This is a genomic window from Sporolactobacillus laevolacticus DSM 442, assembly GCF_000497245.1.
GTDB classification, from domain to species: Bacteria; Bacillota; Bacilli; order Bacillales; family Sporolactobacillaceae; genus Sporolactobacillus; species Sporolactobacillus laevolacticus.
Map to the genome: position 1 here is coordinate 169,443 of NZ_AWTC01000006.1, position 47,614 is coordinate 217,056.

Consider the following 47,614-nt stretch of genomic DNA (forward strand, 5'->3'; position numbering starts at 1 on the left):
TAAATAAAGAAATTTATCTTACGAGAGAGAGACAGTCCTAATCCGTTCAACTTCCGCATCAAATGCTTTAATCAACTTCTTTGTGACTGGGCCCTGCTCACCATCAGCTACCACTTGCTGTTCAATCTGAAGTACCGGATTGACTTCATTGCTTGTGCCTGTAATGAATACTTCATCCGCATTAACCAATTCATCAACAGTAAATTCGCGCTCGACAAAGGGAATACCGAGCTGTTTCGCTAGATCAAGTACAAACAAACGTGTGATACCATTCAAGATAAAATGATCCGCCGGATGGGTAATCAATTGTCCGTTCTTAACGATAAACGCATTACTTGATGATCCTTCTGTTACGGTATTTCCTCGGTGAAGGATGGCTTCTCCTGAACCCTCAACATGCGCTTTCTGTTTCGCAAGCACATTACCAAGCAGATTTAGCGTTTTGATGTCACAGCGCAGCCAGCGAATATCTTCGGCAAGACTTGCCTTAATGCCCTTTGGCCGTTTGGAAAGATCGCGCGTATGATTTGAAACCGATCCAGTGATCACAGATGAAACATGATCTGGAAAGAAATGCTGACGCGGAGCCGCTCCTCGTGTGATCTGAAAATAAACCACACCATCCTTCAACTGGTTTATTTCAATGAGTTTCTTTATATTTTCTGTGATGTGCGCGACGCTGTATGGCAATGTAAGACTTAATTCTCTCGCGCTCCGTTCCAAGCGTTTCATATGCGGTTCTAAGAGGAAAATCTGGCCGCTGTACACCATCATTGCCTCATAGATACCGTCACCGAACTGATATCCTCTGTCTTCAATATCAACTTTCGCTTGTTCTCGATCAATAAATTGATCCTGATATAGAATCGTTGCCACTGCCGTTTCCCCCTCAACATGTTTATTTCTGATTATATTCTTGAACGACAAAACCGACAATAGTCTGCATCCGGAATGGGTAAAAAGACATTAAAATTACCTTTGGACACTCGACCTGCTTTTTTTCAAATAGTCAAGCAATCGGCCGGACATTTTTGCGTAACCTTGTTTATTCGGATGAAAATGATCCTTGTAAAGTAATTGATCCGTCTTTCCTTTAAACAAGTCACTGGTCGGAATAAAAGAAATTGCTGTATATTTTTTTGTAATCGTCGTACTGTTCGCATTCCATCGATTTAGAATCGGAACGAAATCTTTATTTGCCTTACCGAGGTAATCTTCAAAAGGATTATAGAGACCAAAGTAATAGATATGTGCATTCGGATTCAACCGTCGTACTTCAGCAAATACTTGATTCAAATTTACGGAAAAAATCTTTTGTTGTGTGGAGAAGTCACTGGCGTGTAGATCTAGAAAATGCTTTTTAAAAACATGAACAAGATCATTCCCGCCGATGGTCAAGAAAATAGTATTTGATTTTTTAACGGCTTGAATGATCTCAGGCCGCTTTAATTTCTTTAATAAATCTGTAGAAGTGTCACCACGATGTCCGAAATCCTGAATCGATACCTTTTTCACCAGCGTCTCTTTTTTTAGAATCTTAGTTGTGACTCCAACATAACCTTGATTATCGAGATCACCAACTCCTTCAGTTAGTGAATCTCCCAAAGCGACGATGTTATAACTCACCTTTTCCGGCTTTTTATGAGGCACCGGACGCTTTTCAACAAAAAAATAAAACAGGCATGCAGCTAGGATACCTGCCGCAAGTATTACCAGAAGACTAATAATGATTCTCTTTTTAATGACCCTGCACCCCTCTTGCCCTTACTTCAAGCGCCGTACCACCATTGCAGCGCGAGTTGCTCAATTCGTTTGCACGCTTCATTCTTTCCTTCACAATAGCTCTCACTATCATACCGAAATTGTTCCGCCAGCGTCTGTTTCAATTGACTGTAAAATACGGCGTCATCCTCGTGCGCCTTAAGATAATCACGGAACGCTAAATGACGCACGACGTCTTCAGATCCGGTTTCAAAAATATGCAAATGAACAAGATGATTTGCCAACCCATCAGTTTTAACAAAATAGCGGCGGCCTTTTATTCCATATTCTCCTAGTGCCTCATAACCTATCATTGATAGTTTTTCATTATAATCGTCGATCGTGTCCAGTTCGTTAACTTCCGCAACGATATCAATCGTAGGTTTTGCCGAAATTCCGGGTATTGCCGTACTCCCCGCATGATGAATGGCAGACAAAACAGGCTTAAGCACTTGAATAATTCTAGCAGCTTCCTTCTTATAGGTCATCGGCCACTCCTCATCATACGGGACAACATTAATTTCCCTCTGAGCCAATTCATTCACCTCTTACGCATACTCGAACTGTCCTCATTTTAACATAGGCTACTAGAGTGATAAACGCTGGCAACAAAAAAACAGCGTTATTTCGCTGTTTTCTTAAGGACCGCTATGTCGGAAATTATCTCAAGCTACCTCGATATTTGGTTCGTTTACTTATTTCATAGCATGCCTATTATCAATTTTCACTTCAATTTTTTCCAAAGCTTTTTCATTTTGAAGAATTTCCGTCTTATTTTTTAGGATTAATTCCTTAATACTGCCTCGTTTTCGCATTAACGTCCCACCTTTCTCTTTATCTTCCAATACGGTTAGTGTACATGATTGGGTTAAATTAGCCCAAATTGTGTGAATGTTTCTTCATATTTGTATGATTCCCCATTATCAGCTTTTAAAACCCTTTCATCGGCATTTTGTTCATCGCTTGATCAATCTGCTACAATAGAGAAGTTATATGAAGCGTAGGGGGTTTTTTTATGGATAAACAAGTGGTTGAAACGTTGAAGAAAAATCGCGATCAGTATTTAAAACAAATGATCGAATTTCTCTCCATTCCAAGTATTAGCTCAGATTCAACGCGAAAAGCTGATGTGAGAAAAGCTGCTGAATGGCTCGCGGAAGACCTGCAAAAAGGCGGATTGGAAAACGTACAGATCTTGGAGACGGAAGGCCATCCGGTCGTTTATGCAGATTATCTGAAAGCAGCTGGAAAGCCTACAGTATTATGCTATGGCCATTACGATGTCCAGCCCGTTGATCCGATTGACAAATGGAATACAGATCCCTTTAAACCTGTTATTAAAGATGACATTATTTTCGGGCGTGGAACAAGTGACGATAAGGGACAGGTTTTTATGCTCGCAAAAATGGCGGAAGCTATTCTTGAAGCAAAAGGAGAGCTGCCGGTAAATATCAAATTCTGCTTTGAAGGTGAGGAAGAAATCGGAAGCGCTCATTTGGATGCATTCGTAGATGCCCATCTGGATCTGTTAAAAGCTGATGTATTGCTCGTTTCAGATACGACCATGCTTAGCATGGATCAGCCTGCAGTCAGCTACGCACTTCGCGGACTCTGCGGTCTTGAAGTTCGGCTTCAGGGCACGAAAGGAGACCTCCACTCAGGTGTTTATGGCGGAGCAGTACAAAACACACTACATGCCATGGTGGAATTACTTTCAACGCTCCATGATACTAAAGGGCATGTTACAGTGGATGGATTCTATGATCAAGTTAAGCCGTTAACAGATGAAGAGCGAAAAACATGCGAAGAACTTTCAAATGATGAAGCTCTGAAAAAAGAACTTGATGTCGACACACTTTACGGTGAAGAAGGTTATTCAACTGTCGCACGTATCTGGTCTCGCCCGACACTTGAACTCAACGGAGTTTTTGGCGGTTTCCAAGGCGAAGGGTTGAAAACCGTCATTCCATCGACGGCTACTGCGAAAATTACATGCCGTCTTGTTCCTGACCAAGATCCCGCTATCATTGGTGCGCTGCTTAAGAAACATCTACGCGCTCATTTGCCAGCTGGAGTAAAACTCGATGTTGAACTGATGGATCACGCGGAACCATTCAGCATGCCGGTTGACCATCCGGCGTTGAAAGCTGCACATAACGCCTTAGAAGAAGCTTTCAATACAAAAGCCATCCTCTCCCGTCAAGGCGGATCGGTACCGATTGTTAACACGTTCCACGACAAGCTTGGACTGGCACCGATTCTAATGGGCTTTGGTCTGGATAGCGAAAATTTCCATGCGCCAAACGAACATTTCCATCTTCGTAACTTCGACCGCGGCATGTTAGCGCTCACCGCATTTCTGTTTGATTTACCAGAACAAATGAAATAAAAAACACAAAAATTTGTATGGAGCCTGTTCGAAAAGCAGGACAAAAAGGGCCAAGAAGGTCAAGAAGGTCAAGAAAACGCTGCTTTGAGCACCGGAGCGTATGAATATAATACGTGAGGAACGGAAAAGCAAGTTGACGCAGAGAACTTCCGCAGGATGCGGTGACTTCTGCGTTATGCACAGGACGTGCATGAATTTAGCAGAAGATCCGTTTTTACCTTTTTCCCGGACTTTTCGAACACCCTCATGTAGCTAAAGAGGCTGTCCTTCTTATCAAAGGACAACCTCTTTTTTAGGTTGAAGAAGCCATATGAAGTTTGTTCATCCAAGTCGAATCTTTCTCATCCAGAGCCTCTTTTTAATAAAAGAACTTAGGGAATACAATGGATTGATGCACTAACCTTTCCAATGGAACCCTCTCCTCCGAAAAACAATCCGAATGTCTGAAGGCACTAAATGATCTCCTTCGTTGATTATCATGCTCAGTTTTTCATTAATCATACATCATGCAGAATATTATTCTGCAAGCTTTCTGCGTAACACAGTCTGAAGAATACCACCATTACGATAATAGTCAATCTCAACTTCACTGTCAAAACGGACAATAACTTCAAATGGTGTTTCCTTTCCATCTTTACCAATCGCTAGAGCAGGAACTGTTTTCCCTGGTGCTACCTGTTCATCCACTTCGATCGTAATAGATTCTTCACCAGTCAGTCCCAGAGAGTCGGCACTTTGGCCATCTTTAAACTGTAAAGGCAAAACACCCATCATTACCAAATTGCTACGATGAATACGTTCATAGCTTTGTGCGATGACCGCTTTAATACCCAGCAGGTTTGTACCTTTCGCTGCCCAGTCCCTTGAACTACCCATGCCGTAATCTTTGCCGGCAAGCACAACTAAATGAGTATGGTCTTGTTTATATTTCATAGCGGCATCATAAATCGGCATCACTTCGCCTGTCGGCCAGTATGTGGTATAACCACCTTCAGTTCCCGGTGCAATCTGATTGCGAATGCGCACGTTCGCAAAAGTTCCACGCATCATTACTTCATGGTTGCCGCGCCGCGATCCATATGAATTAAAATCAAATTGTTGTACACCTTCACTCAGTAGATACTGTCCTGCAGGGCTCTGTTTTGCGATCGAACCAGCCGGGGAAATATGATCGGTTGTGACCGAATCGCCAAACTTGCCGATCACACACATCTGCTCAATCGGTTTAATCGCCTTCAGTTCAGCAGAAAGATCTTCAAAGAAAGGGGGATTCTGAATATAAGTTGACTTGGCATCCCAATCATAAAGCTCTCCGTCACTTGTCTGGATGTTATTCCAGCGCTGATTTTCAGTAAACACGCGGGCGTATTCATTCTTAAAGCTTTCCGGACCGACTGATCGGTTCATCACTTCTTCGATTTCATCGCTGGATGGCCAGATATCTTTGAAGAAAATATCATTTCCTTCATTATCTTTGCCGAAGGAATCATGAAGCATGTCAAAATCCACCGTACCCGCTAAGGCAAAAGCGACAACGAGCGGCGGTGAAGCCAAATAATTTGCCCGTATGAGCGGATGAATTCGTCCTTCAAAGTTACGGTTTCCAGATAGTACAGCAGAGACCGTCAAATCCTGTTCAACGATCGCTCTTTCTACTGGTTCAGGAAGAGGACCAGAGTTTCCGATGCAGGTCGTACACCCGTAACCAACGACATTGAAGCCCAACTTCTCGAGATACGGGATGAGCCCGGCTTTTTCAAGATAATCAGTTACAACCTTTGATCCAGGCGCCAAGCTTGTCTTAACATAATCGGGAACGGTCAATCCTTTTTCAACAGCTTTTTTGGCGACCAGACCTGCACCTATCATTACACTCGGGTTGCTCGTATTTGTACAGCTAGTTATCGCTGCGATCACGACAGCACCGGTGTTCAGTGCTTCTGTTGTCCCGTCCTCATAAACAATTGTCGCTGATTTGCCTAATTCATTTTTCTCAAAACCGAATCCATGATTTCCTGCCGGACGTGTTAATGATTGTTCAAATTCATTTTTCATATTCGAAAGCGGAATACGATCCTGTGGACGTTTCGGCCCTGCAAGCGATGGCTGAATATCGGACAGATCCAATTCAAACACTTTCGTAAAATTCGGATCTTTCGCGCCAGGTACATAAAACAAGCCATTTGCTTTACAATAGTCCTCAACAAGCTGAACTTGCTGCTCGGAACGACCGGTCAGCCTTAAGTATTCCAGCGTTACTTGATCGACAGGAAAGAACGTTGCTGTTGCGCCATTTTCAGGTGACATATTCGAAATCGTTGCTCGATCTGCCAGGGACATATGTGAAAGACTCGGTCCAAAAAATTCGACAAACTTGCCAACGACACTTTCTTCACGCAGCAATTGTGTCACACGAAGAGCGAGGTCGGTCGCTGTTGTTCCATTTGGAAGGCTGCCGACAATTCTAATACCAATCACATCAGGAACCGGGAAGTAAGAAGGCTGCCCCAACATACCTGCTTCAGCCTCAATACCTCCGACACCCCATCCCAGCACACCTAATCCGTTAATCATTGTTGTGTGGGAGTCTGTGCCGACTAGTGTATCCGGATATGCAAGTGTCTTACCGTCTTCGGTCTCAACTGCGTGAACAACAGAGGCTAGATATTCCAAGTTCACCTGGTGGACAATTCCCGTAGCCGGTGGAACCGCACGAAAATTTTCAAACGAAGCTTGCGCCCATTTTAAAAATTTATATCGCTCCTCATTGCGTTCAAATTCCCGTTCCATATTAAAACTCAAAGCGTGATTCGTACCAAATTGATCGACCTGTACCGAATGGTCAACAACAAGATCGACTGGTTTTTCCGGATTGATCTTTTTTGGATCGCCACCCAAATCAGCCATTGCTTTTCTAAGCGACGCCAAGTCGACAACTGCAGGTACACCGGTGAAATCCTGGAGTATAATACGTGACGGATTAAAAGGAACATCAATATGCTTATCTAGCTTCTCAGTACCCCATTTAGCCAGATTTTCGACATGTTCTCTTTTAATTACTTTGCCGTCGCATTGTCGAAGCACAGCTTCCAGCAATACTTTTATTGAATAAGGAAGCTTCTCGATTTCTCCATACTCCGACAGTACATCCAATTGATAATAACTGAATATTTTTCCACCACTTGAAAAAGTGTTAAGAGCATTAAAATAATCTGTCTTTTTCAACCTCTTCGTTTCAGCCGCTGCTGTCATTTTGTCACCATCCCGTCTGATTTCATAGGCATATTCTTAACTTAATCTTAAAGGATACTACGAATTAAGTAAAATTTATTTATTTGATTCTTATTAATAAGCATTGCTTATCATTAAATAAAAGATAGTGGCTTTTGCTAATGGATCAAACAGTTAGGGATCGTTTGTTTTAACAAAAAAAGGATAAACATCATAAACCATGTTCATCCTCTAGGAAGCGTAATCATAAATTTATATCGATCTGCCCGAAAAAGAGACTTTGTCTGTTCTATTGGCTGCCCGTTTTTCAGAAAGGAGCACCGTTCAATGAGTAGAACAGGTGATCCATTCTGTATGTCAAGAATTTTAGCCTCTTCATCTGTTACAAGGGCTGCTTCCAGCGATTGATCTGCGTGATCAATTAGCAGGCCACATTCCTGTTCTATATAATGGTAAAGCGAAGGACTTGCTTTCTTCTCGGTGAGTTTCGGAAATACATGAACCGGAAGATACGAGGTTTCAATCGCCATTGGCTCGTCATCTGCTAGTCGTGTACGCTTAATCTCAAAAACCTCTTCTGATTTACTCAATCCAAGGCGCTCCGCGATTTTCGTTGATGGAAGGATTCTTCTGAAACTCAGCATCCTACTGCCAGGCTTCATTCCACGGCTGATCATATCTTCTGAAAAACCATTGAGGCCGATTAAAGCTTTTTCAATTTTATTGTAGTTTGATACAAAAGTACCTTTCCCTTTGATTCGAACAAGCAAGCCCGAGTTTACCAAGTTCATAATCGCTTGGCGAACCGTCATTCTCGATACGTGAAATTGATCAGTGAACTCTCTTTCAGATGGAATCTGATCGCCGGCTTTCAAATTCCTGTTTTCGATTAAGTGCTCAATGTAACGTTCGATTTGATAGTACATTGGCACCGGAGACTCGCGGTCAAACATTTCATCATTCCTTGCTGAATTTGATTAGCGACAATGCTGCCTCATCCGCAATCACGGTGACATCCGGATGCTGGACAAGCGCTGAAGCAGGAAAACAATCATCTGGAACAGAAAAGTGCAGCATCCGATTCATCGCTTCTGCTTTTTCTTCGCCTGAGGCGATCAGAACAATCTTCTTACTTTTTAAGATCGTGCCAATCCCCATTGTGATCGCCTGTTCCGGAACTTCCGACAGGCTTCCGAAGAAACGCGCGTTTGCTTTACGCGTTGATTCTGTTAATTGTACAACATGTGTACCCATCGTTAAAGGGGTGCCAGGTTCGTTAAACCCAATATGTCCGTTACGCCCAATGCCAAGCAGCTGCAGATCAACTCCACCAAGACTTTCGATAAGGTTATCATAATGCACGCATGCTTCCACCGACGTATTTTTTCCATCTGGAAGAAATCGTTGATCTTTCGGAAGATCTATATATTTAAAAAAATGACTTTCCATATACGAATGATAACTATTGGGATCTTCGGGATTGATTCCAACATACTCATCGAGATTAACTGTATGAATCTGGCAGTAACTTGTTTCATTTTTTTGGTGATCAGCCACCAATTCCTTGTATGTTCCTTCAGGTGTGCCTCCGGTTGCTAGCCCAAGCACAGCATTCGGTTTTTCCTTAATAAGTTCAAGAATGATTTGTGCAGCTTTTTTGCTCATCTCATTTTTATCGGATACAGAAATGATTTTCATATTAACGTCCCTCTTTCTTTTGAAAAGCAATTGTTCCACGGCAAACAGTCAGAACGAGTTCATTATGTTCATTAAGAACGATGAAATCAGCATCTTTTCCTACTTCTAGCGAGCCTTTCCGATCAAATACGCCGCATTGCATTGCCGGATTAATGGCGCCCATCTGTACGACATCGGCCAAAGTTGCATCTGTGAACGCCAGGATGTTTCGCAAAGATTCATCCATCTTCAACACACTGCCCGCAATTGTTCCGCTCTTCAGAACAGCAAGCCCATTGTCGACATAAACATCCTGGCCTCCTAGATCATATACACCTTTCTTCAGGCACTTCGCACGCATTGCATCCGTGATTAAAATCATTCGATCGCTTCCTTTTAATTTGTAAGCGAGATTGACCATGCCTTGGCAGACATGATGACCGTCACAGATGAGTTCTGTATAAAGTTCATGATGAAGCAGCGCGCCTCCAAGAATGCCTGGTTCACGATGATGCATGCCTCTCATTCCATTAAAAAGGTGAGTGACTTGCGTCGCGCCTGCATCGATCGCACGAATAACATCATCATCTGTTCCATTTGTATGCCCGATCGAAGCTACGACGCCTTGGCTTGCTAAATGGCGAATTAAGTCTAATCCTCCTTTTGTTTCTGGAGCGAGGGTGACTTCTTTAATTTTGTTTCCAGAAAGCTTCTGCCATTGATCAAAAAGGTTACGATCGGCTTCGAGGATATACTCAATTGGTTGGGCACCTGTTTTTTCCTTATTAATAAACGGACCTTCAAGGTGTATGCCCAAAATCTCAGCTTCACCTGGTTTCTGGTGACCGATCGTTTCTCCGGCGTTTGCTACTGCTTTTTCAATGGCTGGAACTGATTGTGTGATCGTCGTCGCAAGAAATGAAGTCGTTCCTTCTTTAACCAAAGCCGAAGCAATGGTACTTAAAGCTTCCGGAGTAGCATCCATTGTATCCGATCCATTTGCGCCATGAATATGCATATCAATCATTCCGGGAAGACATTTATAGGTCTCCGGAAAACGAATGGTCTCGTTTATCGCTGAGTTTTCATCAAACCCGATGCCAACGATTTTGTCTTTATCAAAAACCAGATAACCGTTTTCCTTCCACTCATTTTGACTAAAGATGGAGCACCCTTCAATTTTTGTCGCCATACCGATCGCTTCCTTTTTTCTTTTATTTTATCACTTAATACATCTAGTTGTCTAGACATCTATACGCTGATAGTCTGCATAATCTAATAGTGGTTTATGGCGATCTCAAGATTTTTTATGGGTTATCTTTCCTTCATTATTATTAATCAGACAAAAAAACATAACCCCATTGCATTGCTTAAAGATTACTTTCGGCTTGTTCAACAATCCATTCACAAAGCCGATGCGTCTCCAGTGCATCTTGTTTATCAACAGGCTCATTTTTACCCTGTTGAACCGCATCTAGGAACGCGTAAATAATTGGTTCAAAACCGCGTTTTTGCAAAGTTCCTGTCCAGTCACCAAACTTTTCGATACAATGGTCCGCGCTTTTGACCCACTCCATCTCCGTCAGGTCTTTGATGATGTATTCCCCTTGTGGGGACATCACTTGCGCAAGCTCCTGATTCGCACCACTGACTCGATTCATGATTGCTAAAGCAGTTAGATCTCCACTGCGCAAAATTACAGATATACCGCTGCATAGATGTTCCTCATTCATAGAAGCATGAACAGAAAGTGAATTAATTGGCTTTCCTAGCAAAAAACGAGCCGTATCAATGACGTGAATGAAATCATCGAAAACAGCAGTTCTTAAATCTTTTGGATCATTCACTCGATTCTTCTGGCAAATCACCATCGTCTTGTTTGGAAGAAGAGAAGCTTTGGCGATGAACGGTGCAAACCGTCTATTAAATCCGGTCATAAGCAGCACATGATTGACCTCTGTCAACTCAGTCAATCGTTTCGCGCCTTCATAATGATCGGCTATTGGTTTATCAGTATAAACTGCAATACCGTGCAGTATCAATTGTTCGATAATCTTTGGATGAGCATGGGTTGCAGCATGCACAAAAGCAGCATGGATGCCTTGTTTCAACAATTCATCAATGGACGTACAGAGATGTGTCCAGCGATATTTCGCGCGGACCTCCTCCAATGTTGCCTTGTTTCGTGTGCAAAAGTAAAATTCAATTCCGCTCATTCCGGCATAGACCGGCAGATAAGCCTTCATCGCTATTGAACCAAGCCCAATCACACCAACCTTTAACATGTGCATTCACTCCCCGCTTTGATTTTTCACCTAAACCAAATTTCTCTATTCAAATCAAATCTTTAGTGAGATCGATATCTAAAAACGTTAACACAACTGCAATAATGCCCCAAAGATAGAATTTTTTTCGTTTCATTACTTCTCACTTCACTTTTTTTAAAAGGATAGTAACAAAAAGCCAATGTGGTATCTATTAGTAAATTTGCAGAAGTTGTGGATATATGAAGAGCAACACTTTCTGAATTAGCAAATGGAAAACGTCAACGCATCCAATTTGATCATATCATATAGAAAAGATCGCTGATCAGTTGAATAATAAAAATATAAGAGAGATTATTGATTTTGTGGATGAATAGGCGATATCATGGAGGCATAGGCATGAAAAAAATAATCATTGAATTTTTTATTGTCTGTATCTACAGTCTCACATGCAACTATTATTAATAGGTAGTTTACTCATATTAATCCCTCAATTAATTGTCTATAAATTTTCTAAACCTTTCAAGAGAAAGAACAAGTACTCATCCATTACTATCCATTAATAAGGAGGAAAACATGCACTTTCATAAATTAATGAAATCTACCACAGATATCGGTTTATCTGGTGTTTGTGGAGGTATTGCTGAATTTTTTGGTATATCCTCAATTGCAGTGAGATTAATTTTCCTAGTATTGGTATTTGTTAACCCTTTAGCAATGCTTATTATTTATTGTATTTTAGCTGTCTCTTTACCAAATAACGATTTAAATTAATTGGTATCATAAGAGAGACATATCAAACTATTAGAAGTTAACAATAATTAAATAACGGAGGAAATAAATTGTACTTCCTGACTCCCTTTCCATTCATTTTCATTTTTACAATTATTTACTTTCCTGTATCAATAATTTTTTTGATTAGAAAAGGCAATTTTAAATTATCTCAATTTATTATTAGGACTGTTTCCTATACTATATTCTTCTAGTTATCAGCCTAACTTGGTTTTCCATTCCATTGATTACACGTTGGTCAGCTCACATTCACAGCTTCACTGAACTCAACCAACAAGATAATTTTATCCCTTTCCTTTCAATTTCCAATACTTTATTTCACTCAGTTGGTCTAGAAGTCATTCTTAAACAATTAGGTGGAAACATTTTATTATTTTTGCCTTTTGGATTTCTATTACCTCTCGTATCAGAGAAATATCATAACCCTATAAAAATGCTTATCGCTAGCATACTGTTCAGTTTATATATTGAACTGGGACAAGCTGTAATAAGTTTTATTGTTGGAATAACTTATCGATCTACTGATATTGATGACGTAATCTTAAATACTCTTGGGGGAATGATCGGTTTCTGTCTTATAAAATTACCATTTAGATTATTATCGGCTAAAAAGAAATAAAAGATTTGTTTATATGTCTGTCGCTGTTCATTATAAACTTATTTAATCTAAACAAGAAAAAAGGACGCCACCCAAATTAATGGATGATGTCCCTTTTTCTGAACTTTATTTTAGCTGTCTGTATGTTCTCTAAAATTATTTGGATCCTTTGACGGTAAAAGTGTAATGACAAAACGTGCAATAACTGCAGCAAAATAAATCAATGCTAATAAACCGTCTATCGTAATCGTACTTTTTGTTACTCCTTCAGCAATAAATACCAGAACTTTAGGCGCCAAACACAAACCTACGTACCACCAAGCAGAAAGATTAGCATCATGAAAGCGTCGAACAGTTAAACTGATACCTGGTATGATGATTGCTAAAGTGTACAAAAGATACACAAATACAAAAACCGTGCTCAAACCCATACCACCATAATCCTTAGTTGTAAATGTATGGATAACAGGAACAATGACAAACGCAAGTATGATGATAAAAATTAAGAAATTCCATAGCTGCACCCACCAGTAGGTTGAACGGCTACTTCTTCCTCCAAAATAAACATAGTTTTTCCAGAAAGCTGCATAAGCTTTCAAAAAACCCATTATAATCACCTTGGTTTCATTTAATTGGTAAATTATAGCGCAAATATAATTACTTGTCAGTGTTTTAGGAATGATATTGAATAAATGAAAAAAACCCCACCTAAAATTAATTGGATGAGGCTTAATTATTACTTAAGTTACAGTTTCTGTTTTGGATAAATAGTATCCGAATTAAGATGGTTCAATTTGCTACAGACATATTATTATCTGTAGCTATTTCCCAATGTATTACTTGACACTACTGTATACTGATATGGCCGTGACTTGGGCTTACTAGGTTCGTTGTTAGACTAGCAACTACCTTATCTAGTGCCGTAGCTGTCTCAGACCCAAATCGTTTTTTATTTTCCTTGCCAAGAACATTGATTATTGTTTCTTTAATATCTTCAGGTTTTAGTCGCCTAATCTCAATTGACCTCAAGCCACAATCTATTAGCATGCATAAGATTGCTTTACTTCTAAGTTCAAGGTACGAATCTGATTAAACGCATGAATCATCCAATAAACCTGATCTGGTTTAAATGTGTGTATAACAGTCTTTGGAAGCTTTGGACATTCCACCTTCTCCATGGGACCCTCTTTGATGTACTCTTCCTCAACACACCAACTAAAAAAAGCATGAATCATTTTATACATTGGGATAATGCTTGTTGCTTTAAGTTTCCTGTCTTGTGTCATTCGGAAACAAATTCTCTTAAGTATAGAGTAACCTGTTGTAGATCAGTAATAGATATCTTATCTTGTTAGAAATTCAACTACCCTTCTTACTTCATATTCTTTAGTAAGCATCGTCTTATCCGTAAAACCCTTGGCTTTGAAATGATAAAAATACACCTGAGATAACTCCTCTAGATTTAAGTCAATAAAAAAATCACCAACTTCTGTTGGTTTACTTTTCAACAGAAAATGGTGATTAAGAAAGATTAACCTATGTTTTTTCAATGCTTTGTGTCTGAAAATCAAGATGAAGGATGTTCAATTCGACGAAATAAGTATGAAAATTAGACGTTAAAAGGACTTTTCAAACGTTCAAAACCCTCGCTACGTCTAGCATTACTCATTTCATTTGGTTGTTGATGGCTTTCATCATCTGATTAATTTTCTTCTGTGACGGGTGTTGACCCATTTGAGCCATCATCACGCGCAGCATGTTTTCATTAATCGGCGGATTTTTCTTAAGGTAGTTCATCATATATTTACGGGCGATTAGAAAGCCGAGGATTAATCCGGCGGCCAAGCAAATCACGCCCACTAATATGTATAACCAGAGCATGCGTCTGCTTCCTCCTTGTGTCAAATGTCCATAGTTCAGTGTACACTATCACTTGATTTCAGGTCAACCTTGTACCCCATGAATTCATGGCTTTTTTATTGATTGTACGGCTAAAAACACAAAAAAAAGAAAGCGTGTTCTTATAAAAAGAAAATGCTTTCTTCTGAAGGAGGATGAAAAATGGCCATTAATGATATAAATCATCAATGGAATTCAGTAATCACATACCAACAAAACATAAAGGGATAAAACGTTGTACCAACACATTAACATCGATATCCCTTTGTTATATAACAGTATAACATAGAAGGATGAATATGCCAATTAAAAGTATTTGTCATGATTCGACAAGAGATGAGGTTCCGGTTACTTTCGAACAGGAATAATAAGCTTTTCATTCGGAACAATATGATCCCGGATTAAGCCATTCTTGTTCTCGACCCAGCTGACAAATGCCTGATTGGACAGTTTTGGATTTTCCTTTTGATATGCTTCGGCAATAGTCCAAAGCGAGTCCCCTGTTTTCACTGTGATTTCTTTATAATTGTTTTGATCGGCCGCAACCGTATTTGTTAATGTCAGGAACAGAACGACAGTCATAATTAAAAATAGGATAATGAAAGAAATGCCTTTCGCTTTTTGATGAATGCTTGTATTCATATCAATTTCCCCCTGTAAGGAATATTTGTTCGCGGAACGTTTGTTCGTTTTCTCTATTTTAATGCGAACATATATTTGTGTCAATACTTTCGAACGAATGTTTGCATCACTCTTTTCTGAATGCTATAATATTGACAGGATAAGGAAAAGGAGAAGCATCATGAAACTCTCAAATCGGCAGCAAGCTATTTTGGATTTTATAAAACATGAAGTTGCAAGCAAAGGTTACCCGCCATCCGTCCGTGAGATCTGCGATGCAGTCGGACTGGCCTCTAGTTCAACAGTACATGGTCATCTCGCACGACTTGAAAAAAAGGGATTCATTCGACGCGATCCAACCAAGCCGCGAGCAATTGAAGTGCTGGATCATGACGGTGATGTTTATACAGAAAAAACGGTGAATATCCCGGTCATTGGAAAAGTGACAGCCGGTCTACCGATCAGTGCTGTTGAAAATATTGAAGAATATTTTCCGGTCCCAAGTTCAATGGTTGAGGATGATGATGCTTTTATTTTGAATGTATCTGGTGAAAGCATGATAAATGCCGGCATTCTTGATGGAGACAAAGTGATTGTCCGTCAGCAGAGAACCGCTGAAAATGGGGAAATTGTTGTTGCTATGACTGATGATGATGAAGCAACGGTCAAACGCTTTTTTAAAGAAAAAGACCATATCCGTCTTCAGCCGGAAAACGCATCAATGAATCCGATACTACTTGATAATTGTGTCATTCTCGGAAAAGTAGTTGGGGTCTTCCGCTCAATTAAGTAACTCGGTAGCCTGTTTGACAGATACACAGCTAAGTTTGAAATTATATATTTTCGTCCTTTTATTGAATCAAAACAATGAGCCTGAAAGCACTTTAAGTGTCTTTCAGGCTTTTTCCGTATCCTTTCGCATCAGGTTCTGAATTTCAGGCACCCTAATCATATACAGGTCATAGAATGTCAGTTAAAATAAAGGAAAAGCGCGAGGAGGAAGAACCATGAATGATTTGATAAAAAAAGGGTTTCTTATTGGACTTGGCGCAACGATTGCGAGTAAGGAAAAAGCGGAGAAGCTTTTTGAAGACCTTTCAAAAAGCGGTGGTGCAGCTGCTGAAGAAGCAAAAGCATTACTTACTGCTTTAAATGAAAAAGGCAAAGGAAATACAGGAAAATGGCGTGACGGTTTTGAGCAGGAGATCATAGATGTCATTAAGGATCTGGGGTTTGTTACCCTGGATGAATTCAATGGTTTAAAGGAAAAACTGACCGCTCTTGAAAACCAAATTACAGAACTGAAAAGTACCACAACAAAAGAAGAAAACGATGAAAAATAAATCGTTCAGGTGATCTTCATGATTGGAAAGCACATTCGCCATATAAAAAGATATCAAGAAATTGTCGCGGTTCTGGTAAAGTACGGTTTTGGTTATATTGTTAAAGATGTTGGCCTCTTTCATCTTCTCTCATTGCCAAAGCAGATCATTTCCGACTTCTCAGGAACAGGAAATGAACAAAAATCGATCGGTCAGCGTATTCGTTCAATGCTTGAGGAACTCGGGCCAACTTTTATTAAACTTGGCCAGCTCCTCAGTCTAAGAACAGACATTTTGCCGGAACAGATCGCTGAAGCGATGCGCGAACTTCAAGATCATGTCACACCGATTGATCCACAGACAGTTAAAAAAAGAATTTCCGAAGAATTCGGTAAACCGGTTGAAGAGCTATTTTCTCGGTTTGATGAAAACTGCCTTGCTGCTGCTTCAATTGCTCAGGCGCATTATGCCGTCTTAAAAACAGGTGAAGAAGTCGCCGTCAAAATCAGACGGCCGGATATTGAAACCGTTATTGAAAACGACATTGAAATTCTTTGGGATCTCGCATCACTTGTTGAAAAAAGATATGAATGGGCACGTACTTACCAGATCAGTGATATTGTTGAGGAATTTTCTCTAGCAATCCGAAGTGAAATGGATTACATCATGGAAGCCAGGACGACCGAAAAGCTGCATGACTTTTTTAACAACAACGACACGATCGTGATACCAAAGGTATATCGAGAGTTTTCTACCCAAAGAGTACTGACTCTTGACTATATTCACGGATACAAATACAGCGAGCTTGTCAGCGGTCCTCCAGAAGGTATCGATAATAAGGTGATTTGTGAACGTCTTGTGCGCTCGTTCTTGGATCAAGCGCTTATTTGCGGTATCTTTCATGGCGACCCGCATCCCGGCAATCTTTTTTTCTTCTCAGGAAATAAAATCGGCTATATCGATTTCGGACAAGTTGGGCATTTAAATGATGCGATGAAGCGCGATTTTGGTGACTTGATTATCGGCCTTATGAAAGGAAATACCGAAATGCTATTTCGCACGATTTCGTCCATGACCAACATGCCCGATGATCTGAATGAACGGCACTTCAAAGCGGATCTTGATGTTCTCCGCGAGAAGTACTACCGTTTGCCTTTTAAAGATGTTCATATTGGGAAAGTGATCCATGATATCTTTGAAGTGACCAAGAAGCACCACATCAGTATTCCGAAAAATTATACACTTCTTGGTAAAGCGCTGATTACACTAGAAGGCTTAATTACACGGCTGGACCGAAACATTAATATATTGGAACTTGCAGAACCGTATGGACAGAGACTCTTGATCAAAAGGCTAAATCCAAGTGAGCTTTCAAAGAAGTTTCTATTGAATGGATACGACATCGTTGAAAACAGTATGCACATCCCTTCTCTTTTAAGAAAAACACTAACTCATCTCTACAAAGGAAAGACGCGAGTGGAAATGAAACTTCCTCAATTGGAATTCTTGCTTGCAAAAGTGGATCGAGCAGCAAACCGAATTTCATTCAGCATCATGCTTCTTTCCTTCAGTATCATACTGTCATGTATTATCATTGGAGAAACATTCGGATCTCGCTCCCTCCTTAGCAATGTCCCTGTTCTTGGCATTGCAGTGACTGTTGTCCTTTTCATGTTCATGATTGTTCTCTTATCTATTTTTCGATCCGGCCGCTTCTAGGCTGCCATTGATTGGTTCCACCACTGTGCGTTCTTCAATTGTATCGGACGGCACAAAGAATAAATAATAAACTGCTGAAAGTACTGTCACAGAACCAATAATAAGAAAGATAGTTTCAATCGACACGAGTCTTGGAAAGGCAAACGTGATGAAGCCGAGCGTCAGCGATTGCGAGAACATCAGGATCGGTGTGCTCCAGCTCTCCACTCGCCCCATCATTTTGGGATCAACAATATGCGGCATCCATCCTCCGATCGCAACATTAACCAAGGGAATTAACAGAGTTGAGAAAAAAATCATGACAAAGAAAAGATATACGGTAGGCACATAACCGGCAGCAACCATGAAAAGACCACTGGCAAGCAACCCTGTAATAATCATGGATCGGAACCTGCACTTACCTGCGCAGACAGAAGCAATAAGACTTCCGATCAATATCCCAGCCCCCGCGATTATTCCAGTCCAGACCGAGAATAATTCATACACATCTGGCACTAGTTTATATTTCAGAATGAAGATGAGCATGACGCTGCACCCACCGTTAATAATTCCAAAGATGGCAAAGCTTCCTACTAGAGAAGTAAGTAGTTTATCTTTAATAATGTAGAGAAATCCTTGATTGAAATCAGTGATGATGGATTTAATTGTTGTTGTCTTCCAATCATGTGCACCGTTAGGCTGACGCACTTCTTTCCGGATCGCTGGTATTCGTATGAGTAGAGCCGACAAAACAAAGGATAGCGCGTCAATTAAGATTGCTCCTTGGACACCGAAATGCCAATAGACAATTGCTCCAAGGCCATTTCCAAAAATCATAAATACACTACTGACCATTTGATTCAAGCCTGCCGCTACCGCATAATCACCTTTTTGTAAAATTCCCTGCAAGATTGCCTGCTCAGCGGGAGCGAAAAACTTTGATACGGCAGCACGTAAAAAAATAATTGAAAAGATCAGATTTAACTGTCCCCATAGTACCGCCCCAAGCAGTGCAAGTGACAACAATGCACTGATCCAATCACAATTAGATGCAATTTTTTGTCGGTCGAGACGGTCGGCTGCCACACCTACGATCCAGAACACGATTAAAGCGGGTAATGAAAACATCAGTTCATTGACAGTCGCTAAGTACGGCTGATGGCTGAATCGGCTCAGAAAATAAAAAACTAATGCGGTCATTCCAATAATGCTTCCTAACTGTGATGCGACTGATGCTGTAAATAACAAGGAATACTGCTTATTTTTAAAAATAGCAAAGGTTGTTTTCATGGTTCTCCTCATTTCGCGTGACATGGTTCATTCGGTATGTCTTAATGATAGAACGCTTCACGTACGAATGATTCGATCTGATGATGGTTTTGCGTCTCCAACCTGAGTCTGATTTTTACTCAGCCTTAATCACTTATTAATGAGCAGTTGGTAAATACGCGTGCCAATCGTTGGATCCAATGTTGCTGCGATTTTATTCAGTTCTCTCTGCGCAAGTACGACCTGCTTCGACTCATCTTTCCCATGAACCTGAAGCAAACGATTAAATTCTTTTGAAATGAGACGAATTTTCTTTTCATCAATTAATTTTCCAGCCAGAAACAACGTGCCTGTTCGGCCTGATTCAGGCTCTATGACCGTCCATTTCGTATCCGGCTGATTTGAGATCATTCGGCATGTCACTCGATTTGTCGCATCCGCTACAACGAGCAAAACATCCTGTTGATTCTGTGGAACTACCCTTACAACTTCTTCAAGTTGATTCAACATGTCTTTATCTAATGGATACGGTTCCTTCTTGAACGGAAATTCTTTTTTTATACGGCTCCATGCCTCCGAACTTCCCGTGCAAGCGATAAACTGGCATTCAGATATTCGAAAAAAACTTGGCTTTTTTCCCGGTTTGATTTGCCAGTTGCCCTCTTTGTCAAACTCGACTAGATTGCCATCACTAACGGCTGAAATCCATTGTTCTGTCGCTATGATTGATACAAAGCTCATGATTTCACCTTCCCTTGCATCCTTGTTTCTATTATAGAAATAGAATAGTTGAAACAAAAGTAAAAGTTGAAGCGATTTTTATATATAGATGAGCATTTCCATTTGCTTTTTTCAGGAATAGTCATAAAATAGACCCATAAGGTTCATTATTTTGTCACATTTATATATATAGAAGTCTTGAATTAATTACTTAATTAAATTCAAGACAATAGCTCACTTCTGAAGGAGGAACCCAATTATGGGAAAGGTAAAAGCAAGTGAAGCGGTGGTCAAGTTATTTGAAAACTGGGGTATTGACCATATCTATGGTATCCCCGGCGATTCGATCAACACGATGGTTGAAGCACTAAGAAAAGAAGAAAGCAAGATTAAGTTTTATACCGTCCGGCATGAAGAAGTAGCCTCACTAGCCGCTGCAGCCTACTCAAAACTTACTGGAAAGATCGGTGTTTGTCTGGCTATCGGAGGACCTGGTGCGATTCACTTGTTGAATGGTATGTATGACGCCAAGATGGATCATGTACCTATGCTTGTTCTTGTCGGCCATATTCCGGCAAGATTGACAGGCACAGATTATTTTCAGGAAGTGAACACGGTCGAATTATTTAAGGATGTCGCAGTGTACAACAAGGATATTACAAGCGCCGAGAGCTTTCCGGCAGTTGTCAATCAAGCAATCCGTACCGCTTATCAAGAACGCGGTGTCGCGGTTCTGTCTATTCCGGATGATATTGTACTCGGTGAAATTTCTGATAATATCCCGCAATTATCCACGGTTTTTGAAAAGAAAAATCCTGGTCTCGTTCAAAATGATTTGAACGATGCTGTCGCTTTGATAAACAGCGCCAGCAATCCGGTAATCCTGGCAGGCGTCGGTGCAAAAAGTGCCAAAAAAGAATTGAGATCATTTGCCGAACGTATTTCTGCCCCGGTAGCGATCACACTACCAGGAAAAGGCGCGATTGCCGATGATCACCCGAACTTTGTCGGAAACATCGGCAAAATCGGAACGAAACCTGCATATGAAGCGATGAAGAGCGCGGATCTGCTCATTATGGTCGGCACCGATTATCCGTATGCCGCTTATCTTCCGGAAGGTGCGAAATGCGTTCAAATCGATATCGATCCTGTCAAAATCGGCAAACGCTACTCCGTCACTGTCGGCATTGTCGGCGACGCTTCCGAGGCGCTTTCCTATCTGACAGAGCATACAACACCTGTTACTGACCGTCCATTCCTGAAGACTTGCCAGAACAAAATGAACACCTGGTGGAAATGGATGGCTGAAGACCAAGACAAAAAACAAACGCCGATTGCGCCTGAAGCACTGATGTCAGCCATTTCATCCATTTCTGAAGAGGACACCATTTATTCCGTAGATGTTGGCACGTCAACCGTATGGTCTACGCGCTATCTCAAAATTTCAGAAAATCAGGACTTTATCGTCTCAGCATGGCTAGGGACAATGGGCTGCGGTCTTCCGGGAGCAATCGCTGCAAAACAAGCATTCCCTGATCGTCAAGCAATTTCCATCAGCGGTGACGGAGCCTTTGCAATGGTGATGCAAGATTTCGCAACTGCTGTTTACTACAAAATGCCATTGATTTGCGTTGTACTTAACAATAGACAATTGTCTTTCATCAAATATGAACAACAATCTGCCGGTCAATTAAAATATGCCGTTGATTTCGGCGACATTGACTATGCTAAGTTTGCTGAAGCATGCGGCGGTATGGGCTTCCGCGTTGAGAAATACGAAGATCTGCAACCTGCACTCGAACAAGCTAAAGCTGCGGATGTACCGGTCATCCTTGATGTTGTGGTCGACGTTGACGCCGCTCCGCTGCCAGGCAAGATTGTGATGGACGAAGCGAAAGGCTATGCCAGATTTACTGCTAAATCAATCGCTGAAAATCATAAGTTAGAAAAAATGCCGCCAATGAAGACTGTTGTCCGCAGATTTCTATAATTTAATGATCTAAACATACAAAAGACGTTCGTTTGGGATTTATTCCGAATGAACGCTTTTTGTATTTACGAACAGTTGCACGAAGCATTTCAAGAAGCTCGGATCGCCCAAGTGCCAGTCGTTCTCGATACCAAAGTCGATAAGAATGATGCGCCTTTACCCGGTAAAATCATTTTACCGGAAGCGAAAGGCTATGCCGCCTTTTCTGAGTATAATGCGGATCAGCTCTCTATCATGTATCAAAAAAGCGTTCAGGCCCTTTTATCAGGTCTGAACGCTTTCTTGTATTGATCATTATTTTTTTACTACAGCGTGGCCGCCAAATTCATTGCGCAACGCGGCAACAACTTTACCAGCAAATGTATCGCTTTCAAGTGAACGATAGCGCATGAGCAATGAAAGAGCAATAACCGGTGTAGGCACCTGCATATCAAGCGCTGTCTCCAATGTCCACTTTCCTTCGCCTGATGAGGCCATGACACCGCTGAGTTTCTCGAGATCTCCATCCTTCGAGAAGGCATCTTCCAATAGCTCAACCAGCCAGCTGCGGATCACTGAACCGTGATTCCATACTTTTGCGACCGCCTGATTGTCATATGAAAACTCACTCTTCTGAAGCACTTCAAACCCTTCTGCAAGAGACTGCATCATCCCATATTCCACACCGTTATGCACCATTTTCAGAAAATGTCCGCTCCCCGCTTTACCTGTATACAGATAACCATCGGAAACTGAAATAGCTTTAAAAAGCGGTTCAAGGTAGCTAAAGGATCGTTCATCACCGCCGACCATAACGCAAGCGCCGTTTCTTGCTCCACTCATTCCTCCTGAGGTGCCGACATCCATAAACGAGACACCTTTATCCTTGCAAAGCTGGTAACGACGAACGGAATCCGTGTACCTTGAATTTCCTCCATCAAGAACAATATCTCCTTCGTCAAGCAGAGAAAGCAAATTGTTCAGTGTCTGTTCCGTAGGATCACCTGCTGGCACCATCATCCAGAAAACACGCGGTTTTTCAAGAGCATTAACAAGAGCTTCAATTGACGCGAACCCATCAATCCCCTCCGATTCAGCCGCTTTTTTTACCGCTTCCTGCGATAAGTCAAAAGCCTTGACTTCAAAACCATGTTCAGACATATTCAGAGCAAGATTGTATCCCATTTTTCCTAAACCAATTAACCCAATTTTCATTTCAATCACCTAATTTATCAGTAGTTTATGTCTCTCTATTGTTAGTTTACCGCATACACGCGACATCTCCAAATCTATTTTACTCTCAGGTTGAATTTGTTCGAAAAGGAGGACAAAAAGGACCAAGAAGGTCAAGGAAACGCAGCTTTGAGCACCGGAGCGTATGCAAATAATACGTGAGGAGCGGAAAAGCAAGTTGACACAGAGATTCGCCGGTAATTTTTCCCGGACTTTTCGAACACCCTCATATAGAAAATCCTTCTTTTCAGGCAAAAAATTTCACAATCTTAAACTCATTTGATACGATTCTTTTGTTACATATTTGAGGAGGAGCACAATGAAAACTTATCCGCTTTCACTATGGACATTGGTAATCGGTGCATTCGCTATCGGAATGACAGAATTTGTGATTATGGGCCTGCTTCCTAATGTCGCCGCAGATCTCAATGTCTCCACTGCTGCAGCTGGCCAGCTTATTACGGGTTATGCGCTAAGTGTTGCCATCGGCGGCCCGATCATTGTTGTAGCTACGTATAAAATGGCTCGAAAAAATGTCCTAATGCTCCTAATGGCTATTTTCAGTATTGGTAACTTTTTTGCCGCGATTTCTGCAAACTATGGACTGTTGATGCTAAGCCGAGTAGTTACCGCGCTTGCCCACGGATCTTTCTTCGGACTCGGAGCGATTATGGCTGCCAGCCTTGTTCCCAAGAATAAGCAAGCATCTGCGATGGCCTTAATGTTTTCCGGGCTAACAGTTGCTAACATTGTGGGTGTGCCATTTGGTACATTTGTTGGTCAACGTCTAGGCTGGAGAGCTAGTTTTCTCATTATCAGCTTGATCGGCATCGTCGCTGTTCTCGGTCTCTTTTTTCTTGTCCCTAAACAAGAAAACAAGCAGAAATCATCCTTATTAACAGAATTAGCTGTTCTTAAGAGCGGTCAGCTTTGGGTAACTTTACTGATTTCACTATTCAGCTTCGGAAGTGTGTTTGCATTTTTCACTTACATCATCCCTGTGCTTCAGAACATCTCCGGTTTTGGTGACCATGCCGTCGACTTTTACACTCGTTGTATTTGGCATCGGTGTAACCATTGGCAACTTGATTGGCGGAAGACTTGCCGATTGGCGTCTTAACGGATCCCTCATCGGTTTATTAGCGGCACTGGAACTCTTTTTCCTGATCTTATTCTTTATTCAATCCAACGCCATCCTCATGGTTCTCGCCGTCTTTCTATTCGGTATTCTGGCATTTGCCCAATCGCCAATTTTGCAGTTCCGAAGCATGGTACTGTCCGAAGACGCTCCGCTGCTCTCGAGCACTTTAAATCAATCTGCGATGAATGTGGGCAATGCATCCGGTGCCTTCTTTGGAGGATTATCTGTCAGCTTCCTTCCGCTTAATTATCTTGCACTAACAGCACCTTTGCTATCGCTTGTAGGATTGATTCTTTTAATGTTGCAGCTCAGTCGGATTCGTGTAAAAAGGTCCGGAAAATCCATTTCAAATTAATGCTACTTTTTAGAAGTTCACGTTGAGTACTTTCTAACCATGTTTCATATAGTCGATCCGAAAATTGTTATTTAAGAAGAGAGCCATCACATGACGAGCTCTTTTTTCATATCGGATCTGTGTGCAAAGAAATGCGGAATGTCTCGGTCCTTCGATACGTATCGGCAAATATAACAATCATTAGAAAAGGAACACTTAGCAATAGTATAAATATAGGCAAGCTCAAGTATGGACGATTTTCTCGCATATAGGCACGAAACTGAAGATCTTTCCCCTTCATCTCCATATTATTTTGAAAAAGAGTACCATTCAAATATAAGTCCCTTTGTTCGAACAGCCCTTTTCCATGCATAGCTAAATTAAGCGCTGAATCCTCAGTCCCCGACTGAAGATACACAGCTAGCCTGTAATTCCGTTTTCCAGGCAAAGTGTGCGTAAGTGGCAAATCAGATAATCGCCTTTTTGCTAACGAACGTTCAGAGAAGATCAGCTTTTCTATTTGTTTCTTCTCGGCTACCGAGTAAATACTCAATACATATACTCCTTTCCCCCGGGCACCTGCTTTTCCTAAAGATATATGGTCAAAAGGCCTTTCCGCGTGAAAGGTTTGCTGAACTGCATGTGATGCGTCGATGCGCGTAGTCAGTGCCCCCTTTTTTTGATTTTGATTAACTGCGTAACGATATTGCTCTGTTGCTGTCTGGGTCATTGGAACAACACGCAGGGCAGCGATGCTGATGAGCATACAAAACAGAATATGAGTCAATATATGAGGTACACCTCCGCGGAGCGCTTCGACAGTTCTATTTCTGATTCGCTCATCAAGATATTGCTTTGCTTCGTTTACCCCATAACAATTTCCAATCAGCATCGGAAAAAGAAAGAGGAGCGCATACCTCGGCTCAGCTTCCCATAAAAAAATGTAAAACAAATAATTTCCAAACAGCATGATCTGAATCAGCAAGCTGGTATCCGGCTTTTTTATTCTAAAAAAACGTATTACAGAAAGCAGCAGCAGGAACAAATTGACGATATGAAAAATTTGAATAATAAACAAAGTGATTTGCTTCTGTCCACCGAAGAAATAATCAAATAGAAGGTTATGTTCAGATGTATTTCCTGTATACCAGTAATAGCCCATTGAACCATCTGCGTACACCCGGAACGCTTTTGCAAGCCATAAGCCAGCTAATTCGGCTGGTGTTTTTTTTGAAAGTCTTTCTTTGATTTCTTGCCAGTCCACCCTTTTCTTCTCTTCCTGAGTAGATGCAAGGAAGCTGCGTCTAAAATCTTCTATATGATATCGGCCCTGGTTTGAGAGTCCGAGCATAATCCAATGAACGGAAGGCATCTTGTATTGTTGAATTGAACCCAGATGCATGTGATGCGTATACATTTGCAGAGGAAGCTGAAACGCGGTATAGGTGATCATGGTTAATGCAATCACCATGAGTGTTTTTTTTACTTTTGAACGGAGAAGCAGAAAAAGCACAAGCGCCGGCAAAAAAAGGATAAGATTCTGCCGAATAATGCATCCGATTCCCAAAAATACACATGCCAGAGCACCATAAACAATGGTTCCACTCTGCTCATAGCGGAACCAAAGATAAATAAGCAACGGTGGCATCATGACCATCAACGTATCGGAATAAAAGTATAAGGTGTAAAAAAAGATTGGCGCACAAGTAAGTACAAAGATTAGGAAAAAAGTACTCATTTTTCTGCCAAGAAGGAGTAAAACAAGCTTCCAGGAAAAATAAATCCCTACATTAAGCGTGATCATACATAGTGCATGATTGAACATAAACAACATTTGCATTTGGTCAATTGGAAAAAGACGGTATATCCAAAAAAGGATCAGTGTCACAGGAAGATTGTTTGGATAAACATTAAAATAGATACTGTCGTCATGAACGCTCTTGTTTTTTAACAAATCCAGAGCTTTCATAATAATATGGCCGCCATCGATTTCAGGTGGTTGAATTCCACGGAAAGCTATAAGAATAAAGCACTCAAATAAGATAATCAGTGAAAATAAAATCAGAGCCCATCGGTTTAACACAAGTGCAGAGCACTTGGAAAGCAGCCGATCTATAGACAAGAAAAAGAGAAAAACGACGATTGCAAAAAAGAAGAGCATTCCCGACAGCTCTAACGGCGAAGATGCTACATTTCCATAGTAACTGCCTGATCCCAGAAAAAAAGGTCCGATGACACTCATCATTAAAAAAAGGCTGACAAATAGCGCAAAAACGATGCAAAATGTCCGTATCAGGTAATTCTTAATGTTTATCAAGCCTACTCACATCCGGGTCATAAAATAATCCTGTCAATTTTATTTAGTATTTGTTCTATTCACCTCATTTATTACATAAAAGTGAGCACATTAGATGTCTTGACTTCACTCGGCCTAGGCGTAGAAAACACTCTTTAAAATTTTTCTCTTTTACAGCACAAAAAGGATGCGGCTGGTTTTTCAGCCGCATCCTCTATCAAATCTTTTTATTTTTTTTGCAATGACCTTATTTCTTCGCATCCACAGGTTTTTTCCACAAACCAAGAATCAGACCGGAAATAATTGTACCAACTATGATGGAAACCAAGAAAAGGATCGCATGATTGCCTAGCAAGACTACAAAAATACCACCATGCGGTGCCGGAATATTGATCCCCCATAACTGAGTCAAACCGCCGGCGATTGCCGCACCTATAACACTGGATCCAATAACACGAAGCGGATCCGAAGCGGCGAATGGGATTGCACCTTCGGTAATGAATGACAGGCCGAGCACATAATTGGTAATCCCTGCTTTTCGCTCATCTTCAGTAAATTTATTTTTGAACAATGAAGTAGCTAAAGCAATTGCAAGCGGTGGCACCATGCCTCCAGCCATAACTGCAGCCATCATCAATCCATTACTATTGCCGCTGCTTGTAAATACACCAATTGCGAATGTATAAGCCGCTTTATTCACCGGACCGCCCATATCGACAGCCATCATACCACCCAGAACAACTCCAAGTAACACAGCATTACCCGTGCCAAGATGATTCAATGCGCCAATCAAACCTGTATTAATAAATTTGAAAATCGGATCAAAAATATAGTACATTAAGCTGCCTGTAATGAGCAAGCCAAAAACCGGATAAAGCAGGATAGGCTTCAAACCGTCCAATGTCCGCGGTAATCCCTTGAAAATATTCTTCAATAGGATAATGACCCATCCAGCAAGGAAACCGGCAGCTAAACCACCAAGAAAACCGGCATTAGAAGAAGCCGCTAAAAATCCGCCGACAACCCCTGGCATCAATGCCGGACGATCACCAATACTCATGGCAATATAACCAGCAAGAATCGCAATCAAGAAATGGAACGCACCGGTATCACCACCGGCAATGGCACTTAACATCTGGAAAATTGTATTGTCTTTGCCAAGTCTCTCAAACAAGAATGACACGGCAAGTAAAATACCGCCACCAACAACGAACGGCAGCATATGCGAGATACCATTCATTAGGTCTTTATAAATTTTGCCCCATACTGAGGTTTTTGCACCCTCCGCCTCTTCTTCTGCAGCGCCACCTTCAGCATGGAAAACCGGAGCTTGTCCGTTCAAGGCTTTGTTAATTAATTCTTCAGGTTTGCGAATACCGTCACTTACCGGCGTCTGAAGAACTTTCTTACCATCAAAACGCGCCATTTCTACCTTTTTATCTGCGGCGACAATGACGCCGGCAGCTCGTTCAATTTCATCTTTGGTCAGCACATGCTTAGCGCCTTCTGAACCGTTTGTTTCAACGCGAATGGCAACGCCCATTTCTTTCGCTTTCTTTTTCAGCGCATCTTCAGCCATATACGTATGTGCAATGCCTGTTGGGCATGCCGTTACTGCCACAACAAATTTTTCACTCGAAGAATCTGATTGGGCTTGTACCGGTTGCTGTGCCTCTTCTTTTGCTTCATCTGCATCATGCTCAGCTTGTTTATTATCAAAAAGCTTCCCTACTTCTGCTGCAGATTCCGCTTGCTTAACCTGCTCAACAAAATCATGATCAATAAGCAATCGTGACAAGGCAGCAAGTGTCTGGAGATGTACATCTGCAGCACCCTCAGGCGCCGCAATCATAAAGAATAGATATGAAGGCTGTCCGTCCAACGCCTGATAGTCAATACCCTGTTTGCTTCGTCCAAAGACTACAGTCGCTTCATTCACAGCTTTTGTTTTCGCGTGCGGCATAGCAATGCCGTCCCCAATTCCCGTGCTGGATTGCGCTTCACGCTTTAGAATCATTTCTTTAAATAATTTAGAATCATTTATTTTTCCATTTCTTTCAAGGCTGGCAATCAATTCATCAATCGCGCCTTCTTTGGTTGTCGCCTGCATGTCCAAGACCATCGTACGTTCAATCATTAGATCTGTGATTCTCATTGATGCTACACTCCTTCATTCTTTAATCACTTCTTGTAGAGCAATAAAGCCGAACTCAATAGTAAAGGAAACGATTCCAATTTATTGCCTTCTCGATCGGCATCATATCTGATTCCGATCAAATTCCGTTTCAGGGGCTGTCACGATCACTATCAACATTGCACTGAATCTGATGAATGATTTGTGACACAGACGCTTGTTTTTTCTTGAATTAAGGATTGGCACATTTCCGGTATTTCATCCGTAATGATCGCCGCCTCTCTCAAATCAAACATCTTGCAAAAAGAAATTTCTGCGAACTTACTGCTATCAGCAACTACATAGGAACGCGCTGCCAGATCATGAGCACGACGCTTTAATGCGGCTTCCTCAGGATCCGGTGTCGTATAGCCCATAGATGCGTCAATACCATTAACACCGATGAAGGCGGTGTCAAAACGGAAAAGATTAATATTTTGCATCGCAATGCTTCCAACAACCGCTTTTGTGGTGCGTTTCATTAAACCGCCCAACAAATAGCATAATATTTTGTTTCTAACGAGTAAATCGCCATGAGCAGGCCCGTTAGTGACAACGGTTACATTTCTTGCCTTAATATAAGGAATCATTTCTAAAGTTGTGGTTCCCGCATCAAGATAAATGCAATCATTATCTTTAATCTTTTTCGCGGCGAGTTTCGCAATCGCTTTCTTTTGATGCACATTCTTGAAAGTCTTGGTCTCCATGTCAGGTTCTTCGTTAAGTTTTTTCAGGAGAGAAGCGCCCCCGTGAATACGACGAAGAAGTTGACGGCTTTCCAAGTCCTGCAAGTCTCGACGAACGGTCGATTCGGAAGCAGCCAGCATGTGAACCAATTCCTGCAGCTTTACGACATGTGATTCGGTCAGAATCTGCAGGATCATCTGCTGCCTTTCTTCAGCCAACATATTAATTCCTCCACTCTTTCATTTTATCACGTTTTCATTCAAAATCAATCAATAATAGTCAGATCTGATCATTTGTCACAATTGAAATTGATCAAAATGAAAGAATATGAGTGAAAACGATCAGAATGACTTGTTACCGATTAAAATATCAAAATCGACACTGATTTCAGCCGATTTCTTTTTCATCCATTCCTCACGTTTTTCTTCAGCAGCTGTCCAAGCAAGTGGAGTCATTTGCAATAAATCTTGAACGCCTTCGTGATTTAAACGAGCGACATAACTCACCGTTTCAGTACGTGCGTTGGAAAAATGGTTTAAAAAAAGGGCCTTGATCTCAGCGTTTGAATAGGAAATTTTCTCTTCTTCGTAAAAGGATGTCCGCAGCTCCTTTAAATAGCCGCCACTTGGAATTACCTTAATTATTCGTCCTCCCGGCTTAAGTAATTGATCAAATACTTGATAGTTGGAAGGCGAGAGTATATTAAGTATAAAATCAAATTGATGATCGGCAAATGCCGGTTGCGCCAGATCGCCTACAAACCAAAGCTGATCGGGATAATGTTTTGATGCAAGCTGAATCCCCTCTTTTGCAATGTCAACACCACTTCCCATTATGTGAAATGAGTAATCCTTTACTAGTTTTTGGCAGATCGCGGCAAGATGTGAACCTTCGCCGCATCCAAGATCCAAAAGGTCAATCCGTTGATCTGATGCGGCTGCAACCTCACCAATACATGCAGTCAGCTTTTGTATTAATGGATTAAAAAAACCGTGATGAACAATGATGTTTCGACGCGCTTCAAAAAGTGCCTTCCCATAATGCGTGTGTACCGGACGTGCTAATAGATTTACATAGCCCTGCTTTGCTATATCAAACGTATGTCCGTACGGACAAATCAAGCTCTTCATTTCCGCCACACGCATTGATTCTCCACAAATCGGACATTTCAGTAATTCTATATTTTTTTTAAGCATTTCAGCATTAAGCTGTATTCTATTCATTCAGTTACACGACCTCGCCTTTTTTCGTACAGATATGAAAACTACTATTGTAAAAGCGCAGGTTATTATTATAACACAGCATTAGAGAAGTACTTCATCCAATGTCACTGAAAATGCTTAACACTAGATGCATATGATGTAAAATCGTTGAGCTTTTTTCTTTATCGCGTATAATATATTTAATCCTATATGAAAGGTATGATTTTATGAGCCAGCCTTTAAATTCGATTCCCAGGCCTCTGGTCAGAACAAATCAATGGGTGATCGTTATCAGTTCCGTATTAGCTTTGACTACAGGCAATTATTGGATCCTCCTACTGCCGCTTCTATCCGGACTTTCCGGGCTTTTGTTCCATTTAAACCCTGTTATGTATTTAGCAAAATTTTTATTGAGACATCCAGTGAACACATATATTCCAGAAGACCGGGATCAACAAAAATTCAATCAAACGATCGCTGTTTCATGTCTCGCTATTGCTTTCATAAGCTTTCTTCTACAATGGACGCTGATCGCCATTATTTTTACAGTCATTGTTGCTCTCGCTGCATTTATCGCTATTCTCGGATTTTGCATCGGCTGCTTCATCCATTTCCATTGGTCACAGTATCGGCAGAGAAAAATCCAGGCGCAAAGTCAATCAAAGTAAATCACCAAGTACACGCTTCTAACTCGCGGCATCTGTCACGGGATCACACTAGGTGAATACACTAAGTGGGAAAAGGAGTGATGCAAATGGATGAATACATTGATTCTACCGAGCAGCCCCTCTTTGTCCCGCATGTGATGGAAGAACGGAATACAAATACCGCAGACATTGAGATGATTCGTAATCTTTCTCAAAAGTATATGAATTACCATGTCATCGCGCAAATGGCTGATGGATCTCGAATGGAAGGCATTATTGAAGATGTGAATGATCAAGGCGTCGTAATGCTGATTCCTGAAGATGTGGATGCGGATGAAGATGAAAGGTTTTTCGCTGGTCCAGGACCGCGCCGAAGGTTTAGACGGTTCCGCAGATTTCGTTTTCCATTTATTTTTTTCGCGGCACCATTTCTATTCCCATTTCCCCATTGATTTTAAAAAGACACCTCTCCGATAAGCGTTTTTAATTTGGAGAAGTGTCTTTCTCATCTATTCAGATTGTCTCTGCCAGTCTGCCGAGCATAATTGCCGAAATTCCTCCTGTTTCCATCCAAGTTCCCGCTGTAACAGTCGGATCAAAAAGGGTCAGATCATCGCCTTTATCCAGCAATCGTTTTCTTCCCTGTGCCTGCAGAAAATTACCGATGCATAGCATGATCGTCCCCACGAGCATATACATTTTCTGCCATACTTCCAGATCCGTCAAAATCAGCATGTTCCCAAGCACTTCTTTCAAGTTTGACGACATCGCTTGGGCAAGCAGCCGTTCGGGATCATCCTCAGTGCTAATCGTCTGAAAAACAAATGCACCATAGCCAATCACATTTAAGGCAATACCAAATTGTGCTGTTGGATTATCAGGAAAAAAGTCGAAGACTAACGTACCTGCGGCGACCTGGATTAAGCTGCCTAGAAAAACGAGCTGATCCTGTGTTTCGCGATCTAAATTTTTTATAGGCGTTTGTCCAACAGCAGCCATTACCTTTCCAATCGTTATGGATACGAGCGCGATATTCTCAGAAAAGTCTTCTCTTTTCATAGCCGTTCCCACCCAACTTCTGAAGCTCAATACTATATGGTATTCATTTATCAAAGTATTGACTAATCGCAGATATGATTTCTCCCAGAGATGAAACATGAAAATGTCAATGGTGCTGCTTCTCACTGAATTTCAGTAAGGGGGCGGCAATTAGAGGAGAAACAAAACATGCAGCTGCAGCCTCAGCAAGACCATTGGTAAATACAACGGTAAGCAAAGCTGGTATCAGTTTGCTAACATCTATTTGCAAGAAATTTGCATAGGGATTCCTATAAAACAAATAGATAAGACCAAGTACAAAAATGGTGTTGGTCAATGACCCAAATAGAGCTGCAACAGACATGCTTCCTGCACGTGATAGCTTTGTCTTCTGAAGTGCTAAATAGATATACCCTGAAACAAGGCCTACTAGGATACGCGGCAAAACTGAGATTAATGGATTTGTAAAGACAATAGACGCAATCGGGCTACTCGGAAAAGTAAATGCTCGTATAAACGTTGTCATCCCCCATACACCGCCAATAATAGCTCCATCAATCGGACCGAGCGCAATCGCTACAATAATAACTGTAAGATGGATAATGGTGAGACTAAATGCTCCCATCGGAATATAGCCTAAAAAGGGTATGACATTCTGTAGAAAAATAATTGCTGAAAAAATGCTCAAAACGACTAATCTAAATGTTCTTTTGGATCTCCTTGTTTCCATTGGTGACTCCTTTATTTACTGGCAAAAATTGTTCTGCACATTATTCGGTTCATTCGCCCCATTTTTTTCACTAGAGCGATCATCCACATACAACCTACTATGAATTATATAAGCTTTTCAGTATGTCGCAAGTTCATACATATGCTTATTCCGTTAATGTCTTACGCTCGTATTTTAACATTAAATAAATGAATGAATCGAACGATATAATTATTAGAAGATTTAATGAATGAAACATCAAAGGACGAATAAAAGTACGCAGATATCGGGGGAATTGAGATGAGCGAGAATAACGAAAGTCCACTAGCGTTCAGTCATATCGCAAAAGAACTAACGATCGCTTACATGGAGAAACATCCGAGAGAACCGATTTATAATTATATTGATGCTTATGAACATTTTTATGAGGTTGTCAATTATACAGCTGGATCCGGGCGGACGATGAATGTCTACCCTTCTGAAATCATTCGCAATAAAAAATCCGAATGACGGTTTACTTGAGAAACACTGTCGGCAAAAAAATTATTTTAAGGCAAAAAAAAATCCCCTCATCGGGGACCTATAAATGATTGTTTTGGGAGTTATTGCTTAAATCCTTACAAATAAAATATAACATACAATTCAATAACCATCATCAAACCTAAGCGTGACAATCATCTACGTCTAAGGTCTTAAATAGATAAAAATAATGAATTTGAGGTGAAGATCTGATGTTGTGCTAAGCAAATCTATGATAAACAGGAAAGGGAATTCTGATCAAGAGGGGCAATTATTTCGAAATCAAACGTGACTGTTTATCAAGACACGTCTTCATTTAAAATCATAAGTATTCGGGGCATGATTTGCTGGAGGCACAACCATTAATTCACCTCAAATCCGGCCAGTAAAGTGAATATATCGCTCTACAACTATTATCTTATCTCGTTTTCATCCGCCACAACAACGTATTTATGATGCGCACCCCCGCATTTTTCGTGCGGAACCACGCACGATCACGCATAACTTTTCATTTAGATTCTGTGGGTTAAGATTAAACTATCCTTTTTTAATTAATCGGTGATTGCCCGACGATCAAGCGCATTCCAATGAGCGATCATCTGAGTGTTTTCCATCCGTCGCTTTGTTCCCGTCCATGGATCGTTATAATAAAATCCACTCGGTGTATACCCGGTCAGTGTTAGCGCATGATAAAGAAATCTGTCAAACGTCCCCCAGATGACTACTGGATGATTCTTGCTAAGATAATTCTTCAACTGATCTGTAGACACCCCTGTAAGATTAACAGAAGATCCGGCGTACTTCTTAACCAACTGCATCAAGGCCGGCGGATAGATGGTAACTCCTGACTTAGAGTACGGGCTGCCGACGAATCCTGTATTCGGATCACCATTCGTTGCACGCGGCATCTCTTCTGCCATTTGTTCCTTCGTCACATTGGCACCATGATACCGAAGCATCATCGTCACAGCTGTGATCTCACAACCAGCCGGCAGATTAGGAAGCTGACTGATCGCTGCGACATTCATCCGATAGCTTTTCGGGATCTTCGTACCTGAATACACCACCTGTACAATTGGGTCCTTAAGGTTCCTGCTGGTCAGTTCTTTCAATGTGATAACCTTTCCATTCACGAATTTCGCATCATAGCTGACCAATCGTGATCCATTCATCCCTTTTTGACGAACAATAGTTTTTCCTCGCTCAATCGTTTTCTCTTCCACAGTTTTTGTCTCATAAGGAATAGGGATCTGCTTCTTATAGACCACTTGAATCGTCTTTGATTTGGAAACGGATACGCCATGCGCTTGATATGTATATATAAGTTTATATGTGCCTGTCTGCTTTGTGTTCACATGTCCGGATATCTTTACTTGATCAACAGAGATTTTTCGTTTCTGCTGATCGATCACTTTTACATTTTTTCTTGGATCAAAATCAGTACCGAGCCTGATTACACTTGGAACTTGCTGAATATTAATCGTAACACCATTCTTATTTTCGGCTTCTCCAATTACTACTCTACCAGAGAAAGAATCGACGATTGAGCAACCTGAAAGGATAAAACTCAGAATAAGTATGATGAGAATTGCTGAATGGCGAATGAATCGCTTGTTCACTTGTCTATATCCCCCTGAATGCATAAAAAAATTTGTTACTTTTGATTATTGGTTTAGGATAGTATAGAAAGCTTAAATTTTACTTAAAAAGAATAATTGATTGCCAGACTCTCATATAGAAGATGAAACATGATATGATAATAGTAGTTTTCGAGTGTACGTGGAGGGATCATTGATGACGGATTTATCCTATGTTGCTATCGACTTTGAAACTGCCAACGCGCGTCGCACATCCGCCTGTTCCGTCGGCCTAACAAAAGTGATGAACGGACAAATTGTTGATTCTTTTTATTCACTCATCAATCCAGAAGAATCATTCGATTATTTCAATACAGAAATTAATGGCATCCATGAAGAGGATGTCACAGATGCTCCAACTATGGCGGACTTATATCCCGAGCTCGTTCCGTTTATCGACGGACTCCCTCTGGTTGCCCATAACGCCAGTTTTGACATGAGTGTTTTGCGTTATACACTGGACAAATACGAATTGCCTTATCCTGAGGTAAGTTACTTTTGTTCTTGGATATTAGCAAAAAAGTTATTGCGCTTGCCTTCTTACCGACTAGATCAAATTGCTTCGTATTACAAGATCCGGTTCCAGCATCACCAGGCATCGGATGACGCTAGAGTGTGCGCGGAAATCGTCCGAAATATGCTTAATGAAGCACACATCGAAGATATAGATCAGATGCAAAAAAAAATCAAATATAGGCTTGGCCGATTACATAAGAATTCCTACTCCCCTTTTTCATCCACTACTTATCGTTATGCGCAGCCATTCAAGCCCTCACAAATCACCACATCAAGAACATCATTCGATGAGCACCATCCGCTTTACCGCCAGGTTGTGGTGTTCACCGGTGTGCTGACATCAATGTCACGAGAAGATGCATGCCGGAAAGTGGTTGACTGTGGCGGCATCAATGGAAACAGCGTAACCAAACAAACGACTCTCCTTGTTGTTGGTGAACCGGACAGCCGGACTCCGAACAATAAGAAAAGTAGCAAAGAGCAGAAGGCGGAGAAATTGGCAGCTCAGGGACAACCCATAAAAATTGTGACAGAAAATGAATTTATAAGAACTGTTGGAACGAACCCTGCACAAATAGATTGATAAACATGTATGTCACTACTTAAAAAGTCAATTTCTGCACAGAAAAAAGATCCTCAGATTTAGCTGAGGATCTTTCTCGTTAAATCCTTCTGTACAGCTGTCGTCATTTTGCCGAATGGTCATGACCATCTTTCCAGATCAGGCTGCAGCAATGAAAGGCGATTTGCGTCGAACGAAGGATCGGTTGCCGCTTACGATTTATATGGTAAATGTTAATAAACAGCCTGATAACTTTCAATCTTTGCTTCCATGTCGGACGCTCAACTTGTGTAAGAACAGGTTGTTTCATTTCTATCCACCCTTTAAGACAATATAGCGAAAAAAAGCCATGCCATATCAGCATGGTCATTACTTGATATTCTTAAACATAATAAAAGGTGACAGAATTATGAAGTCGCTTACATACATTTGAATATCCATAGCAAAGGTTCCCATAATTCCCTAAATCTTTTTTCAAGATTAAATTAGAAATCAGCTTTTGTTTACATAATTAATATACTGTTTTATAAGAATGCAAATTAACACTACTCAACTTACATAACGCAAAAATGCATGGATTTAGAGTCGACTTCAAATTGATTATTAACACTTATAAGCTGGATTGATACGGTCGTTGGCGTTCACATTAATCATTAATAAATTTTCTGGCATTATTAGTCCAAAAGTCGTACACTGTGAAGGGCCAATTTAATTGTAACTAATTGGTGAAATTAATGCTTTTTACAATAAATTTTTATACATTAGCCTCATTTTTTTAAGTTTTTTATTTATTTCTCATCAAATAATTGATCATCTTTGAAAATCGGAGAGAATTCTGGATCTACAACTTGATCATCCACCATCCTCTCCCCTTTTTCGGTATTTTGCCTTCGGGCTTAATATAGATAACGATATTGGGGGAGTTTTTATGAAAAGGTTGTTGAGGTTATTTACAGCTATCGTTTTGTCTCTTGGAATTTTATCGGGAGTTACCCTTCCACAGGGAGTGACTCAAACAACATCTCAGAATGTCGCTTATGCAAAATCTTATCCGATCAACATCGTTAGTTCTCACTTAAATGTTCATCGTGGGAACCCAGCTTCAATAACGATTAAAGGAAAGCCAAATGCATCTGGAACGATCAAAGTTATTTACAAATCCGGTCCAAGTAAAGCACGTGGTCTAAACAGCAAAATGTCAAATAAAAAAGGCTATATTACATGGACCTGGCTCGTTGGCGGCAATACTACAAAAGCAACCTATACATTCTATGTATCACTTGGCGGAAAAACAAAACCAGTGAAATTAAAAGTTTATTAAAAGTCCCCCCTATTTAAGGGGGAATACATAAGTTTCTTACTTTAGAAAAATCTTAATTAAGAAAGTATAAGATATTAGGAAAAAGGTCTACTAGTTCGGATTAAATAAGGTTCTTCTGCTAATGGCGAAGGACCTTTTGTATTGAAAGAAATTAAAGATATAAAAAATGAGATCAAATAACTGAGTAATTTGCTTTATTAATTTTTTTAGCGATCGTTCATGTTAAATAATCTAAAACCAAATGCTTATTAATCAGTCTTTCCAGTGATATTCTTAGCTTCAGCTGATATGGATATGGTTATATGATAAAAGCTCTTAATTAAAAAAGGCGGTTTACTCTAACCTAAAACGTTAATTATTTGAACTATACTCATTTTGGAAGAAATCCGAGTTATATTATTTGATCATTTGGCTATTTGGTCTTTTTTCAATCCGATCACACAACTCATTTAAAAAAGGTAGATTTTCCTCAACTCTATCTAAATGTTTATGAGCTTCCCTTAACAATTCGTAAAAAGATCGATATTCTTTACTCATACCCACATCGCTCCTTTGATCAACTGCATTTTTGCAGAATGCCTTTAATTTTTAGGCAAATCTATTCACTTAACGTTACGATCATAACATTTAAACCTCAATAATTTTTATTTTGTTAATTATATTCACCTATTACACAATACATATGCCAAAGTTCACTCACGACTATCTAGGATAAACAGATTAGACAGATTTATAAAAATAATCTCTGGAGTATACCGACAATTTATAAAATTGGTAGTCAAAAACGGTCAAAGTGATCATCAATCATCAGGTGCATGATTTTGACCACTAAAATGAAGGCAAAACAAAAACCCCTCAACGCTTAGTGCGCCAAGAGGTTTCAGAGTTTCTAACAGATTAATATTGTTCGAGGTATTGATCGCGTTCCCATGGGTGTACTTGAGTGCGGAACATATCCCATTCAATTTCCTTAGCGTCATTGAAGTGGGAAACAGTATGTTCGCCAAGTGCGCCAGTAATTACAGGGTCGGCATTGAATACATCCAAAGCTTCTTTCAAGTTAGCAGGAAGTTCATGAATGCCAAGTTCATCACGTTCTTCATCGTTCATGACATAGATACTGCGGTCTACAGAAGCCGGCGGTGTCAGTTTTTCTTTGATACCATCGAGTCCGGCAGCAAGCATTACTGCCATGCCAAGGTATGGGTTTGTTGCTGGGTCAACACTACGCACTTCGATACGTGTACCCAAACCACGAGAAGCAGGAATACGGATCAAAGCACTACGGTTGCTTAGAGACCATGCAACATAGCTTGGTGCCTCGTAGCCAGGAACCAAACGTTTGAACGAGTTAACGATCGGGTTGGTAATGGCAGTGAATGCTCGAGCGTGTTTCAGAACTCCGGCAATGAATGCTTTCGCTGTTGCACTGAGTCCGTCTTCAGCATTTGCATCATAGAATGCATTTTCTTTGCCTGTGAACAGGGACATGTTCGCATGCATACCTGAACCGTTCACACCGAACAGAGGCTTAGGCATGAATGTCGCATGCAGTCCATGTTGACGTGCAATTGTTTTAACAACTAATTTAAATGTTTGAATGTTATCGCATGTTTTAACAGCATCTGCATATTTGAAGTCAATTTCGTGCTGACCCGGAGCCACTTCATGGTGGGAAGCTTCGATTTCAAAGCCCATGTCTTCGAGTTCAAGCACGATATCGCGGCGACAATTTTCACCAAGATCCGTAGGAGCAAGGTCAAAATATCCACCTTTGTCATTTAAGTCAAGAGTTGGTTCGCCGGATTCATTCAATTTGAAGAGGAAGAATTCTGGTTCCGGTCCGATGTTGAACGAAGTGAAGCCAAGTTTCTCCATTTCGGCCAGTTGAGCTTTCAGGACCGAGCGAGGATCTCCTGGGAATGGCGTGCGGTCCGGTTTGTAAATGTCGCAAATGAGACGCGCAACTTTTCCTTTTTCTGCTGTCCAAGGGAATATGACGAAGCTGTCATAATCTGGATACAGAAGCATGTCCGATTCTTCGATCCTTACAAATCCTTCAATTGAAGAACCGTCAAACATAATATCGTTGTCAAGTGCTTTTTCAAGCTGACTTACAGGAATTTCAACATTCTTGATAATTCCGAGCAAATCAGTGAATTGCAAACGGATGAATTTGACGTTTGCTTCATTTACCTTAGAAATGATGTCTTCTTTTGTAAACTTTGCCATTCAAGATCCTCCCCAAAGATAAGTTCTGTTTTCATAAAAATTTTATATACACAGATCGCTGTCATCGAAAGAAACGTGACAACTCTCCTTGTATTAACGTTGCTTTGCCAAACTTGCCCGCATGAACGAGTTCGGCTTTCAAGAACTTCATCAATTCAGCATCAGACATTGCCTTCTTTTCCTCCGCAGGTCTGTTGGCTTCCAAAGGCTTTTCACTAAGCACTCGCCTTATACCAGCCAAGTTCACACCTTCGTCTAAGAGAGATTTAATATCCAGAAGCCGATCAACATCATTGAAAGAAAAGACGCGGCGATTTCCCGCTGTACGCTCCGGATGAATCAATTCGTTTTCCTCGTAATAGCGGATTTGCCTGGCCGTAAGTCCGGTCAGCTTCTGAACAATACCCATCGAAAACAAAGGCATTGAACGGCGTACGTTATCAGCCATTTTCGCCTCACGCCCCTTTCTTACTCACATTATAACGGTCGGCCTATTTGTTGTCAAACCGTGTTAGCTTATCTCACGTCTTGTGGTACTGATTTAAATAATTTGTCACAATTCCAATTGTTTTGGGTCTAGTAAGTTGTTCTCGAACAAATGATTAACAGCGACCATCATAGCCGCCTTCACATGCTCAAAGGTTAAACCACCTTGAACATAGAGTGTAAAAGGCGGACGTAACGGTCCGTCGGCGGTTAATTCCAGACTTGCGCCTTGAATAAAGGTGCCTGCTGCCATGATTACTTCGCTTGTGTAACCTGGCATTGGGCTCGGATAAGGAACAACATGCGCGTTTATTGGCGAAGCCATTTGAACAGCCTGGCAGAACGCAGTCATCTGACCAGGATCATGAAAAGTGACACTCTGAATCAAATCGGTTCTCACTTTCTCCCATGAAGGTGCTGTTTCCATACCCAGTCTTTCCATTAACGCAGATGTAAAAATAGCCCCTTTTACAGCTTGGGCAACCATGTGCGGCGCAAGAAAGAATCCTTGATACTGATCTTTGAGTTCACTCAATGAAGGTCCTACTTCTTTTCCCAGTCCTGGAGCGGTCAATCGTTCTGCACACATGGAAACTAGGTCTTCCCGACCGACAATGTAGCCTCCAACTTTTGCCAGACCGCCTCCCGGATTTTTGATAAGGGAGCCTGCCATTAAGTCGGCGCCGACATGACCCGGTTCGTAGGTTTCAGTGAATTCTCCGTAGCAATTATCAACAAAAACAAGAATACTGGGATGCACTTTCTTGATTGCAGCAATAGCCTCACCAATTTGAGAAACGGGTATTGACGGGCGATTGTCGTATCCGCATGACCGTTGTATACCGATTAATTTTGTATTTTGCGAGATAGAATGGATCACGGTCTCTGTGTCTATTCTTCCATCCTTCAATGGAATCGCGCGAAACTGCACACCAAAATCCTTCAGTGAACCATGGCTGTTTCCAGACAAGCCAATCACGCCTTCCAAAGTGTCATAAGGTTTGCCGGTAATATACATTAATTCATCGCCTGGCCTCAACACACCAAAAAGCGCAGTCGTAATTGCATGGGTCCCAGATATCATTTGCGAGCGGACAAGACCTGACTCTGCTCCGAAACAGTTCGCATATACCGCTTCTATCCCTTCCCTGCCAAAATCATCGTAGCCATAGCCGGTTGTTCCGCTAAAATGCGCATCACTGATCTTATTCTTCCTAAAACTGGTTAGTACGCGATACTGATTCTCTAAAGCAATCGCGTCAACAGCCTTAAGCCTTTCGGCAATTTGTTGATCAATCTCAGCCGCGAGATTCTTTAACTTTTCTCCAAAAGCGAGTGCATCAAACATCTTTATATCTCCTCATCAGTTGAAACCGTATCTTGAATTAATTTAGACGCAATTGGCGTTTCAGGATAGACGAATCCTTCAACTACATAAGCCTGCGCTTGTTCATCATAGCTTTGTTTATTTAGAACTGCGTGCAGTTTAATCTCATTCAGCAATTTGCCTTCATCAGCTGGCAGTTGGGCCTGAAATGGTACCATCTGCTGAACTAATTGGGTCTTGATCTCAGCCAGAATCCGCTCTCGATCGTTAACATCACGTGCTGAGACAAGGAGAGAACCCTTCGGCACAATAAATGCAGTCTGCAATAAATCTTTTTTATTATATATCGTCAGTACAGGAAGTTCGTCAGCGCCAAGTTCAGAAAGCAGCGCTTTGACGGTCTTTTCATGTGTAATCAAATCTGGATCAGATGCGTCAAGGACATGCACAATCAACTGAGCCCCTGTCACTTCTTCGAGTGTGGAGCGAAAAGCAGCAACAAGCTGTGTCGGCAGATCTTGAATAAAGCCAACCGTATCAGACAGCAGGCATATGAACCCGCTAGGCAAGTTCATTTTACGTGTCAAAGGATCAAGTGTTGCAAAAAGTTGATTCTCGGCATAGGTGCGTGCTGAAGTCAGTTGATTGAATAATGTCGATTTTCCGGCGTTTGTATATCCGACAAGAACAATTTGGCATTGATTATTCGCCAAACGTCGATCTCGATAACGTTTGCGATGCTGTACCACTGTTTTCAGTTGATTGCTGATATCTTTCATCCTGCTGCGAATATAACGCCTGTCCGTTTCCAGTTTGGTTTCACCAGGACCACGAGTCCCGATTCCACCGCCAAGTCGTGACAGTGATGCACCCATTCCACTAAGCCTAGGCAGAAGGTACTGAAGTTGGGCAAGTTCCACCTGCAATTTTCCTTCCCTTGAACGTGCACGCATCGCGAAAATATCTAGAATCAACTGCGTCCTGTCCAAAACCTTTGCATAAAGCAGTTCGCTGAGTCTCCCTTGCTGGGAAGGAAATAACTCGCCGTTGAAAATTACTGTACCTGCTCCTAATTGTTTTTCCAGAGCATCAAGTTCCTGTAATTTACCACTTCCAATATAAGTGGCTGAATCAATTTTTTGTCTTTTTTGTGTGACGACGGCGACAACTTGGCCACCGGCAGTCTTCGTCAGCGCTTCAAGTTCCTGAAGCGACGATTCAAAATGGTCGTCGGATTGGGAAGGAAGCTGGCAAGCAACAAGGATAACACTTTCCATAAAGTACCTCTCTCTATTTAACTGCGTTAGGCTTCATCGGCCTTTGATATAAGTGATCCATCTTCAAGTGTCAGATCACATGCTCGAAGCGTGAGCAGCGCATCACGATCGAAGCTGTTCTCCCTTACTAGACGCACCGCCTGCTGTCGGATCATTTTTTCAATTACATTGCGGACGTATCGTCCATTGCTGAAATGCGGTTCATTGCTCGCGATCTTGTGCTGAAGCAGCCGAAAGAGCTTCTTTTGCGCTTCCGCTGTCATCGAATATTCACGATCTCGGATCATTTGTTTTGCAATATCAAGCAATTCCATGCCTGAATAATCCGGAAAGGACAAGATCATCGGAAATCGAGAAGGAAGTCCGGGATTCATCCGTAGAAAATCATCCATTTCATCGGAATAACCCGCTAAAATCAAAATAAATTCATCTTTATGATCTTCCATTTGTTTTACTAAAGTATCTATCGCTTCTTTGCCGAAGTCCTTTTCTCCGCCTCGTGAGAGCGAATAGGCCTCATCGACGAATAGCACTCCGCCAAGAGACCGTTTAACCAAATCTCTTGTTTTCTGCGCGGTCTGTCCGATGTATTCACCGACAAGATCCGCCCGTTCTGCTTCAATAAGATGGCCCTTTGGCAAAATTTCCATTTCTCGAAACAAGTCGCTAAGAAGACGGGCAACCGTTGTCTTGCCGGTTCCAGGATTTCCTTTAAAAAGCATATGAAACGATTGCTTTTGCACCTTTAGTTGCGCTTCTTCACGTTTGCGATAAATATAGAGCCATGCATAAAGTTCACGCACCATATACTTAATCTCTTCCATGCCAACCAGTCGGTCAAGCTTCGATTCTAACTTTTCAAGAGGTTCGTGGGTGACACGTTCGTCGATGGGAAAAGGTGTGGCGCTGCTTTTCTCGGTTTTCTGGTTAAACACCACATTGATCTGGCTTTTTTTTGTAAAGGTATAGGCTTCTCGCACAGTCCGATCACCTCGCTGTTCTTTGGATCAAGTCCCATTTTTTCACCTGCGTTCTTATGTATACGCCGGCCGAAATAGGTCCGTGACAATCGCCCATGACATGGACACTAGTGAAAAAGTTTGGACTGATCTATCTTATGAATTGCGGTCTGCATTCAGAAGAGATCTTGCAGAAAGATGATCCTGTGAACGATTCAGTTCCGATACCTATTCTCCCAAAAAAACAAAGAAAGACAGCGCAGCCGCTGTCTCCCCAGAATCTATTATGACTCGTCCTGATTTGTCCAGTTCACAGGTTTCGACGGAGTAAACGTAGAAATCGCATGTTTAAAAATTAATTGTTGCTTGCCGTCGCTTTCCAAAAGCACCGTGAAATTGTCAAAACCTTTAACTTTGCCCTTCAACTGAAATCCACTGACAAGAAAGACAGTCACAAACGTTCCTTCTTTTCGCAACTGATTCAAAAAAGTATCCTGGATGTTGATTGACTGTTTCATTTTATTCCTCCTCTTTTCTCTCTAAATAACACTATTTCGATTTGGTGTTAAAATATCCTGCAAGGAATATCTTTTTGTCTGATCTTTTTCTCTGAGAAGGAAAAAAATTGTCCAGTCAGAAAGATCTCACAGTATGATTATATTTTAAATTTCCATCATTTGCAAAGATCGCTTAAAAAACAGAACAAGAAATGTCACAAAATATAACCAATATCATTTAGAAATTAATTGTTCCAAAATAAAATGGTAGATCTCGTCTGCTTTTGATGGAAAATCTTTGAGCGCTTCAGCCATATCAAACCAATGAATCGGCATTTGCCGCCTAAACCAGGTCAGCTGTCTTTTCGCATAGTGGCGTGAATTTTTCTTCAGCCGCTCAACAGCATCCTCAAGCGAGATCTCGCCGTCAAAATAAGGAATGAATTCTTTATAGCCGATTGCTTGCATCGCCTGGGCATTGCGCAGACCTAATTGATACATGAGCTGCGCCTCTTTCAGCAATCCATCCGCCATCATCTGATCCACTCGGGCATCAATTCGAGAGTAAAGCATTGCGCGCTCCATTGTCAATCCAATGCATAGAAATGGAAAGAGCGGCTGCTCAGTTTCTTCCTGCGCGTGATCACTAAACGGTTTACCGGTTTCATGGAAAACTTCAAGTGCCCGTATCACGCGTACAAGATTATGAGGATGAATCCTTTCCGCGGACACAGGATCCACACGTCTCAATTGATCAAATAAGGCCTCTCCTCCCTTTTCTTCAGCGAGACGTGCCAACTCTCGGCGGTAGTCAGGATTCGCACCGCTTGATGAAAATTGATAATCGAAGAGCGCAGCCTTTATGTAAAACCCTGTCCCGCCAACCAAAATAGGTATTTTCTTTTGTGCAGACATTTCTTTAATGACTTGCCTGGCATCGTGTTGATAATTGGCAGCCGAATAATCCTCACCCGGATCACAAATATCGATGAGATGGTGCGGTACACCCTCAGCTTCTTCTGCCGTTACCTTCGCGGTTCCGATATCCATTCCCTTATAGACCTGAAAAGCATCGCCGTTGATCACTTCGCTTCCAAAGCGCTTCGCAAGATCAACACTGAGCTTTGTTTTTCCGACCGCAGTCGGACCCACAATGACAATTACGTTTCCGTTCATAACAAACTCCCAAATGAAATGTGGCTCAAGTATAACATAATTTATCTTTACATTATAAATCTGGTCATGATACACGCCGAATAATGCGACTTGCTAGGATATGATCCTTCCTGAAGATTCGAACCTCTTTTCTCGAGTAACAGTATGCTTTAATATAGGTCTCATTCACATCCATTATACGTATCGTCCGCTGGCTTAATTTATTTCCTCTTGACGTCAAATAAATCAGTTCTATGGTATCTCCTTTCCTCATGAATCATCCCTCCATTCTTATATCCCCATTATAGCGAACGTGTGTTCCTTTTACAATAATAAAAAAAAGAACACCGCCTCGGCAGTTGATAAACACAATTGTCGAAGCGGTGGAAAGTGAAGGTTTTAGAGAGATCATCCCTCGTTAATGGACCTCTTATCTATTATCTTAAAAGAAGAAGGATCGTTTTGGTTAAACAAACACTATGCTTAGAAAAACATATTCTGCTTATTTTCTCAGCAACTTCGTATCATACATTGTAAAATCACATCGATAGATAAATAGATACTTTCCATCAATAATCAGACCTGTTGAATTCGGGACATCAGTAGCAAAATAGGAAACTCGATTGCCTGCGAAAGTCGCAATCGGTTTGCCGAGCTGAGAGCGAATCAAGATCACTTTTGAACGGCCATCAAAATAGTTATGAAAGTTATTGACAACACGATTGATAAACGGAACACTACGGTCCTGGTTTTCAACAAGCACCTTCTTCGGCAGTTTATTCATGACGTCCTGTAGCCCTTTTTCATACATGATCAATGTGCTGCCGACATGAACAACCTGACTGCCACCAATGGTAATATTTAAAACCGACGATTCTTTTGTCGTCTCACCTTTTTCATTCGTTTGGTCAAATTTGCTGTCTCTCGAAATGGAACCTGATATGCCATGAATCGTGTCAATCGGCTGCCCTTCCGCATCATAGGTTTGCATCGTTACGTCTAATCCTCGCAAACTACTTTCAATTTGAGTGGTGAACAAGTTCCAAACCTGGCATCCGGTAAGCCCGAGAAGGGTAAGGACCAACATTCCTGCAGTTAATGCGATTCTTACTTTTTTCGTCAACAATACTCTCTCCTATCTCCCCTGAAAGTCTCTCTAACTATCAAAATCATAACCTTTTCCCCAATTTATGTCATCCGTCTCCGGACAGAGAAAAAATGAACTGCTCATCGTTTGAACGAGAACATGATAAAATGAACAAAAAAAATGAGCCCTGAACGGGCTCAAGAAATGACAATGTACGGTGAATACATCTTATCAGGGACAACTGAACAATTTCTGAACAAAAAAATGAAATAAAACTTCCTATTAAACTGGTACCTATGTCAAGGACACTATAAAAAAAGAGATTAAGCTACTAGAAGATGATTCCTATATTGAATAGGGGTCATCTTT

The 47,614-nt window shown here is 41.2% G+C and carries 48 protein-coding genes; 15 read left to right on the top strand and 33 right to left on the bottom strand.

The features are described 5' to 3' along the window. Positions 1–18: 18 nt before the first annotated feature. The 4 genes from dat to P343_RS36730 all read right to left on the bottom strand — a co-directional run bounded on the left by dat (position 19) and on the right by P343_RS36730 (position 2,576). Complete coding sequence (gene dat / locus P343_RS27315) at positions 19–876, bottom strand: D-amino-acid transaminase (RefSeq protein ID WP_023510002.1); 858 nt, start codon at positions 874–876, stop codon at positions 19–21. A 96-nt stretch (positions 877–972) separates the two neighbouring features. Continuing rightward, the gene (locus tag P343_RS27320; RefSeq protein ID WP_236620342.1) at positions 973–1,626 is read right to left on the bottom strand and encodes a GDSL-type esterase/lipase family protein; all 654 of its coding nucleotides are present in this window, start codon (positions 1,624–1,626) and stop codon (positions 973–975) included. Between the two features lie 143 nt (positions 1,627–1,769). Then, on the bottom strand, positions 1,770–2,297 hold the full coding sequence (locus P343_RS27325) for a GrpB family protein (RefSeq protein WP_023510004.1): 528 nt from the start codon (positions 2,295–2,297) through the stop codon (positions 1,770–1,772). Positions 2,298–2,456: 159 nt separating this feature from the next. Beyond that, positions 2,457–2,576 (bottom strand): FbpB family small basic protein, encoded by a 120-nt coding sequence (locus P343_RS36730; protein WP_023510005.1) that lies wholly within the window; start codon positions 2,574–2,576, stop codon positions 2,457–2,459. A 200-nt stretch (positions 2,577–2,776) separates the two neighbouring features. On the opposite strand from P343_RS36730, the gene P343_RS27330 reads away from it, so the two are divergent. After that, positions 2,777–4,150, top strand: coding sequence for a dipeptidase (locus P343_RS27330; RefSeq protein ID WP_023510006.1), 1,374 nt, complete (start codon positions 2,777–2,779; stop codon positions 4,148–4,150). A gap of 516 nt (positions 4,151–4,666) precedes the next feature. Here the strand turns inward: P343_RS27330 and acnA are convergent. From acnA to P343_RS27355, 5 genes are all read right to left on the bottom strand, one after another. Further along, positions 4,667–7,402: an aconitate hydratase AcnA gene (acnA, locus tag P343_RS27335; protein ID WP_023510007.1), complete on the bottom strand. Its 2,736-nt coding sequence runs from the start codon at positions 7,400–7,402 to the stop codon at positions 4,667–4,669. A 203-nt stretch (positions 7,403–7,605) separates the two neighbouring features. Then, positions 7,606–8,334 (bottom strand): GntR family transcriptional regulator, encoded by a 729-nt coding sequence (locus P343_RS27340; protein WP_023510008.1) that lies wholly within the window; start codon positions 8,332–8,334, stop codon positions 7,606–7,608. A gap of 4 nt (positions 8,335–8,338) precedes the next feature. After that, entirely contained in the window at positions 8,339–9,079 is a 741-nt protein-coding gene (gene nagB / locus P343_RS27345; protein ID WP_023510009.1) for a glucosamine-6-phosphate deaminase, read from the bottom strand. 1 nt (position 9,080) lies between these two features. Beyond that, positions 9,081–10,250: an N-acetylglucosamine-6-phosphate deacetylase gene (gene nagA / locus P343_RS27350; protein ID WP_023510010.1), complete on the bottom strand. Its 1,170-nt coding sequence runs from the start codon at positions 10,248–10,250 to the stop codon at positions 9,081–9,083. A gap of 178 nt (positions 10,251–10,428) precedes the next feature. After that, positions 10,429–11,343, bottom strand: coding sequence for a Gfo/Idh/MocA family protein (locus P343_RS27355; protein WP_023510011.1), 915 nt, complete (start codon positions 11,341–11,343; stop codon positions 10,429–10,431). Between the two features lie 555 nt (positions 11,344–11,898). Here P343_RS27355 and P343_RS27360 point away from each other — a divergent pair. Further along, positions 11,899–12,096 (top strand): PspC domain-containing protein, encoded by a 198-nt coding sequence (locus tag P343_RS27360; RefSeq protein ID WP_023510012.1) that lies wholly within the window; start codon positions 11,899–11,901, stop codon positions 12,094–12,096. Between the two features lie 202 nt (positions 12,097–12,298). Then, positions 12,299–12,733, top strand: coding sequence for a VanZ family protein (locus P343_RS36735; protein WP_084297758.1), 435 nt, complete (start codon positions 12,299–12,301; stop codon positions 12,731–12,733). A gap of 110 nt (positions 12,734–12,843) precedes the next feature. Here P343_RS36735 and P343_RS36380 read toward each other — a convergent pair whose 3' ends face one another. The 3 genes from P343_RS36380 to yneA all read right to left on the bottom strand — a co-directional run bounded on the left by P343_RS36380 (position 12,844) and on the right by yneA (position 15,253). Continuing rightward, positions 12,844–13,320, bottom strand: coding sequence for a DUF805 domain-containing protein (locus tag P343_RS36380; protein WP_023510014.1), 477 nt, complete (start codon positions 13,318–13,320; stop codon positions 12,844–12,846). 1,057 nt (positions 13,321–14,377) lie between these two features. Next, complete coding sequence (locus P343_RS27375) at positions 14,378–14,593, bottom strand: YneF family protein (RefSeq protein WP_023510017.1); 216 nt, start codon at positions 14,591–14,593, stop codon at positions 14,378–14,380. 366 nt (positions 14,594–14,959) lie between these two features. After that, the gene (yneA, locus tag P343_RS0118815) at positions 14,960–15,253 is read right to left on the bottom strand and encodes a cell division suppressor protein YneA (protein WP_037593884.1); all 294 of its coding nucleotides are present in this window, start codon (positions 15,251–15,253) and stop codon (positions 14,960–14,962) included. Positions 15,254–15,410: 157 nt separating this feature from the next. On the opposite strand from yneA, the gene lexA reads away from it, so the two are divergent. From lexA to P343_RS27390, 3 genes are all read left to right on the top strand, one after another. After that, positions 15,411–16,025 (top strand): transcriptional repressor LexA, encoded by a 615-nt coding sequence (gene lexA, locus P343_RS27380; protein ID WP_201767672.1) that lies wholly within the window; start codon positions 15,411–15,413, stop codon positions 16,023–16,025. A gap of 214 nt (positions 16,026–16,239) precedes the next feature. After that, positions 16,240–16,575, top strand: a complete 336-nt coding sequence (locus P343_RS27385) for a phasin family protein (RefSeq protein ID WP_023510019.1) — start codon at positions 16,240–16,242, stop codon at positions 16,573–16,575. Between the two features lie 18 nt (positions 16,576–16,593). Next, positions 16,594–18,273 carry an ABC1 kinase family protein gene (locus P343_RS27390; protein WP_023510020.1) on the top strand — a complete coding sequence of 560 codons (1,680 nt, stop codon included), beginning with the start codon at positions 16,594–16,596 and terminating at the stop codon, positions 18,271–18,273. Here P343_RS27390 and P343_RS27395 read toward each other — a convergent pair. Together P343_RS27395 and P343_RS27400 are read right to left on the bottom strand one after the other, a co-directional pair. Next, positions 18,244–19,542, bottom strand: a complete 1,299-nt coding sequence (locus P343_RS27395; RefSeq protein ID WP_023510021.1) for an MFS transporter — start codon at positions 19,540–19,542, stop codon at positions 18,244–18,246. The genes P343_RS27390 and P343_RS27395 overlap by 30 nt on opposite strands. A gap of 129 nt (positions 19,543–19,671) precedes the next feature. Next, complete coding sequence (locus P343_RS27400; RefSeq protein WP_023510022.1) at positions 19,672–20,262, bottom strand: hypothetical protein; 591 nt, start codon at positions 20,260–20,262, stop codon at positions 19,672–19,674. A 238-nt stretch (positions 20,263–20,500) separates the two neighbouring features. Here P343_RS27400 and P343_RS27405 point away from each other — a divergent pair, with 238 nt between their 5' ends. After that, positions 20,501–22,231, top strand: a complete 1,731-nt coding sequence (locus P343_RS27405) for a pyruvate oxidase (protein ID WP_023510023.1) — start codon at positions 20,501–20,503, stop codon at positions 22,229–22,231. 48 nt (positions 22,232–22,279) lie between these two features. After that, a complete protein-coding gene (locus P343_RS27410; protein WP_023510024.1) occupies positions 22,280–22,522 on the top strand; it encodes a hypothetical protein in 243 nt (80 codons plus the stop codon). 3 nt (positions 22,523–22,525) lie between these two features. On the opposite strand, the gene gnd is transcribed toward P343_RS27410, so the two are convergent. Next, positions 22,526–23,425: a phosphogluconate dehydrogenase (NAD(+)-dependent, decarboxylating) gene (gene gnd, locus P343_RS27415; RefSeq protein ID WP_023510025.1), complete on the bottom strand. Its 900-nt coding sequence runs from the start codon at positions 23,423–23,425 to the stop codon at positions 22,526–22,528. Between the two features lie 337 nt (positions 23,426–23,762). Here gnd and P343_RS27420 point away from each other — a divergent pair, with 337 nt between their 5' ends. After that, positions 23,763–24,563 carry an MFS transporter gene (locus P343_RS27420; protein ID WP_317134704.1) on the top strand — a complete coding sequence of 267 codons (801 nt, stop codon included), beginning with the start codon at positions 23,763–23,765 and terminating at the stop codon, positions 24,561–24,563. After that, positions 24,475–24,939: an MFS transporter gene (locus tag P343_RS37695; protein WP_317134705.1), complete on the top strand. Its 465-nt coding sequence runs from the start codon at positions 24,475–24,477 to the stop codon at positions 24,937–24,939. The genes P343_RS27420 and P343_RS37695 overlap by 89 nt, the downstream gene beginning before the upstream one ends. 106 nt (positions 24,940–25,045) lie before the next feature. Here the strand turns inward: P343_RS37695 and P343_RS27425 are convergent, their stop codons facing one another. From P343_RS27425 to P343_RS27440, 4 genes are all read right to left on the bottom strand, one after another. Further along, a complete protein-coding gene (locus tag P343_RS27425) occupies positions 25,046–27,235 on the bottom strand; it encodes a glycosyltransferase family 39 protein (RefSeq protein WP_023510026.1) in 2,190 nt (729 codons plus the stop codon). A gap of 226 nt (positions 27,236–27,461) precedes the next feature. Further along, positions 27,462–29,369 carry a PTS fructose transporter subunit IIABC gene (locus P343_RS27430; RefSeq protein ID WP_023510027.1) on the bottom strand — a complete coding sequence of 636 codons (1,908 nt, stop codon included), beginning with the start codon at positions 29,367–29,369 and terminating at the stop codon, positions 27,462–27,464. A 152-nt stretch (positions 29,370–29,521) separates the two neighbouring features. Further along, on the bottom strand, positions 29,522–30,295 hold the full coding sequence (locus P343_RS27435; RefSeq protein ID WP_023510028.1) for a DeoR/GlpR family DNA-binding transcription regulator: 774 nt from the start codon (positions 30,293–30,295) through the stop codon (positions 29,522–29,524). 120 nt (positions 30,296–30,415) lie between these two features. Beyond that, positions 30,416–31,297 (bottom strand): putative RNA methyltransferase, encoded by an 882-nt coding sequence (locus P343_RS27440; protein WP_023510029.1) that lies wholly within the window; start codon positions 31,295–31,297, stop codon positions 30,416–30,418. A 206-nt stretch (positions 31,298–31,503) separates the two neighbouring features. On the opposite strand from P343_RS27440, the gene P343_RS27445 reads away from it, so the two are divergent. Together P343_RS27445 and P343_RS27450 are read left to right on the top strand one after the other, a co-directional pair. Next, positions 31,504–31,944: a DUF4395 domain-containing protein gene (locus tag P343_RS27445; RefSeq protein ID WP_023510030.1), complete on the top strand. Its 441-nt coding sequence runs from the start codon at positions 31,504–31,506 to the stop codon at positions 31,942–31,944. Between the two features lie 86 nt (positions 31,945–32,030). Further along, positions 32,031–32,375 carry a hypothetical protein gene (locus P343_RS27450; protein WP_023510031.1) on the top strand — a complete coding sequence of 115 codons (345 nt, stop codon included), beginning with the start codon at positions 32,031–32,033 and terminating at the stop codon, positions 32,373–32,375. A gap of 61 nt (positions 32,376–32,436) precedes the next feature. Here P343_RS27450 and P343_RS27455 read toward each other — a convergent pair whose 3' ends face one another. Both P343_RS27455 and P343_RS27460 read right to left on the bottom strand, forming a co-directional pair. Continuing rightward, positions 32,437–32,982 (bottom strand): DUF6944 family repetitive protein, encoded by a 546-nt coding sequence (locus tag P343_RS27455; protein ID WP_023510032.1) that lies wholly within the window; start codon positions 32,980–32,982, stop codon positions 32,437–32,439. Between the two features lie 106 nt (positions 32,983–33,088). After that, positions 33,089–33,691, bottom strand: a complete 603-nt coding sequence (locus tag P343_RS27460) for an ECF transporter S component (protein WP_023510033.1) — start codon at positions 33,689–33,691, stop codon at positions 33,089–33,091. Between the two features lie 279 nt (positions 33,692–33,970). Here P343_RS27460 and P343_RS27465 point away from each other — a divergent pair, with 279 nt between their 5' ends. After that, complete coding sequence (locus P343_RS27465) at positions 33,971–34,180, top strand: hypothetical protein (RefSeq protein WP_023510034.1); 210 nt, start codon at positions 33,971–33,973, stop codon at positions 34,178–34,180. Between the two features lie 560 nt (positions 34,181–34,740). Here the strand turns inward: P343_RS27465 and P343_RS36395 are convergent. Then, positions 34,741–35,808, bottom strand: a complete 1,068-nt coding sequence (locus P343_RS36395; protein WP_023510035.1) for a C39 family peptidase — start codon at positions 35,806–35,808, stop codon at positions 34,741–34,743. 175 nt (positions 35,809–35,983) lie between these two features. On the opposite strand from P343_RS36395, the gene P343_RS36400 reads away from it, so the two are divergent. After that, positions 35,984–36,925, top strand: coding sequence for an exonuclease domain-containing protein (locus P343_RS36400; RefSeq protein WP_023510036.1), 942 nt, complete (start codon positions 35,984–35,986; stop codon positions 36,923–36,925). Between the two features lie 103 nt (positions 36,926–37,028). On the opposite strand, the gene P343_RS27470 is transcribed toward P343_RS36400, so the two are convergent. Then, a complete protein-coding gene (locus tag P343_RS27470) occupies positions 37,029–37,214 on the bottom strand; it encodes a hypothetical protein (RefSeq protein ID WP_023510037.1) in 186 nt (61 codons plus the stop codon). 618 nt (positions 37,215–37,832) lie between these two features. Here P343_RS27470 and P343_RS27475 point away from each other — a divergent pair. After that, positions 37,833–38,225, top strand: coding sequence for a hypothetical protein (locus tag P343_RS27475; RefSeq protein ID WP_023510038.1), 393 nt, complete (start codon positions 37,833–37,835; stop codon positions 38,223–38,225). A 396-nt stretch (positions 38,226–38,621) separates the two neighbouring features. Here the strand turns inward: P343_RS27475 and P343_RS37175 are convergent, their stop codons facing one another. The 10 genes from P343_RS37175 to P343_RS27520 all read right to left on the bottom strand — a co-directional run bounded on the left by P343_RS37175 (position 38,622) and on the right by P343_RS27520 (position 47,281). Next, the gene (locus P343_RS37175) at positions 38,622–38,762 is read right to left on the bottom strand and encodes a hypothetical protein (protein WP_023510039.1); all 141 of its coding nucleotides are present in this window, start codon (positions 38,760–38,762) and stop codon (positions 38,622–38,624) included. 360 nt (positions 38,763–39,122) lie between these two features. Further along, a complete protein-coding gene (gene glnA / locus P343_RS27480; protein ID WP_023510040.1) occupies positions 39,123–40,457 on the bottom strand; it encodes a type I glutamate--ammonia ligase in 1,335 nt (444 codons plus the stop codon). A gap of 61 nt (positions 40,458–40,518) precedes the next feature. Beyond that, positions 40,519–40,905 carry a MerR family transcriptional regulator gene (locus P343_RS27485; RefSeq protein ID WP_023510041.1) on the bottom strand — a complete coding sequence of 129 codons (387 nt, stop codon included), beginning with the start codon at positions 40,903–40,905 and terminating at the stop codon, positions 40,519–40,521. 105 nt (positions 40,906–41,010) lie between these two features. Continuing rightward, positions 41,011–42,291, bottom strand: coding sequence for a methionine gamma-lyase family protein (locus tag P343_RS27490; RefSeq protein WP_023510042.1), 1,281 nt, complete (start codon positions 42,289–42,291; stop codon positions 41,011–41,013). Between the two features lie 2 nt (positions 42,292–42,293). After that, a complete protein-coding gene (gene hflX / locus P343_RS27495) occupies positions 42,294–43,547 on the bottom strand; it encodes a GTPase HflX (RefSeq protein WP_023510043.1) in 1,254 nt (417 codons plus the stop codon). A 26-nt stretch (positions 43,548–43,573) separates the two neighbouring features. Next, positions 43,574–44,527, bottom strand: a complete 954-nt coding sequence (locus P343_RS27500) for an AAA family ATPase (protein WP_023510044.1) — start codon at positions 44,525–44,527, stop codon at positions 43,574–43,576. Between the two features lie 263 nt (positions 44,528–44,790). Continuing rightward, complete coding sequence (gene hfq / locus P343_RS27505; RefSeq protein ID WP_023510046.1) at positions 44,791–45,024, bottom strand: RNA chaperone Hfq; 234 nt, start codon at positions 45,022–45,024, stop codon at positions 44,791–44,793. Positions 45,025–45,237: 213 nt separating this feature from the next. Further along, positions 45,238–46,179 carry a tRNA (adenosine(37)-N6)-dimethylallyltransferase MiaA gene (miaA, locus tag P343_RS27510; RefSeq protein WP_023510047.1) on the bottom strand — a complete coding sequence of 314 codons (942 nt, stop codon included), beginning with the start codon at positions 46,177–46,179 and terminating at the stop codon, positions 45,238–45,240. A 64-nt stretch (positions 46,180–46,243) separates the two neighbouring features. Further along, positions 46,244–46,432: a hypothetical protein gene (locus P343_RS27515; protein WP_023510048.1), complete on the bottom strand. Its 189-nt coding sequence runs from the start codon at positions 46,430–46,432 to the stop codon at positions 46,244–46,246. Between the two features lie 228 nt (positions 46,433–46,660). Continuing rightward, positions 46,661–47,281 carry a DUF5052 family protein gene (locus tag P343_RS27520; protein ID WP_023510049.1) on the bottom strand — a complete coding sequence of 207 codons (621 nt, stop codon included), beginning with the start codon at positions 47,279–47,281 and terminating at the stop codon, positions 46,661–46,663. Between the last annotated feature and the right edge of the window lie 333 nt (positions 47,282–47,614).

Coding starts and splice junctions, on each gene's coding strand:
- P343_RS36730 (WP_023510005.1), bottom strand. CDS start 2,576: ATGCGAAAACGAGGCAGTATTAAGGAATTAATCCTAAAAAATAAGACG.
- P343_RS27330 (WP_023510006.1), top strand. CDS start 2,777: ATGGATAAACAAGTGGTTGAAACGTTGAAGAAAAATCGCGATCAGTAT.
- acnA (WP_023510007.1), bottom strand. CDS start 7,402: ATGACAGCAGCGGCTGAAACGAAGAGGTTGAAAAAGACAGATTATTTT.
- P343_RS27340 (WP_023510008.1), bottom strand. CDS start 8,334: ATGTTTGACCGCGAGTCTCCGGTGCCAATGTACTATCAAATCGAACGT.
- nagB (WP_023510009.1), bottom strand. CDS start 9,079: ATGAAAATCATTTCTGTATCCGATAAAAATGAGATGAGCAAAAAAGCT.
- nagA (WP_023510010.1), bottom strand. CDS start 10,250: ATGGCGACAAAAATTGAAGGGTGCTCCATCTTTAGTCAAAATGAGTGG.
- P343_RS27355 (WP_023510011.1), bottom strand. CDS start 11,343: ATGTTAAAGGTTGGTGTGATTGGGCTTGGTTCAATAGCGATGAAGGCT.
- P343_RS27360 (WP_023510012.1), top strand. CDS start 11,899: ATGCACTTTCATAAATTAATGAAATCTACCACAGATATCGGTTTATCT.
- P343_RS36380 (WP_023510014.1), bottom strand. CDS start 13,320: ATGGGTTTTTTGAAAGCTTATGCAGCTTTCTGGAAAAACTATGTTTAT.
- P343_RS27375 (WP_023510017.1), bottom strand. CDS start 14,593: ATGCTCTGGTTATACATATTAGTGGGCGTGATTTGCTTGGCCGCCGGA.
- yneA (WP_037593884.1), bottom strand. CDS start 15,253: ATGAATACAAGCATTCATCAAAAAGCGAAAGGCATTTCTTTCATTATC.
- P343_RS27385 (WP_023510019.1), top strand. CDS start 16,240: ATGAATGATTTGATAAAAAAAGGGTTTCTTATTGGACTTGGCGCAACG.
- P343_RS27390 (WP_023510020.1), top strand. CDS start 16,594: ATGATTGGAAAGCACATTCGCCATATAAAAAGATATCAAGAAATTGTC.
- P343_RS27395 (WP_023510021.1), bottom strand. CDS start 19,542: ATGAAAACAACCTTTGCTATTTTTAAAAATAAGCAGTATTCCTTGTTA.
- P343_RS27400 (WP_023510022.1), bottom strand. CDS start 20,262: ATGAGCTTTGTATCAATCATAGCGACAGAACAATGGATTTCAGCCGTT.
- P343_RS27405 (WP_023510023.1), top strand. CDS start 20,501: ATGGGAAAGGTAAAAGCAAGTGAAGCGGTGGTCAAGTTATTTGAAAAC.
- P343_RS27410 (WP_023510024.1), top strand. CDS start 22,280: ATGAACGCTTTTTGTATTTACGAACAGTTGCACGAAGCATTTCAAGAA.
- gnd (WP_023510025.1), bottom strand. CDS start 23,425: ATGAAAATTGGGTTAATTGGTTTAGGAAAAATGGGATACAATCTTGCT.
- P343_RS27420 (WP_317134704.1), top strand. CDS start 23,763: ATGAAAACTTATCCGCTTTCACTATGGACATTGGTAATCGGTGCATTC.
- P343_RS37695 (WP_317134705.1), top strand. CDS start 24,475: ATGCCGTCGACTTTTACACTCGTTGTATTTGGCATCGGTGTAACCATT.
- P343_RS27430 (WP_023510027.1), bottom strand. CDS start 29,369: ATGAGAATCACAGATCTAATGATTGAACGTACGATGGTCTTGGACATG.
- P343_RS27435 (WP_023510028.1), bottom strand. CDS start 30,295: ATGTTGGCTGAAGAAAGGCAGCAGATGATCCTGCAGATTCTGACCGAA.
- P343_RS27440 (WP_023510029.1), bottom strand. CDS start 31,297: ATGAATAGAATACAGCTTAATGCTGAAATGCTTAAAAAAAATATAGAA.
- P343_RS27445 (WP_023510030.1), top strand. CDS start 31,504: ATGAGCCAGCCTTTAAATTCGATTCCCAGGCCTCTGGTCAGAACAAAT.
- P343_RS27450 (WP_023510031.1), top strand. CDS start 32,031: ATGGATGAATACATTGATTCTACCGAGCAGCCCCTCTTTGTCCCGCAT.
- P343_RS27455 (WP_023510032.1), bottom strand. CDS start 32,982: ATGAAAAGAGAAGACTTTTCTGAGAATATCGCGCTCGTATCCATAACG.
- P343_RS27460 (WP_023510033.1), bottom strand. CDS start 33,691: ATGGAAACAAGGAGATCCAAAAGAACATTTAGATTAGTCGTTTTGAGC.
- P343_RS27465 (WP_023510034.1), top strand. CDS start 33,971: ATGAGCGAGAATAACGAAAGTCCACTAGCGTTCAGTCATATCGCAAAA.
- P343_RS36400 (WP_023510036.1), top strand. CDS start 35,984: ATGACGGATTTATCCTATGTTGCTATCGACTTTGAAACTGCCAACGCG.
- P343_RS27470 (WP_023510037.1), bottom strand. CDS start 37,214: ATGAAACAACCTGTTCTTACACAAGTTGAGCGTCCGACATGGAAGCAA.
- P343_RS27475 (WP_023510038.1), top strand. CDS start 37,833: ATGAAAAGGTTGTTGAGGTTATTTACAGCTATCGTTTTGTCTCTTGGA.
- P343_RS37175 (WP_023510039.1), bottom strand. CDS start 38,762: ATGAGTAAAGAATATCGATCTTTTTACGAATTGTTAAGGGAAGCTCAT.
- glnA (WP_023510040.1), bottom strand. CDS start 40,457: ATGGCAAAGTTTACAAAAGAAGACATCATTTCTAAGGTAAATGAAGCA.
- P343_RS27485 (WP_023510041.1), bottom strand. CDS start 40,905: ATGGCTGATAACGTACGCCGTTCAATGCCTTTGTTTTCGATGGGTATT.
- P343_RS27490 (WP_023510042.1), bottom strand. CDS start 42,291: ATGTTTGATGCACTCGCTTTTGGAGAAAAGTTAAAGAATCTCGCGGCT.
- hflX (WP_023510043.1), bottom strand. CDS start 43,547: ATGGAAAGTGTTATCCTTGTTGCTTGCCAGCTTCCTTCCCAATCCGAC.
- hfq (WP_023510046.1), bottom strand. CDS start 45,024: ATGAAACAGTCAATCAACATCCAGGATACTTTTTTGAATCAGTTGCGA.
- miaA (WP_023510047.1), bottom strand. CDS start 46,179: ATGAACGGAAACGTAATTGTCATTGTGGGTCCGACTGCGGTCGGAAAA.
- P343_RS27515 (WP_023510048.1), bottom strand. CDS start 46,432: ATGAGGAAAGGAGATACCATAGAACTGATTTATTTGACGTCAAGAGGA.